44 protein-coding genes (2 of these 44 cut by a window edge) are annotated in these 57,671 nt (G+C 39.7%); 18 read left to right on the top strand and 26 right to left on the bottom strand.

Features of this window, described 5'->3' with window-relative positions; all coding sequences use genetic code 11:
• The 13 genes from LVD15_RS01610 to LVD15_RS01670 form a co-directional block, all read right to left on the bottom strand.
• On the bottom strand, positions 1 to 978 hold the 5' portion of the coding sequence (locus tag LVD15_RS01610) for a glycoside hydrolase family 43 protein (RefSeq protein WP_370687392.1). The gene continues 672 nt to the left of window position 1, outside the view; 978 of the gene's 1,650 nt are visible here — the first part of the coding sequence; its start codon is at positions 976 to 978; the stop codon falls past the left edge of the window.
• A gap of 9 nt (positions 979 to 987) precedes the next feature.
• Positions 988 to 1,626: a pectinesterase family protein gene (locus tag LVD15_RS01615; protein ID WP_306416966.1), complete on the bottom strand. Its 639-nt coding sequence runs from the start codon at positions 1,624 to 1,626 to the stop codon at positions 988 to 990.
• Positions 1,535 to 3,277 (bottom strand): pectinesterase family protein, encoded by a 1,743-nt coding sequence (locus LVD15_RS27060; RefSeq protein ID WP_306416827.1) that lies wholly within the window; start codon positions 3,275 to 3,277, stop codon positions 1,535 to 1,537. Before LVD15_RS27060 ends, LVD15_RS01615 begins: the two co-directional genes overlap by 92 nt.
• Before the next feature lie 5 nt (positions 3,278 to 3,282).
• The gene (locus LVD15_RS01625) at positions 3,283 to 4,605 is read right to left on the bottom strand and encodes a glycoside hydrolase family 88/105 protein (protein WP_233778547.1); all 1,323 of its coding nucleotides are present in this window, start codon (positions 4,603 to 4,605) and stop codon (positions 3,283 to 3,285) included.
• Positions 4,602 to 5,909 (bottom strand): pectate lyase family protein, encoded by a 1,308-nt coding sequence (locus LVD15_RS01630; RefSeq protein ID WP_233778548.1) that lies wholly within the window; start codon positions 5,907 to 5,909, stop codon positions 4,602 to 4,604. Before LVD15_RS01630 ends, LVD15_RS01625 begins: the two co-directional genes overlap by 4 nt.
• A gap of 5 nt (positions 5,910 to 5,914) precedes the next feature.
• A complete protein-coding gene (locus LVD15_RS01635; protein WP_233778549.1) occupies positions 5,915 to 7,405 on the bottom strand; it encodes a pectate lyase family protein in 1,491 nt (496 codons plus the stop codon).
• Between the two features lie 72 nt (positions 7,406 to 7,477).
• A complete protein-coding gene (locus LVD15_RS01640) occupies positions 7,478 to 9,112 on the bottom strand; it encodes a DUF4957 domain-containing protein (protein ID WP_233778550.1) in 1,635 nt (544 codons plus the stop codon).
• Positions 9,113 to 9,131: 19 nt separating this feature from the next.
• Positions 9,132 to 10,934 (bottom strand): RagB/SusD family nutrient uptake outer membrane protein, encoded by a 1,803-nt coding sequence (locus LVD15_RS01645; protein ID WP_233778551.1) that lies wholly within the window; start codon positions 10,932 to 10,934, stop codon positions 9,132 to 9,134.
• An 18-nt stretch (positions 10,935 to 10,952) separates the two neighbouring features.
• Positions 10,953 to 13,817 (bottom strand): SusC/RagA family TonB-linked outer membrane protein, encoded by a 2,865-nt coding sequence (locus LVD15_RS01650; RefSeq protein WP_233778552.1) that lies wholly within the window; start codon positions 13,815 to 13,817, stop codon positions 10,953 to 10,955.
• On the bottom strand, positions 13,756 to 14,211 hold the full coding sequence (locus LVD15_RS01655) for a carboxypeptidase-like regulatory domain-containing protein (RefSeq protein ID WP_233778553.1): 456 nt from the start codon (positions 14,209 to 14,211) through the stop codon (positions 13,756 to 13,758). Before LVD15_RS01655 ends, LVD15_RS01650 begins: the two co-directional genes overlap by 62 nt.
• 235 nt (positions 14,212 to 14,446) lie before the next feature.
• On the bottom strand, positions 14,447 to 16,069 hold the full coding sequence (locus LVD15_RS01660) for a RagB/SusD family nutrient uptake outer membrane protein (RefSeq protein WP_233778554.1): 1,623 nt from the start codon (positions 16,067 to 16,069) through the stop codon (positions 14,447 to 14,449).
• 20 nt (positions 16,070 to 16,089) lie between these two features.
• Positions 16,090 to 16,464 (bottom strand): hypothetical protein, encoded by a 375-nt coding sequence (locus LVD15_RS01665; RefSeq protein WP_233778555.1) that lies wholly within the window; start codon positions 16,462 to 16,464, stop codon positions 16,090 to 16,092.
• Between the two features lie 76 nt (positions 16,465 to 16,540).
• Positions 16,541 to 19,198 carry a SusC/RagA family TonB-linked outer membrane protein gene (locus LVD15_RS01670; RefSeq protein ID WP_233778556.1) on the bottom strand — a complete coding sequence of 886 codons (2,658 nt, stop codon included), beginning with the start codon at positions 19,196 to 19,198 and terminating at the stop codon, positions 16,541 to 16,543.
• A gap of 248 nt (positions 19,199 to 19,446) precedes the next feature.
• On the opposite strand from LVD15_RS01670, the gene kduI reads away from it, so the two are divergent.
• The 12 genes from kduI (at position 19,447) to LVD15_RS01730 (ending at position 31,410) form a co-directional block, all read left to right on the top strand.
• Positions 19,447 to 20,286 carry a 5-dehydro-4-deoxy-D-glucuronate isomerase gene (gene kduI / locus LVD15_RS01675; RefSeq protein WP_233778557.1) on the top strand — a complete coding sequence of 280 codons (840 nt, stop codon included), beginning with the start codon at positions 19,447 to 19,449 and terminating at the stop codon, positions 20,284 to 20,286.
• Between the two features lie 2 nt (positions 20,287 to 20,288).
• Positions 20,289 to 21,074, top strand: a complete 786-nt coding sequence (locus LVD15_RS01680; protein WP_233778558.1) for a gluconate 5-dehydrogenase — start codon at positions 20,289 to 20,291, stop codon at positions 21,072 to 21,074.
• Between the two features lie 30 nt (positions 21,075 to 21,104).
• Complete coding sequence (locus LVD15_RS01685; protein ID WP_233778559.1) at positions 21,105 to 22,130, top strand: LacI family DNA-binding transcriptional regulator; 1,026 nt, start codon at positions 21,105 to 21,107, stop codon at positions 22,128 to 22,130.
• A gap of 74 nt (positions 22,131 to 22,204) precedes the next feature.
• Positions 22,205 to 23,626, top strand: a complete 1,422-nt coding sequence (locus LVD15_RS01690) for a tagaturonate reductase (RefSeq protein ID WP_233778560.1) — start codon at positions 22,205 to 22,207, stop codon at positions 23,624 to 23,626.
• Positions 23,627 to 23,643: 17 nt separating this feature from the next.
• The gene (gene uxaC, locus LVD15_RS01695) at positions 23,644 to 25,044 is read left to right on the top strand and encodes a glucuronate isomerase (RefSeq protein WP_233778561.1); all 1,401 of its coding nucleotides are present in this window, start codon (positions 23,644 to 23,646) and stop codon (positions 25,042 to 25,044) included.
• A gap of 3 nt (positions 25,045 to 25,047) precedes the next feature.
• The gene (locus LVD15_RS01700) at positions 25,048 to 26,058 is read left to right on the top strand and encodes a sugar kinase (protein WP_233778562.1); all 1,011 of its coding nucleotides are present in this window, start codon (positions 25,048 to 25,050) and stop codon (positions 26,056 to 26,058) included.
• 3 nt (positions 26,059 to 26,061) lie between these two features.
• Entirely contained in the window at positions 26,062 to 26,736 is a 675-nt protein-coding gene (locus tag LVD15_RS01705; protein WP_233778563.1) for a bifunctional 4-hydroxy-2-oxoglutarate aldolase/2-dehydro-3-deoxy-phosphogluconate aldolase, read from the top strand.
• A 760-nt stretch (positions 26,737 to 27,496) separates the two neighbouring features.
• Positions 27,497 to 27,799, top strand: coding sequence for a hypothetical protein (locus LVD15_RS01710; RefSeq protein WP_233778564.1), 303 nt, complete (start codon positions 27,497 to 27,499; stop codon positions 27,797 to 27,799).
• A gap of 331 nt (positions 27,800 to 28,130) precedes the next feature.
• Positions 28,131 to 29,369, top strand: a complete 1,239-nt coding sequence (locus tag LVD15_RS01715) for an IS256 family transposase (protein WP_233775818.1) — start codon at positions 28,131 to 28,133, stop codon at positions 29,367 to 29,369.
• 67 nt (positions 29,370 to 29,436) lie between these two features.
• Entirely contained in the window at positions 29,437 to 30,111 is a 675-nt protein-coding gene (locus LVD15_RS01720) for an ABC transporter ATP-binding protein (protein ID WP_233778565.1), read from the top strand.
• Between the two features lie 2 nt (positions 30,112 to 30,113).
• Positions 30,114 to 30,884 carry a hypothetical protein gene (locus tag LVD15_RS01725; protein ID WP_233778566.1) on the top strand — a complete coding sequence of 257 codons (771 nt, stop codon included), beginning with the start codon at positions 30,114 to 30,116 and terminating at the stop codon, positions 30,882 to 30,884.
• Positions 30,885 to 31,254: 370 nt separating this feature from the next.
• Complete coding sequence (locus LVD15_RS01730; protein WP_233778567.1) at positions 31,255 to 31,410, top strand: hypothetical protein; 156 nt, start codon at positions 31,255 to 31,257, stop codon at positions 31,408 to 31,410.
• Here LVD15_RS01730 and LVD15_RS01735 read toward each other — a convergent pair.
• The 12 genes from LVD15_RS01735 to LVD15_RS01790 form a co-directional block, all read right to left on the bottom strand.
• Complete coding sequence (locus LVD15_RS01735; protein ID WP_233778568.1) at positions 31,407 to 31,910, bottom strand: YfbM family protein; 504 nt, start codon at positions 31,908 to 31,910, stop codon at positions 31,407 to 31,409. The genes LVD15_RS01730 and LVD15_RS01735 overlap by 4 nt on opposite strands.
• Before the next feature lie 487 nt (positions 31,911 to 32,397).
• Positions 32,398 to 32,988, bottom strand: coding sequence for a hypothetical protein (locus tag LVD15_RS01740; RefSeq protein WP_233778569.1), 591 nt, complete (start codon positions 32,986 to 32,988; stop codon positions 32,398 to 32,400).
• Between the two features lie 200 nt (positions 32,989 to 33,188).
• Positions 33,189 to 33,956 (bottom strand): hypothetical protein, encoded by a 768-nt coding sequence (locus LVD15_RS01745; protein WP_233778570.1) that lies wholly within the window; start codon positions 33,954 to 33,956, stop codon positions 33,189 to 33,191.
• Positions 33,957 to 34,297: 341 nt separating this feature from the next.
• Positions 34,298 to 35,035 (bottom strand): DUF3108 domain-containing protein, encoded by a 738-nt coding sequence (locus tag LVD15_RS01750; RefSeq protein WP_233778571.1) that lies wholly within the window; start codon positions 35,033 to 35,035, stop codon positions 34,298 to 34,300.
• Positions 35,036 to 35,245: 210 nt separating this feature from the next.
• Positions 35,246 to 35,680 (bottom strand): hypothetical protein, encoded by a 435-nt coding sequence (locus LVD15_RS01755; protein WP_233778572.1) that lies wholly within the window; start codon positions 35,678 to 35,680, stop codon positions 35,246 to 35,248.
• 38 nt (positions 35,681 to 35,718) lie between these two features.
• Entirely contained in the window at positions 35,719 to 37,074 is a 1,356-nt protein-coding gene (locus tag LVD15_RS01760) for a DUF4302 domain-containing protein (RefSeq protein WP_233778573.1), read from the bottom strand.
• Positions 37,075 to 37,086: 12 nt separating this feature from the next.
• Entirely contained in the window at positions 37,087 to 38,457 is a 1,371-nt protein-coding gene (locus tag LVD15_RS01765; protein WP_233778574.1) for a zinc-binding metallopeptidase, read from the bottom strand.
• 25 nt (positions 38,458 to 38,482) lie between these two features.
• The gene (locus tag LVD15_RS01770) at positions 38,483 to 39,943 is read right to left on the bottom strand and encodes a RagB/SusD family nutrient uptake outer membrane protein (protein WP_233778575.1); all 1,461 of its coding nucleotides are present in this window, start codon (positions 39,941 to 39,943) and stop codon (positions 38,483 to 38,485) included.
• Positions 39,944 to 39,960: 17 nt separating this feature from the next.
• A complete protein-coding gene (locus LVD15_RS01775; RefSeq protein ID WP_233778576.1) occupies positions 39,961 to 43,596 on the bottom strand; it encodes a SusC/RagA family TonB-linked outer membrane protein in 3,636 nt (1,211 codons plus the stop codon).
• A gap of 182 nt (positions 43,597 to 43,778) precedes the next feature.
• A complete protein-coding gene (locus tag LVD15_RS01780; RefSeq protein ID WP_233778577.1) occupies positions 43,779 to 44,822 on the bottom strand; it encodes a FecR family protein in 1,044 nt (347 codons plus the stop codon).
• 39 nt (positions 44,823 to 44,861) lie between these two features.
• On the bottom strand, positions 44,862 to 46,655 hold the full coding sequence (locus tag LVD15_RS01785; RefSeq protein WP_233778578.1) for a T9SS-dependent choice-of-anchor J family protein: 1,794 nt from the start codon (positions 46,653 to 46,655) through the stop codon (positions 44,862 to 44,864).
• Positions 46,656 to 46,723: 68 nt separating this feature from the next.
• Complete coding sequence (locus LVD15_RS01790; protein ID WP_233778579.1) at positions 46,724 to 47,293, bottom strand: RNA polymerase sigma-70 factor; 570 nt, start codon at positions 47,291 to 47,293, stop codon at positions 46,724 to 46,726.
• Between the two features lie 339 nt (positions 47,294 to 47,632).
• On the opposite strand from LVD15_RS01790, the gene LVD15_RS01795 reads away from it, so the two are divergent.
• The 5 genes from LVD15_RS01795 (at position 47,633) to nrdD (ending at position 56,166) form a co-directional block, all read left to right on the top strand.
• A complete protein-coding gene (locus LVD15_RS01795; protein WP_233778580.1) occupies positions 47,633 to 48,025 on the top strand; it encodes a hypothetical protein in 393 nt (130 codons plus the stop codon).
• Positions 48,026 to 48,159: 134 nt separating this feature from the next.
• Complete coding sequence (locus tag LVD15_RS01800; protein WP_233778581.1) at positions 48,160 to 52,479, top strand: CusA/CzcA family heavy metal efflux RND transporter; 4,320 nt, start codon at positions 48,160 to 48,162, stop codon at positions 52,477 to 52,479.
• A gap of 6 nt (positions 52,480 to 52,485) precedes the next feature.
• Positions 52,486 to 53,655 (top strand): efflux RND transporter periplasmic adaptor subunit, encoded by a 1,170-nt coding sequence (locus tag LVD15_RS01805; protein WP_233778582.1) that lies wholly within the window; start codon positions 52,486 to 52,488, stop codon positions 53,653 to 53,655.
• A 232-nt stretch (positions 53,656 to 53,887) separates the two neighbouring features.
• A complete protein-coding gene (gene nrdG / locus LVD15_RS01810; protein WP_233778583.1) occupies positions 53,888 to 54,337 on the top strand; it encodes an anaerobic ribonucleoside-triphosphate reductase activating protein in 450 nt (149 codons plus the stop codon).
• A gap of 2 nt (positions 54,338 to 54,339) precedes the next feature.
• Positions 54,340 to 56,166 (top strand): anaerobic ribonucleoside-triphosphate reductase, encoded by a 1,827-nt coding sequence (nrdD, locus tag LVD15_RS01815; RefSeq protein WP_233778584.1) that lies wholly within the window; start codon positions 54,340 to 54,342, stop codon positions 56,164 to 56,166.
• A gap of 81 nt (positions 56,167 to 56,247) precedes the next feature.
• Here nrdD and LVD15_RS01820 read toward each other — a convergent pair whose 3' ends face one another.
• Positions 56,248 to 56,742 carry an ankyrin repeat domain-containing protein gene (locus LVD15_RS01820; protein ID WP_233778585.1) on the bottom strand — a complete coding sequence of 165 codons (495 nt, stop codon included), beginning with the start codon at positions 56,740 to 56,742 and terminating at the stop codon, positions 56,248 to 56,250.
• 164 nt (positions 56,743 to 56,906) lie between these two features.
• Here LVD15_RS01820 and LVD15_RS01825 point away from each other — a divergent pair, with 164 nt between their 5' ends.
• Positions 56,907 to 57,671, top strand: partial view of a catalase gene (locus LVD15_RS01825; protein WP_233778586.1) — the start only. It continues 1,317 nt past the right edge of the window; the window shows 765 of its 2,082 coding nt (coding positions 1-765); the start codon lies at positions 56,907 to 56,909; its stop codon lies off the right edge, out of view.

Here is a 57,671-nt window from a genome sequence, read left to right on the forward strand (position 1 = left end):
TCCTTTACCATCATCATCTTTATCAACACCGATTACAGGCCAGTCATTTTTTTGCCATTTCATAGGCTGCAGGTGCACTATTCTGCCATAGGCTTCTCTATCCTGAAAGTGAACGAACCAGCTTTCGCCAGAGGCCAGCTCTACCCAGCCGCCCTGATGCGGGCCATTGATCTCTGTACTGCCCTGATCCATTACTATCTTATCTTCATAAGGACCATAAACATTTTTTGATCTCAGCACCATTTGCCAGCCTGTAGGCACACCACCCGCCGGAGCAAAGATGTAGTAATAGCCATTTCGCTTATAAAACTTGGGACCTTCTATGGTAGGATGTTTTTCATGTCCATCAAAAATCAGAGTGCCATCATCTAGTAGCTTAGTGCCGTCAGGACTCATTTTATTAACTACCAGCACACTCTTAATACCGGCTCTGCTTCCTGCATAAGCATGTACCAAGTAGGCTTTGCCATCATCATCCCACAGCGGACAAGGGTCTATCAGGCCTTTGCCTTCTTGAACGAGCACGGGAGCCTCCCAAGAGCCTGACGGGTCTTTGGTTTTAACCATATAAATACCGTAATCAGGATCTCCATAGTAAATGTAAAACTCACTATTATGATGCCTGATAGATGGCGCCCAAACACCATTCCCATGCTGCGGTGTCGAAAAATGATCAAATGGTGGCTGCCTGTCTAAGCCGTAGCCTATCAGCTCCCAGTTAACCAGATCTTTAGAATGTAAAATAGGTAGGCCTGGCACCGCATTAAAGCTAGATGCCGTCATGTAAAAGTCATCTCCCACTTTGCAGATATCAGGATCTGAGTAATCTGCATAAAGGATAGGGTTTTTATAAGTGCCGTCTCCCTGATCTGCTACCCATACTTCTGATAAAGAAGCATTTTGAGCTATAGCAGTAACACCAGCCATTAAGGTGATGATAAGAGAGAAAGCAGGTTTGATTAATTGATTTAAACGCATAAAATATTCTTAGTTCATTTCATTATTCAGTTTTTCATTAGGATCCCAATCCTTAAATATTTTTTCCAGGGTGTACTTTTCCACCTGATCTTCAGAAAGCTGGTGAGACCATGAAACCCTTGTACCTTCAGCACCCGGGCCTTTTGATTGATATTCTGCATAAAAGGTAGTTTGCTCTGCATCTGGTTTATTCCAGTTATGCCAGCCTTCAGGCTTAATATGCTTGCCCATATCGCAGTTAATAAATACTGTCTGCGCAAAAGGACGCCAAGGCCTGCCCAGGTAAATAGATTGATCAGGAGCACTGCCTGTAAGCTTACAGTCGATAAAAACAAAGCCATATTCTGAATCTTCGAGCGTAGAAGCTGCGGTAATATAGCTTCCGCCTTCTTTGGTGAAAATTTCACAGCCTTCAAATACCACGGTAGACCAGCCAAAAATAAAATCAGTGGTGCCTTCTATGTAGCAATTTTTATAATACTGTCTGCTATTTTCTCCATGAGGGTATAAAGTGTCTTGAAAGCCAAGAAAACGACAATTATCAAAGATCACCTTATCACCATCTACCCGAACGGCTACTGCCTGCCCTACCGGACCGGATGAATTTTCGAAAGTGATGTTTCTGGCCATAAAGCCATCTCCAAACACATAAAAGCCAGAAGAACCAGAAGTGCCTATTTCCTCTCCAAAAGAATTCTTTTTTAGAAGCATAATCATCATAAGTAATTATTGTCTTCTTATTATCTTTCGCTAAAAAGGTAACGTTAGTTTTAGAAGCTGGAAGCACTAATTTTTCTTTATATGTACCTGGTTTTATGAAAATTACAGTTTCATTCCTTCTCATATTAGGAACTGCATCAATAGCACTTTGAATAGTTGTATAATCGCCACTACCATCAGCTGCCACTACAAAATCATACTTATGCACTCCCTGTCCAGCAGTAATATCAGCCACCAGGCTATTGAGGTAAACCTCTATGTTATCATAATCAGCATCTAACTGATGACCCTGCGCATCTGAAGCATCATTAGGATTTAATCCATGTTTACTTTCCCAACCATCAGGCATACCATCTCCATCTGTATCAGGTGAGGGAGGTGTTGCTTTTAACTCAGGCCACCCGCCCACATCATTCTGAGAATCTATAATGCCTGGCATGCCGGTGACAGACCCGTTGTAAGTAGCCTTGCCATCTTTCACTTCATTAACAATGCGCTGATCTACAGCATCTCTTTGTAATGAGGCTCCTGCATATTGCAAGGTGAGATCATAGGCCTTTTCTGCAGGATCTACCGGTAAAGAAGTAGCCGAAAAAGGCCTTGATTGATATACTTGCCGCACGTCTTCACATTGCACGCCCCCTTGCCAGTTATTTTTATTTACCTCAGGGGCACCATCAACATAGTTACCTGATACATAAAATTTACCATAAGGATCAGAGGGATTCACAATGCGCTCCCGCAATTTCTCCGGAGTAGCTGGCCCGGGTTTATAATAATTATTAATGATATTTACTTCGCCTTCTTCATTACCATAAGCGCTATTGCCAGCCCAGTTATAGATAACATTATTGGCATAATCCAGCTTACGATTGGGGATGTCTGTGTCATATTTAGACCCAGAAAAGCGAGGGTTTCTACTCAAATGATTAGCCAACAGATTATGATGAAAAGTAGTATAGTTGCCTCCCCAAATAGCGCCATAACCATGATTTCCTTTATGGTGAGCAGAAGAATTGAGGCTTTCTGACACTATACACCACTGCATGGTAAAATCTTCATTAGTATAAAAAGAAGCGCATTCATCTACTGACCAGCTGATAGAGCAATGGTCTATCATCACATTTTTCTGTTGCCTGCCGCCCATAGCATCTTCTTCCTGTTTTTTTTCATCGCCCAGGCGCACCCTCAGGTACCTGATGATTACATTATCTGCATTAACTGTGAGCGGATAGTTTTTTATACAAATGCCATCTCCAGGCGCACTTTGGCCAGCGATGGTCACATCTCCATGATTAATATCCAATCGGGACTTGAGAGCAATGGTGCCAGAAACATCAAAAACTATAATTCGCGGTCCGGCGGCCTCAATAGCTGCTCTAAAACTTCCTTTGCCATGATCTTTTAGGTTAGTCACTTTTAGCACCTGCCCTCCCCGGCCGCCTGTAGTAAAACGTCCATAACCCTCTGCTCCGGGGAAAGCGATTACCCTGGCATTGCTCTTGCCGGGCTTATCCGTAGCAGAAAAACCTGCTGAACACGTAATTATCAACAATACGAAAAACAAAAGTCTATTCATGTTATTTACATTTTGCTATTCATCTGATCATACCAGAGCGAGGCCATAATAAAAGGGCCTACCGCCTTGGGGTCATTATCTCTTTTAGTTTCATTGATATAATACTCATAAGTACCGCTACGGTACGGATCACCCCCCAAGCCAGCTACTGCGCATACATTGGTGATATTGATATGTCCTTCTGCATCTTCTTCTATAAACTCTTTTAAGATGCCTTGATATCCTTTTAAGCCTGCTTCTTCATACTTAGAATCAATATATCCTTTACTCACCCCTTTTAATAAAAAGTAAGTAAACATGCTTGAGGCCGAAGACTCCAGATAATTACCTTCTTTTTCGCCTTTATTAAGCACCTGATACCATACACCAGTTTGTTCATCTTGAGACTTCACTATGCCCTGCGCCATTCTGTCTGCTACCTGAAGTATCATATCTCTTTTAGGATGATCTTCAGGGAAATAGTCCAGCACATCTACCAAAGCCATAGCTAACCAGCCCATGCCTCTGCCCCAGAAATTTTCTGACAAGCCGGTTTCTTTATTGGCCCATTTCTGCTCTCGACTTTCATCCCATCCATGATAGTAAAGGCCACTTTCTTTATCATAATTATGCTTATCGATAAGGTAAACCTGATTAGCCACATCATCTAAAAGCTGAGGTTCATTAAAATTAACTGCATACTTGGCTAAAAAAGGAGATCCCATATAAATACCATCTAACCACATTTGATGTGGGTAACGCTTTTTATGCCAAAAACCACCTTCAGAAGTTCTGGGGTGATCTTTCATTTGGCTACGAAGCGATTCAATGGCTATTTTATAATTTTCCTGTCCTGTTTCTTTGTATAGGTCAATGAGAAACTTACCAGGATTCACTCTGTCAATGTTATAATCAGTAAGCTTATAGGTTTTAATTTCGCCTTCTTTATTGATCATAGAATCAGCATAGGACTTAGCATAATTAAAGAACTTTTCTTCTCCTGTTTGCTTCCATACCTTGAGCATGGCAGAGCAAATAAGGCCATTGGTATATTCCCATTTAGGCTTAGGCCTGAAGTCAAGATATTGCTGATCAGGAAATCGCTTCATTTCAGACTCAGCCATAAGCACAGCCATATTCTTATGCTCTATTTTCACAGGTTGCACTTGGCTGGAATCCTTTTGACCAGCATCTTGAGACGACTCTGACCTTGATCCTGAGCAGGAAGCTATTACCACTAGAGCGAGACTCAAAAAGGCAATTGATTTTAATTTATAAAGACTATCAACAGGCCTGATGAAAAGGACTGTTCTCATAAAATTCAATATAGTAGGAAGTAGGTTTTTCATTTCACGAGTTCATTTAAATATATTTCTACATTGGTATAATCATTATTAAGACTAAAAATAGCGCCGTCACTACTATCATCAGGGTTCAGGTGATGCTCCTTTTCCCAGGTATCAGGCATACCATCTTTATCACTATCTGTAGGGGCTTTTGTGGCTTTTAGCTCAGGCCAGCCTCCCACCTGCTGTGGTGTATCTATAATTCCATTTCCATAGGTAGCAGTACCTGTCTTTACTTCTTTCACTATTCGGGAATCAATAGCATCTCTATGTAAGTTGGCTCCTGCATATTGCAACACGGAAGCATAAGCCTCTTCTGTAGATTCTTCGCATTCCAAAGTCATTACTTCGAAAGGTACATTAGCCTTAGCAGCTTGAGGATCATCACACTGTACTCCGCCTGACCAGTTATTAGAACTCACCTTTTCATCATTGAAAATCAGGTTTCCTTCCACATAGAATTGTCCATAAGGCTCACTGGGGTTTACGATTCTATTGATCACCGATTTCTTGGTAGCAGGACCGGGCTTGTAATAGTTATTCACCATATTATACTTCCCTTTTTCCCCTCCGTAAGCACTATTATGACCCCAGTTATAAATGACATTATTTCTGAAGTCCACTAACTCATCTGGAGTGTTAGGAGTAGAGGCAGAGCCACTGAAGCGTGGGTTTCTACTACTATGGTGTGCTAATAAGTTATGGTGAAAAGAAGCGCCTTTTCCTCCCCATATGCCTCCATAACCATGATTTCCTTTATGATGAACTGATTTATTAAGGCTTTCGGAAATAATGCACCACTGCATGGTAAAGTCAGTATTTCCGTAAAATGAAGCACACTCATCAGTAGACCAGCTCATGGAGCAGTGATCAATAATTATATTTTTATGCCTGCGTCCGTTAAAAGCATCTTCTTCAATTTTTTTATCTGTTCCCAGCCTCAATCGCAGGTAACGAACAATGACATTGTCAGCAGAGATTCTCACCGGATAGTTCTTTATACAAATACCCTCTCCCGGTGCCGACTGCCCTGCTATGGTTATATCTCCATTATCTATGGGCAATTCTGATTCTAATGCTATGGTACCAGACACCGCGAATACCACTATTCTGGGTCCTTTGGCTTTAATCGCTTCTCTGAGACTGCCTTCTCCTTGATCATTAAGGTTAGAAACTACTAATACCTTACCGCCTCTGCCACCAGTAGCATGTTTTCCAAAACCATCAGCTCCAGGAAAAGCTAAAGTCTGAGCTTCGCACAAAACAGCTAAAAACACGCCGAACAAAGGCATAAGATATAATTTCATAGCCCTCATCTATTATTCTGATTAGTAGTAATATCTTTTACCAGGCTATTCAAATACACTTCTATATTTTCATAACCGGTACTTAGGTCATGACCATTAGTATCTTCAGAGGCAGGATCAAGCTTCATAGCTGTTTTCCACTCATCAGGCATTCCATCTCCTGAGGAATCAAGCGGAGGCTCTTGGGTGTTAAGCTCAGGCCAGCCGCCTGCATCACTTTGAGTATCAATAATGCCATTGATACTGCCATTAGACCCTTCATAGGTGTAATCTCCATTGGCTACATCATCCAATATCACTTCATCTAGCGCATCTCTTACCAGAGAAGCTCCTCCATAAGCCAATACATTTATATAAGCTTGCTCAGCTGAGTGGGTGGTAACATTATTTTCAATGTCATGAGGTGTATCGAGTCTCATTCCCGCCTTATCGGCTTCAGAAACTTCGCCATAACTATTATGAAATTGATTATAGACGCCATAAGTCCAGTTATCTGCTGTAGCCTCTGGGCTTGCGGTTAAGTGATTACCATCAATGTAAAACTTACCCCAGATGTCATACACCTCGGTACCTTCATTTTTGTTTTTATCTATAGAAATGATCCTATCGTTTTTAGATGAAGGCGTGGCCGGACCAGCCTTATAGTAGCAGTTCACTATATTCACATTCATAGCCTCACCGCCATAGCAGCTATTGCCCACCCAGTTATAGATTACGTTATTCCTTAAGTCTACCAGATCAGTAAGCGCGAATGCCTTACCGGCTTCCTCTCCCAACCGAGGGTTACGGCTATCATGGTGAGCCAGCAGGTTATGATGGAAAGAGGCCTTTTTGCCTCCCCAAATACCGCCATAGCCATGAGAACCTTTGGCGTGCACTGAGTTTCTGAGGCTTTGCGCCATGATGCACCACTGCACAGTGGTATTTTCATTAGCATAGAAAGACACACATTCATCAGTAGACCAGCTCATGGAGCAATGATCAATAATTATATTTTTATGAAAACGCCCTCCCAAAGCATCACCTTCGGCCTGGGCAGTATCTCCCATTCTGAAGCGCAGGTAGCGAATGACAACATTATCGGCATTTATAGTAACAGGATAATTACGAAGGGTTATACCATCTCCCGGAGCGGTTTGTCCGGCTATGGTTATATCTCCATTTACTATCTTAAGCTCACTGCTTAGCGCAATAGTGCCTGAAACTTTAAAAAGCACATAACGTGCACCTGTTTTGCCTATGGCTTCCCTTAAGCTACCGGGGCCGGCATCATTAAGATTGGTAACGTAGACCACTCGTCCACCTCTTCCTCCGGTAGCATTCATACCAAAACCTTCAGCACCTTCAAAAGCAAAAGCCTGTTCTTCAACAGGTGTAATCACCTCCTCTTCGGGTTCATCTGGAGTGGGGTCTGCTTCACTATCTGAGTCTCCACAGCCTGGCAGCATAATCAGACTCAGAAATAAAATATATATGGTTAGAAAACTGAATTTCATATCATGATGATTAGTAAAGTAAAAAGAAGCGTGGCCGCTACAGCCACACTTCTCACATGAGAAACTAAACTATTATTCTGGTCTCCATCGAGGGTCTCCCGCGCTATTGCTGGCAGCGAAGCCTGAGGCCTGGATGCTATAATCTAATGCCTCCCTATCAGCCCAAAGGTCATCAGCAGAACCACTAAAAGTGAATGCAGGAAAGCCAGGAATTTCATCAGAAGAAAATGCAAAATCAGAAGTAACCCAGGTATTCACCACATTGAAGGAAGTAGAGGCTAAACCTTCAGTACCTCTGACAGCAAAAACTTCACCTCCAGCCATATTCCAGCCGGGTCCCCAAATGGTATTGCTTATTCTAATACCTCCTAAAACATTATTTTTTCCATCTCCTCCTCTCCATCTAAACATTTGCCTTCCTTGCTCAGGAGCTTGGTCTATGGTACAGCTCTCTATAGTAATGGAACCGGTGGTGTTAGTACGGCTAGCCAGGAAGTACTGTGTTTTTGAGAAGGTGGAATTGGTAAGCCAAACATTATGCGCTTGCCAACCATCAGTGTCTACATAGAAAACACCATACCCGTTAATACTATCTGCTACTGAATTTACTATTGAATAATCCTGAATAGTACCTGTGCCGCCTTTAATACGGGTAATACCTCTTAAAGAGTGTATTTCACAACCATCAAATTTTATTTCACCAAGCGATCCATCCTGGTCGATATTGAATACATAGCCTCCTCCAAAATCTCCCTGGAATCTAATGTTTCTGAAAGTGATTGAATCTATGGTTGCACCTGCTTCTATGTTATAGTTTGAGCCGCATTCTATGATAGGTAATGAAGGAGTAAAACCATAACCACTAACCAAGAGCACTGACTTACTAAAAGCATATCCTCCTGCCTGATATATTTTGCCTGGTTCTAAAATAATTACGGCTCCATTTTCTACATCAGTGAGGGTATCATAAAGTATGAGGTCATTTTCAATACCGGAAAGATCATAGACTGGTGCATCTCCGAAATCCAAAGCGGGCTTGGTTTCATACACTTCCCAACCTCTGATCGTATCTTCAGAGTATATGGCTATTTGATACTTCGTATCTGGAGTAAGCCCTGTCACTACCGCTTCGTTAATATCCATTTGCTCTTCAGTTAGGTCAATATCCTGCAATGGTGAGGTGAGCCGCAAATCTTGACCGGCAAACACCTTCACGTTCACTATAGGATCTCCTGCTGTAGACCAGAATACTCGAGCCCTGGTATCAGTAACATCAAACTGCAAGTTAGGAGTACCTTGAGGACCTGGGAATTTTTTAGTCTTTACACTTCCTAAATCTGAAGGTCTACTATCATATTGTGAATCTGCCGCATGCGCTGTAGCACGCACCTGATAATAGGCATTCCACAATAATTCTTCCCCTACCAAGCTGGAATTTATCTCCATATAGCTGGTATCAGATTCGAAGGTATAATCAATGGTTTGAAATGTATCTCTACTGACTTCCATAGTGTAGGATACCGCTTGCCTGAGTGAACCCATATTTACAATTATGGTATTCCCTTCAGTATATAAGTTCTCATTCAAAACCGGCCTAAAAAGACGGGTTCTCTCGAAATTTTCATCATCGTCATCACAGGCATTGAACAGCATAACTATCAAGGCCAGTAGTGAGCATATTTTAGATATATTTATCAATTTTTTCATAACCTTTTCATTTGCTGTATTATTCACCGAAGCCATAACCATCATTTTGTAATACTCCCTGGCTATTATCAATACCTATAGCAGGAATAGGAAATACATATCTCACGGGGTGAGTATACCTGGCCCAATCTTTAGTTATCCACTCTTCGTAGCCATCAGGCATGGTCTCATCAGAAAGGCCGATAAGCCAATCCATTCGCTCCCAGTTATCAATATCTGCTGGTACCGCTTTAGTATCTGTATCATAAATGATGAGTTCATTCCCATCATGCCTCACCCATAAGCGATCAGGGTATGGTCCAGACTCTGCGTTATCAGCCAGGCGCTTAAGGCCAGCAACTGTTTCCTGTACTTTTTCAGAATATATATTCCACCTGATGAGCTCATATTTACGGATCATCTCTCCGCCAAACTCCCAGGCTCTTTCATCTACAAGTGCATCAAAAAAGGATTCTTTACTATTGGAAACGGTATTGATATAATCATCTACTTTAGTAGACCATACTTCTTCAGGAAAGGCTCGTTGCCTCACCCTTCTGAGCATGTCCTGAGCATCAGCAGTGGGGCCATTAATTTCATTATCGGCTTCAGCATACATCAGCAATACATCGGCATACCTTAACATAGGCCAGTTGATACCCGTACCTTTGTCGGTATTCGATCCCGGAGGGGTGTCTAACCACACTCTGTTAAATTTTCCTTGAGCTATACCATTGATATCCACTAATTCTTGCGGTTCCAAATCCTCAACACTGGCAGTTTCATTAGGGTATTTGTAAAGGGCACAAGTAACATCTCTTCTTACATCTGAAGAGTCAAATGAATAATAATAAGTAGCAGGAATGCTCATATAATTACTACTAGTACCGTAAGGACCTGATTCTACTCTGATACCAATATTCCAACCTACATCTCCTTCACCTATAGCAAAAGGCACCTCAAAAAGGATATCGCTGGCATCACCTGCTGGTTGGGTAAATTTGGCCAGGTTCACAAACATCTGCTTGTAGTCCTGCGGTAACCGTCTGTCTTGCTGATCGATCAGCTTTTTAGAATACATTCTGGCAGTATCATAGTAGCTGAGGTAGTCTGACTGCCTGTCCATAGTCATATCAGGTTTTAGGTACCAGCCACCTCGCTGAAGTGATAGCCTGGCTATCATACCTAGTGTATAATCACGGTTAACCTGTTCTATACCATAAGGAGCCTCGGCTGCCCAGTACATTCCTTCTTCTGCCGAGATCATATCATGAATTACATATGAAAGAATCTCATTTCTATCCGTTTTGGCTACATTGAATTCTACTCCGGGCTTAGGTGCTTCTACCAGAAAAGGAACATCTCCAAAATAGAACACTAAAATGCTATACCAATACGCTCTAAGCGTATAAGCTTCTCCTAATAAATGGCTCATTTTTTCTACCTCTACCACATCATCAGAGTTATAGGCTTCACTTGCCAGTATGGCTTCAATAGCAAAATTAGCATCTCTAATAGCCTGATAAGCTATACTCCAAACATAGTCTAGATCTCCATTATTTTCCTGAGCATTAAGATCCCAGATCTGATAACGGGCGCCGTCACTGCCCCATCCACTCTGGTGTTCTATATCTGTATTACCTGTCATGTTATTAGATAATCTTGATCGAAAACCATCATGACTGAAATGCACATAGATAGAATTAACGCCCCGCCTTGCTTCTTCCGCATTGGAATACACATAATCCAAATCGAAATAAGAGATTGGTTCTGACTCCAGATAGTCGTCACATGAAAAAGACGATAGGATCAGAAGGGTGATAAGTATATATTTCAATTTCATATCCTCTAATGTTTTGTCTTAAAAAGTAATATTCACACCTACAGTATAAGATCTGCTTCTTGGGTAAGATGAGTAATCCACCCCGGGTGTAAGCAGCTGATAGGTACTACTTCTACTGGTACTTACTTCAGGATCATAACCTGAGTAGTTAGTCCACAGTGCCAGATTATAGCCTGTAGCATAAATTCTGAATTGAGTAAGTTTATACTTAGAAACCAGAGATACCGGTAAAGTATATCCTATGGTCAGGTTATTGAGCCTAATGAAAGAACCATCTTCTATCCCCCAATCAGTGAGCACTGCTGTGGCAGTTCCAAATGAGTTATTACCACTCCACATGGTTTTACCCTGATTCATTTCTCTCAACTGTTCCAGGTCAGTAACTACCTCCCCAGGAGTGCCGGTATAAGCACCATCTACGTCTATATAAGTAAATCGGTCATTAGAATTCATGGTACTAAGCATGTTACCATAAGTCGTGCGGTACATTTGATTAAATTCTATTTTACCTGTGTTATAGATATCATTTCCATAAGACCAGTTAAAGAATACAGAAGCATCAAAACCTTTGTAGCGGGCATTAAAACCAAAACCACCTTGCGCTTTAGGTAGCGCATTTCCTATCACTTTTCTATCTTCACTGGTTATTTTTCCGTCACCGCTAATATCTCTGATTTTCATGTAGCCAGGCCTTAAGCCATCGGTTCCTACTCCCAAGGTGGCTCCACTATTAGGCACCCCTTCTTTTAAAGTATACTGACCTGTGGCTTCATCATAACCCGCGAAGTCATCTACGGTATACATACCATCATTTACATAACCATAAATAAGGCCTATGCTTTCACCTACTCTCAAGAGGTAATCATTTCTGTCTTTCAGGTCAGTACTGGCCCAGTTAGACTGGAAAAAACGTTCATTGGTTCCATCCAATTTCTCGATGGTTGTTCGGTTCAAACCAAAATTGATATTGGCTGAAATAGAAAAGTCAGATTTATCTATGATATACCCTTCAATTCCCATTTCAATACCTTTATTGGAAGTTTCGCCTATGTTGTCCCACTGCGTTTCAAAGCCTGAATTAGGTGCAATAGCTTTATCTAGCAATAAATCCGTAGTGGAATTATAGTAAGCATCAATGCTACCTGTAACTCTGGCTTTAAACAATGAGAAGTCAACCCCAAGGTTTCTACTTACCGTAGTTTCCCAAATGATGAATGGGTTATAAAGAATATCAGAAGAGGGTGAATAATAAATGCCATACTCATTACCAAAGCCTGGGCCATTATTAGTATTAGGGCTAAATAATAAACGAGTAGCATCAGCATTTACATTGTCATTACCTATTTCACCATAACTCACTCTAAGCTTTAGCTGGTCTACAAATGATACGTTTGACATGAAAGACTCTTCATTAATCTTCCAACCGAGTGCTACCGCAGGGAACACACCTACTCTATTGTCTTTTAAGAATCTGCTACTGGCATCTCTACGGATAGTCGCTGTTAAAAGGTATTTATTATTGAATTGATAATTAACCCTACCAAAGAGAGAGAATTTACTTACTTCCAGAAACTCTTGTGTATCATGAAAAACATCTCCCTCGCCCAACTGCATATTAGCAAAAAGCTCTTCAGGTGTAATAGAGACACGATACTCTTCTCTTGTAATGGATTCACCTTTACCACCGGCTCCATTTATCTCATGTCCTACAAGAACATTCAGTTTATGCCTACCTAGATTAGAAAAATCGTAGTTAACGGTATTATACCATCTATAATTCCAGTTTTCACGATCCGTTTTCATGCCTATAGGTAAGCCACTACCTTCTTGCTGGGCGCGGCTGGTAAGAGGACCATAAAATCTGAGATCTTCTCTAAATTTAGTAGTACCGTTTAGTACAGTATTAAAGGTAAGTCCGTCTATAACATTCCATTCTATACCTGCATTAAAAGCATAGTTTTTATCTGATCGTTTTCTCCAGTCTTGCTCGGCCAGCTCAGTAGGATTGATCAGACTTAACAGAAAAGACTGATAATCATCATTGGCATCTATCTGATTAAGATCAAGGTCCAATTCATCCGCCACTCCATTAACCGGCCTGGCCAGTACGGCATCTTTCACCCTTAACTGTGAGCTACCTGAGGTTCCGGCTCCGTTTACCTGTGTATAAGTGACCCTGGCTCCAAAGTCAAAGTTCAACCTTCTGCTTATCTCCTGACCTAGTTTAAAGTTAAGTGAGTTACGGGTATAGCCCGATCCTGAAATAAGGCCTTCTTCATCGTTATTAGTTAAGCTAAGCGATAACTTAGTTTTTTCTGTACCTCCATTTAATGATAAATTATGATACTGTGAAAACTGAGTATCTCCAAAAAGCTCATCTTGCCAATCAGTAGCTTTCTTTTGCTTGTAAAGTTCAAGGTCATCATACTTACCATAATATTTTTCGAAATTTTCTACATCTTGTTCAGAACGTAGCTTGGCTCTTTCATAGTTAGCCATTACATAATCATAAGGAGACAGAACATCGTATTCTCTGTCTTTAGGGAAGGTATTGAATTTAGCAAAGCCGTTATAATTAATAGAAAGGCGGCCTGCTTTAGGCTTCTTAGTATTGATGATAATAACTCCATTGGCAGCACTAGCACCGTAAATGGCCGTAGCAGCTGCATCTTTTAATACATCAATACTGGCAATATCTGTAGGGGGAATATCTCTGATGCTTTCCATGATAAAGCCATCAACCACATAAAGAGGGGTATTATCCTGGGTGATGGAACCTCCACCTCTTACTCTAATTACAATTTCAGCATCTGGTGAGCCATCAGTAGTTTGTACTCGTACACCAGGTAGCCGACCGGTAATAGCTTCTGCCGCACTGGCCACTGGTATTTTTTTTAAGTGTTTCGGCACTTACTGAGGCCACGGAACCAGTAAGATCGGTTTTCTTTACTTTACCATAACCCACATCTACAATTTCTACAGCATCCAGCTGTGTAATATCTTCTTCGAGGGTAATGTTTAACGTAGATTGGTTGCCCACTTCCACTTCCTGGGATTTCATACCAATAAAAGAGAAAACCAGAACATCTCCTGATTTGACTTTGACCTGAAACTCACCACTAAAATCAGTAGTGGTTCCATTTGTAGTGCCTTTCACAATAACAGAAACACCCGGAAGTATTTCTCCTTCAGCATCCTTTACGGTACCTGAGACCATGCCACTTTGAGCGCTACTCCTATAAGGCAGTAGCGTAGCGCCCAGTAGGATCAGGACCATAAGTTCATTTTTTAACAGTAGTAGTATTTTACTCATAGTGTGTAAGGTTGCGTTAAAACTAGATAGACATTTGTGCAATCGATTTCATAAGTTAAAATTCATTTCCTATCATTTGGAACTATATAAAAGTATAAAATAAAAATTAATATTCAATATAAATGTAAACGATTGCACAATAATTTTTTAACGTATTTTTAACATTAAATCATTATGCAATCGTTATCTAAGCTAATGCTTATCTATATGCGGGATTCTGCTGAAAGCTATCATCTCTATTAAGATCTAAAGCATCTTGAGGAATAGGCCTGAGGATTTTAAGTGCTCCTCCGTTACCATTAAAGTCATCTTCTTCTATAAGCGGGTTATAAGTAGAGGCTCTTTCTACCAGCGTACCTGTTCTTTTCAGGTCGAACCAGCGTTTGTATTCACCGAGCAACTCACGACCACGTTCATCCAAAATGTAGTCAATATCAAAATCAGCACTAGCTGCATCTGGCATGCCTGAGCGATTTCTTACTTCATTTAATCTCTCTAAACCCGTTCCTGCCTGGCCAGCACCAAGATAAGCCTCTGCTGCTATAAGGTAAGTTTCCCCTAAGCGTGCCATAATGAAATCTCGTGAACTGGTTCTGCCTCCATCACCAGCATAAATAGAATTAGGATCATCAAACTTCTTCACTATTATAGTGCTAAAGTCTAGCGAAACATTGCCCCCTTCAGGATCATAGTCTCCATAAGAATGATAAATAACTCCAGAATGAGCAGCCACATAATCTATACTATCTGCAGCATCAAACCACTGAGGCTCATAAAAGTGAGCTACGGGTATATCTGATAAATCAGATTCTCTGAAATAAGCATAGTAAGGCGTATATACTTCCACCATAAAAGTGGCCTCCCAGCGTGCATCTCCTTCCTCAAAAAGATCAATAGCATATCTGGTAGGGCATAATGTATATGACTTATACGGAGCTTCACCATTCACCTCACTACCTCCCAGATAAGAACCAAAGAAATTTTGTTGCTGATTACCCAAATTCTGAGGATCTGTACTTATCGACCCTTCACTATACTGTACAGAAAACAGCACCTCTGAATTTATTTCATTTCCAGGCATCCATAGCTCTTCAAAAGGTATTGTCAAGGCTTGTCCATCAATTGCTGCATCAGCATAAGAAGCAGCTGTTTCAAAGTCATCAGCCTCTGCGAAACTTTCATAAGCTCTGGTTAAATGGACTAGTGCTAAATAATGCCTTATAGCGCGCTGCGTCACTCTTCCTTCAAAACTCCCTGCTGATACGGCAGGCAAAGCCGCCTCCATTTCAGATATAATAAATCCATAAACTGTTGCCGCACTCGCTCCTTCAAATTCTAATTCTATACCTGTAATATAGTCTTCAACTAACGGGACTCCCCCATAGGTCTGCACTAACATAAAATAAGATAGCGCCCTTAAAAATCTCACCTCTGCCACATATTGATCTATCAACCCTGTTTGTTCAGTTATATCAGAATAATAAATAGCTGTATTTGCTCTTTGTATCGCCTGAAAGCATAAAGTGTAAAGAAAGTCTACCCCTTCTGATTGAGAATTCAATTCGACGTACTGACTCAATCCCACGGGTTCAGAATTTCTACCTTCCATATACATATCGGTACCCGCCATAAAAAGCCAAGGATCTTGACCAAAAATCTCCCTCAATGTTGAATAATTAGCATTTATCAAGGATTGAAATCCTTCTTCTGTAACATAGAACTCTTCCCCGGTAGGATTACTTTTACTTTCTTCTTCCAGAAAATCTGAACAACCGAAGAGCATTACTAATGCCATCGTAAATATTATTGCAATTCTTTTCATGTCATTTAAATTTTTGAGGATTAGAATTTCAGACTTAGACCAAATTGAGTAGTAACACTACCTACACGTCCAACTCCTAAAGAGGCATCAGCCCATTCCGGGTCGTAACCGGTATAATCTGTAAACACAAATGGGTTAAGCACATTTACATATACTCTGAGTTGCTCTATTTTCCACTTGCTTAAAAGATTTTGAGGAATAGTATAGCCAAGTGATATGTTATTCACCTTCACATAAGAAGCGTCTTTATAGTAGCCCACTCCATTATTTCTCCAGTAAGTACCTCCATTTCTTGGCTGCGGGTAAGAGTTAGAAGCCTGCGCTGGCACACCAACATTATTCTCTGGAATATACCAATCCGCCACATCCAGTTTTTGACGGCCTCTATCCCGCATATCTTCGAAATTCGCATGAAAATTACTGTATACTGTCACGCCTTGCACTGCAGATATGGTGAAAGTAAAATCAAAATTAAAAAGGTTTAAACGTGATATTATCCCCCCCCGTCCAATCCGGATTCGCATTTCCAATAATAAATCTATCATCATCAGGGTTGATTTTCCCATCATCATTAACATCTGTTACTTTGGCCTGCCCTTCTGTTTGGTTATAAGATTCTGCTTCATCAATTTCATCGGCCTGCCATATACCCGCGAATTCATAATTATAATGCGCATCTATCGACTCCCCAATAAACCAACCATTCGCAATATCATCTTCTTCCTCTTGCCCGTAAATACTTTGTATCTCATTAGTATTCTTAGTGAAAGTAAAGGTTGTTTCCCAACTCAATCGTTCATTTCTAATATTAGTAGTTGTTAACAACACCTCTACCCCGCGATTCCTAACTGATGCCGCATTGGCATTAATAAGTGAATAACCTGTTTCATAGGGAATTCGCTGCTCCACCAAAAGTTCATCAGAAGTTCTACTGTACCAGTCTATGCTACCACTTATACGATAATCCAACAATGAAAAATCTACTCCTCCATTAATCTCTGTAGTTTTTTCCCAAGTTAAATTTTTATTAGCCAACGTATCAGCCACAAAACCTTGCACATTATTGTTGCCATAATTGTAGAAGACTTGATTAGTAAGAACATTTAGAGAGGAATACGGATCAACATTATTATTTCCTGTAGCTCCATAACTCACTCTAAATTTCAGGTCTGAAATGGCATCTACATCCATAAAATCCTCCTCACTTATTCTCCAACCTACGGCAGCTGAAGGGAAACTATCCCATCGGTTATCTTCTGGAAAAAGAGAAGATCCATCCCAGCGGTTAGTAAGAGTTACTAGATACCTATCTTTGTAGGTATAATTAAGTCGTAAAGCAAAAGAAGCCAATTGACTTTTAAAAAATCCATTGCCCAGATTATAGCTAGATTGACTACCTGAACCAACATTATAAAATTCCTTATCAAATGGTTGATATCTCGAAGACAAGAATGAGTTTTCGGTCCTATCTACAAAAATACTTTGTAGAGCTAAGGCGTTGAATGAATGGTCTCCATAGGTTTTATTGAAGTTAAGTTGATTATCCCAGGTATAATTAAAGTTTTCATAATTAGATACGCTTGAAGACGCCTGATCTCCAAAGCTAATTCCTTCATTAGTCATAGCTCCGAAATAAACACCTCTTCTTGCGCTCTGTAAACCCACTGAAAAAGCTGTCTGAAATGATAGCCAATCGACAATATCATACTTAATATAAGTATTACCAACCCCATTCCACTGACGGGTTTCATCGCTAGAGTTTTGGATTTCCAAAAGAGGGTTGTAGGTACTAGTCTTATCAGCCACAAAATTACCGTTCACATCGGTGAGCTTACCCGGTTGAGGAAAGAGCTCTCCTACTATTTCATCATTGTTTTCATCTAATGCCCATGGTGACAGAAATGGATTCAACCTAAAAGCTTCTTGCATGGCCAATTGACTACCTCGCTGCAGATTAGTAAGCGATAATGAAATATTTACACCTACTTTGAGTTTATTATTGATTTCTTGATCAATTCCAGACCTAAGTGTAAATTTCTCTAACTCTTCATTTTCTATGTTACCCGTTTCTTTTTGATACCCTAAACCTAAAGTATAAGCTGAGGCACCTTCCCTGTGTGCTATTGATAAGTGATTATTTGTTTGAGTGCCGGTTTTCAAAACCGCATCATACCAGTCAAACCCATCCAGATTGTCAAAACGTTCTCGGAGCACTGCATTGTTACTTACCGGCAACACTACTTCATCAATATACTCTTCAGGTGTAAGGCCTGCACCATTATTAGATGTAGCCAAATACGCAGAAGTGTGGTAATATTTCCATTTTTCTGGACTCATCATCTCTGGCAAACGGGCCGTGCTTTTCATACCTACAAAAGATTCAAAGGAAAAAGAGGTACCAGACGGGATATTAGCTCCTGATTTTGTTTGTACGATCACCACTCCATTAGACCCTCTGGAACCATAGATAGCTGCTGAAGAAGCATCTTTAAGAATGTCTATTTTAGCAATGTCTTGAGGATTCAAAAAGTCAATTGACTCGGTAATAACTCCATCTACTACATATAGCGGTCCATTTGAACTTCCTTTTAAAGAGTTTTTCCCTCTTATAGTCACGTTAAAGCCATCTCCTATCCTACCTGTAGAATTGGTAATTTGCACTCCGGAAACACTACCTTGTAAAGAGGCTATGGGGTTAGTAGCTCCGCGTTCTGTAATGGTTTTTGATTCCACTGCGGCTATAGCCCCCGTAAGGTCTTTCTTCTTTTGGGTTCCATACCCCACAACCACCACTTCTTCCAGCTCTGAGATATTTTCCTGCATTACAATATCTATTGTACTCCTGCCAGAAATGGGCACTTCCTGCGGACTCATACCTATAAAAGAAAACATCAAAGTAGCATCTGAGGAGACTTCCAAAGTATATCGCCCTTCGGGTCCTGTAATGGTACCATTAGAAGTTCCTTTTTCAATAATAGATACGCCAGGCAACTTTTCTCCTGTATCATCCTCTACCGTACCTGATACTGTGGTACTCTGCGAGTACCCCTGAAGAGGAGGCAATAACAATGCGGCTGCCAGTAGCGAATAGGCAAACACATGCTTTAAATATTGAACAATTTTAATCATGAGTGATAGGTTTAAATTAAAATTAATAGGTTATTAAGTGCAATCGATTGCATTTTAGTGATTATAAAACCTAAACCAAAATGAAATCGTCACTTTTTTCTAAAAACCAATATTTTTGCAGTATTATAATGGAATTATGAGTATTTTATTTTATGTTAGCTCATAGATAGCTTGTCCAAAAGGACGATATACGTAATTAAATATCTATTTTTGAGCAATCGTTTACACACACCTAATCAAGTTAAACCATGAGCATCAAATATTCAGTAAGACACGCCATCCATCATGAAGACAGCAAAAATTATGATACGGAAAAACTGCGTAGTTCCTACTTAATTGAAACCCTGTTTGAACCCGACGCTATTAATGCGGTATACACATTATATGACCGTCTCATTGTGGGAGGCATACACCCTAAAACCAAGTCATTAAAATTAGAAGCCTTTGACACTTTAAAAGCTGAAAATTTTCTTGATAGAAGAGAAATAGGAATTATTAACGTAGCCAGCCCTACCAAAGTAACCGTAGACGGCACTGACTATGAAGTGGGCACTAAAGAGGCCTTATATATAGGCATGGGAGCCAAAGATGTTACTTTTCACCCGGCCACTTCAGGAGAAACTAAATTATACTTTAACTCTGCTCCTGCACATGCCAGCTACCCTACCCGAAAAGTTTCTTTAGATGAAGCTGAAACCGTAGAACTGGGAAGCCTGGAAGAGTCTAACCACAGAGTAATAAGAAAAGTACTGGTTAACTCAGTAGTTAAAACCTGCCAATTGCAAATGGGAGTTACTGAGCTAAAAGCAGGGAGCGTATGGAATACCATGCCTGCACATACCCATGACCGCCGCATGGAGGCCTACTTTTATTTCGAACTGCCTGAAGATGCCGCTGTTTGTCATTTTATGGGTCCACCTAATGAGACCCGACATATTTGGCTAAAAAACCATCAAGCTGTAATTTCGCCACCATGGTCAATACATAGTGGTGCCGGAACTTCTAACTACACCTTTATTTGGGGTATGGCAGGAGAGAATCTGGACTATGGCGATATGGATAAAGTAGCACCTACAGACCTTAAATAACCATGAAACTATTTGACCTAACCGATAAAATTGCATTGATCACCGGAGGTACTCACGGCCTGGGCATGGCTATGGCCAAAGCCCTGGGAGATGCTGGAGCTACCCTGATTATCAATGGACATACGCCTTCTAAAATGAAAGCTGCTATGGACAGCTATCAGGCTGAAGGCTATAAAGCGCATGAATTTATTTTTGATGTCACCAATGAAGAAGAGGTGATTGAAAATATAAAGAAAATAGAAACTGAAATAGGCCCAATAGACATTTTGGTAAACAATGCCGGAATGATCCAGCGGGTACCAGCACTGGAAATGGAAGTAGATGATTTCCGCAAGGTGCTGGATGTAGATATTACAGGACCATTTATTATGGCTAAGCAAGTGGCCAAATACATGGTAGAAAGAAAAAAAGGAAAAATCATCAACATTTGCTCCATGATGAGTGAATTGGGTAGAAATACAGTATCCGCTTATGCTGCGGCCAAAGGAGGGCTTAAAATGCTCACCCGCAATCTGGCTACAGAATGGGCTAAATACAATATTCAGGTCAATGGTATTGGTCCGGGTTATTTTGCTACCGACCAAACCGCGCCTATCCGTGTTGATGGTCATCCTTTCAATGATTTCATTGTAAACAGAACGCCTGCTGGCAGGTGGGGAGATCCGGAAGATCTGGGCGGCACTACAATTTTTCTGGCTAGTAAAGCGAGTGATTTTGTGAATGGACAGATCATTTATGTAGATGGCGGTATATTAGCCACTATAGGAAAACCCATGAATGAGTCCTAATAAATTAAAAAATACGGGTATAACCATAAAATGGCTGGAAAATCAAAAACTACTATTCATGATATAGCTTCAAAGCTAAATATTACTGCTTCTACGGTTTCAAGGGCGCTGAATAATAACCCACGTATAAGCAAAGCTACCAGAAAAGCCGTGCTGAAGGCTGCTAAAGATCTTAACTATCAGCCAAATAACATAGCTGCGGCATTGCGTAATGGTAAGAGCCATATTATTGGAGTAGTTGTACCCACGGCTAACAGGGCCTTTTTCTCCTCTGTAGTAAGAGGTATAGAAGAAATAGCTAACAAACTAAATTATAAAGTGATCATTTGTCAATCATACGAAAATTATGACCAGGAGGTGCAAACTATAGATGCCCTGCTCAGCGCTCGTGTGGATGGCATAATAGCCTCTATTAGTAAAAATACGCTTGATTTTGAACACTTTAAAAAGGCTCAGGACAGAGGTACTCCCGTAGTGCTTTTTGACCGTACTACTGATGAAATAGAAACCGGCCAGGTAATGATAGATGACTACCTTGGAGCTTATAAGGTAACAGAACACCTTATAGAACAAGGCTGCAAGCGTATCGCTCATTTCACTAACCCTATAAAAATTAATATCTATAAAGATAGACTTCGTGGCTACCTGGATGCGCTGAGAGACAATAACCTTGAAATTATTGATGAGCTCATAGTAGAAAGCAATATGCAACTGGAAGATGGCCGTGAGAGCATGGAAAAATTGCTTGAACTAGACGAATGGCCAGATGCTATTTTCTCTGCCAGTGACTATGGTGCCATGGGTGCCATGCAGGTGCTAAAAGAAAGACAGATCAAAATACCTGAACAGGTAGCTTTGGCTGGCTTTAGTAATGAGCCCTTCACCTCGTTTACAGACCCTACGCTCACTACCGTAGATCAGCTAAGTATAACGATGGGTAAGGTATGCGCAGAACTGTTTTTCAAACAAATAAAGGCTGGCAATAAAAAAGAGCTGCCTCAGAAAACGGTACTCAAGCCTGAGTTAATCATTAGACAATCATCTTTAAAAAAATAAGGCCTATGATCCATCTGTTTAAACACGTTTTTAAGGACAATCGATTGCACATCCCTCATTAAAATAAACCAAACATGAAACCTCTCAATAAACAAACTGCTGGTGTATCTACACAACCTCCTGTTAAAGTGCTACAGTTCGGAGAAGGCAACTTCTTACGTGCTTTTGTAGATTGGGTAATAGACATTTTAAATGAAAAGGCCAATTTCAACGGCAGTGTTCATATTGTACAGCCCATAGCTCAAGGAATGGTTAATATGCTGAATGATCAGGATTGCCTGTATCATGTGCTCTTACAAGGCATTAAAAACGGCAACACTATAGATGATAAAAGGCTAATTACCAGCATATACTCTGCTTCCAACCCTTATGATGACTATAAGGCATATCTGGCATTAGGAGAAAATCCTGAATTAGAGTTTATGATCTCTAATACCACTGAGGCTGGCATTAAGTTTTCTGAAGTAGACGAATCATCTGTAACTCTACCAGACACATTTCCTGGTAAGCTCACCGCACTGCTTTATCATAGATACAAATTCTTTAAAGGAGCCGCAGACAAAGGCCTTACTCTTATTCCTTGTGAGTTGATAGAGCACAACGGCACTACGCTCAAGAAAACCATAATGCAGTATATCCAACATTGGCACTTGCCTGATGATTTTGCCCTTTGGATAGAAAACCATAACCGTTTCTGCAATACATTGGTAGACAGAATAGTACCTGGCTTCCCTCGTGAAAACATAAAAGAAATACAAACTGAGCTGGATTTTGAAGATAATCTGGTAGTAAAAGCAGAACCATTTTTACTGTGGGTAATAGAAGCTCCTGAAGGAGTTAAAGAAGCTTTTCCTACCTATAAAACAGATCTAGATGTACTTTTCGTTAAGGATATCACTCCTTATAGAACCCGAAAGGTAAGGATATTAAACGGCGCGCACACTTCTCTGGTGCCCGTAGCTTATCTACACGGAGTAAGAACGGTGCGAGAGGCAGTAGAAAATGACTACACCGGAGCCTTCATTAAAAAAACAATTTTTGAAGAGATAGTCCCTACGCTTGACCTTCCGGCTGAAGAGCTGGAAAAATTTGCCAATGCCGTTTTGGAAAGGTTTAAAAACCCTTTTATAAGCCATGAACTCATTTCTATAGCACTAAATTCTGTCTCTAAATATAAAGTAAGGGTGCTGCCGTCGTTATTAGAATATAAAAAGAGAAAAGGCAGCCTTCCTGAAAATCTGGTTCACGCGCTGGCCGCACTAATCGTCTTTTACAGGGGCGAATGGAATGGAGAATCTATCGCGCTAAATGATAGTGATGATGTACTGACTTTCTTCAAAGAAATATGGAATGGTAAGCAAGAGGAAATAGCACCAAAAGTATTATCTAACACTGCTTTCTGGGATCTGGATCTATCACAAGTAGCAGGCTTGAGTGCCGCTGTTCAAAAAGAGATCAGCAGCATATTATTATCAGAAAAAGAAAAATCGTATTAAAAAACACCTATAGCACCATGTCTTTTTTATCAGAGAACTTCCTTCTCGAAACCAAAACAGCACAGCAGTTATACCATGATCATGCTGCTAAAATGCCTATTATAGATTATCACTGCCACCTCCCTCCTAACGAGATTGCTAGTGACAAAAATTTTGAAAACCTCACTCAGATATGGCTGAATGGTGATCATTATAAATGGCGTGCTATGCGTACTAACGGCATAGATGAAAAGTTCTGCACCGGAAATGCCAGTGATTACGAGAAATTTGAAAAATGGGCGGCCACAGTGCCTTACACCATGAGAAATCCACTTTATCACTGGACTCACATGGAGCTCAAAAAGCCGTTTGGCATTCAAAAAATACTTAAGCCACAAACGGCCCGTGAGATATATGATGCCTGTACCGAAATGCTACAAACTCCAGAGTTTAGCGTAAGAGGCATCCTCAAAAAAATGAATGTAAAAGTAGTTTGCACTACTGATGATCCTATTGATAGCCTGGAATATCACCAGCAACTTAAAGATGAGGGTTTTGAAATAAAAATATTACCCGCCTTTAGAGCTGATAAGTTATTAGCCATAGAGAATTCATCTGTATTCTTACCTTATTTGGATAAGCTCAGTGAAGTATCAGGCATAGCTATCAATAATTATTTGACCTTGCTAGATGCCTTACAGAAGCGCCATGATTACTTCCATGATATGGGCTGCAGGCTTTCAGACCATGGTTTAGAAACTGTTTATGCAGATGACTTTTCTCCAGAAGAAATCAAAAAAATCTTCGCGAAAGCGCTAAGCAAGCAAGAATTAACAGCTGAAGAAGTAAGTAAATTCAGATCTGCCATTTTATTTGATATGGCTGTAATGGATCATGCCAAGGGCTGGACACAGCAGTTTCACTTAGGCGCACTCAGAAATAATAACAGCCGCATGATGCGCGAATTGGGTCCTGACACAGGCTTTGATTCTATTGGTGATTTTGACGTAGCTCAGTCACTGGCTCGCTTTATGGATAAACTGGATAACACTAACCAGCTTACCAAAACCATACTTTATAACCTCAACCCGAGTCAAAATGAGCTATATGCTACCATGATCGGTAACTTTAATGATGGTTCTACGCCGGGTAAAATACAGTACGGCTCGGCCTGGTGGTTTTTAGATCAAAAAGATGGTATGACCCGGCAGATGAATGCCCTCTCTAACATGGGGCTACTAAGTCGTTTTGTAGGCATGCTAACAGACTCAAGAAGCTTCCTTTCTTATCCCAGACATGAATATTTCAGAAGAATATTATGTAATCTCATTGGAAACGATGTAGAGAATGGTGAACTTCCTGAGAGCGAAATGCAATGGCTGGGTGAAATGGTAGAAAACATCTGTTATAACAATGCTAAAAACTATTTTGATTTTTAAAATATGAGCAAAAAGGTAGTCACATTTGGCGAAGTAATGCTTCGCCTTTCTACACCCAATCACTCTCGTTTTGTACAATCAACCCAGTTTGACGCCACTTATGGCGGTGGTGAAGCTAATGTAGCAGTGTCTCTGGCTCAGCTGGGCCTGAAGTCAGCTCATGTAACCCGCTTCCCGGATAATGAACTGGGCAAGTCAGCTACCAATCAGCTGAGGGGCTATGGCGTAAATACGGATGCTGTCATTTTTGGTGGCCACCGTATGGGATTGTATTTTCTGGAAACAGGTAGCAGCGTAAGGCCCAGCAAAATAATATATGACCGCGCTGGTTCTTCCTTTGCTGATATTGCTCCTGACATGCTTAATTGGGATGAAATACTGGAAGGTGCCGACTGGTTTCACTGGACGGGCATCACCCCTGCTATATCTCAAGGAGCGGCTGATTGTTGTAGAAAAGCCATTGAAGTAGCCAATAAAAAAGGAATTACAGTCTCAGGAGACATTAACTACCGCAAAAACTTGTGGCAATATGGTAAAAAGGCCTCTGAAGTTATGCCTGACCTCATTGCAGGCTGCGACCTACTTGTAGCCAGCACTCATGATGCCAAAGACATACTGAAAATAGAAGCTCAAAGTTCTACTAATAAGGAAGTGGCTGTTTTTCAAGAGATCATAAACCAATTCCCTAAAGTAAAGAAAATAGTGACCACCGAAAGAGGGTCTATCAGTGCCTCTCATAACACCCTTACCGGACATTTATATGATGGAGCTGAATTAATGAAAACAGAAGTTTTTGAAGTGAACCCCATTGTAGATCGTGTAGGTGGTGGTGATGCTTTTATTGCAGGCGTTATTTACGGCCAGCTTATCTATAAAAATGATCAAAAATCCATTGATTTTGGCGTAGCCGCTTCTATACTGAAGCATACTATAGAGCGCGATGCCAACCTGGCAACAGTAGATGAAGTAGAAAACCTCATGCGCGGAAACACTTCCGGTAAAATAATAAGATAAACCATGGCAAGATTTAGCAGAATAGAAGTAGCCCTTAAAATGAAAGAAACCGGCATGGTGCCCGTATTTTACCATGCTGACCTGGACACCTGCAAGCAGGTTATAAAAGCTTGTTATGAAGGTGGGGTAAGGGTATTTGAATTCACCAATCGTGGTGACTTCGCCCATGAAATATTTTCCGCCCTGGCCAAGTTTGTAGCTCAAGAAACCCCTGAAATGATGCTTGGCGTGGGTTCCGTGGTAGATGGCCCCACGGCTGCCCTCTACATACAATCTGGTGCAGACTTTATAGTGGCCCCTGTAATTAATGAAGACACCGCCAAGGTCTGTAACCGCAGGAAAATACTATGGTCTCCCGGCTGTGGCTCCTTAACAGAAATATCTAAAGCCGAAGAGCTGGGTGCAGAAGTGGTTAAAATTTTCCCTGCCACGCAAGTGGGCGGCCCTGACTTTGTGAAGGCCGTGAAAGGTCCCTGTCCCTGGAGCAGCATTATGCCCACAGGAGGTGTAGAGCCTACCGAAGAAAACCTTAGTGCCTGGTTTAAAGCCGGTGTTCACTGTGTAGGCATGGGCTCGCAGCTCATCACTAAATACATTATAAAAAATAAAGATTATAAAACCTTAAGCAAGGAGGTATCTAAAGCCATGGCCATTATCTCCAGACTTCAGGGAAGTTAATACTTCGCTGAATCTCTTCTTTTGGACTGCTAAATGTTCTTATATAACCTGCATTCAAAATACAGGGTCATGCCGAGACCTAACATTTGTTTCAACGCACCAAGAAGAATGTCATGTGTTAGAAAAGATGCGTCCATCTATACTTTTAAGTTATACTTTTCAAATGGCAGCCAACTTGGATTATCTTGTCTTTACGTTCCATTACTAAGGTTCCTTACTTTTTTGCAATCGATCAAAAAAGTAACAAAAAACTCTTTCTTGCTGTGAGGTCTTCCGCTCACTGAAGTATTTCATAGCTTCAAGATTACTTCGTCATATCTTCCTCGTAATTATCAGATAGGGAAGGTGACGATCTCTCCCATCGAGTCACACTGAGCCACGTCGAAGTGTAGACGATCGGTACGGATGCATGATGTAATAGATCTCAACTACTTTGAACTTTTCATATAGGTACTATTTGATTATACTTTCACACAACTGTCATTGGTAGACCTAACATTTGGTACCCAACCGCAGTTTTGCATCCTGTTCGTTCGGTCAAAACTTCTTGAACCGCCTGCTAAAACAGAATACCATTTAATCGATTTAGGAGGCTAAAAAAAGCCATTTTAATTAATCAAAGAATTAATTGACACCATTTATCACAGTAATATGCTACCGAAAACCTTTGAATTTACACTTCATACAAAAGAACTTATTGCTATACAGTGATTTGAGTAAAGTCTCCTAGTTTTGAAGCGTAAATAAAGATACTTTCACTATGCTTAGGTTTTTATTCATCATTGTTGCCGTATCATTTGCGGCGATTTTTAGCAGCGCACAGGCACAAAGTAAGCAGCATATAAAAGGCCCTAAGGCTAAACATGCAAAACCCTGGAAACATACTACCGCGGTGGTATCTCACAAGCCCGTTAAACTGCAAGGAGCAGAAGCTAAAAACGCTGATGTTTGGAAAAAAGAAGAGCAGGAAAGCACCATTATTACCAGCAGTAGCAACAACAGATTAAAAGGCCCGAAAGCTAAAAACAACAAAATCTGGATGAAAGACGCTACTGAAAATTAATACGGATAAGTCTATTTCATACTATATATTTTAAAGCCATTTCTAATTATTGAAATGGCTTTTTTTATTTTAGGGATGTTTTTTGAATAGTGTTGTTCATAGTCTATATAAAGTGATTGCGAAAATCATGCAGTGCCTGTTGTTTATGATCCGTACTGAAAGCCTACCGCTAGTAATTCAGCCAATTATTTTTAAGAATAGAAAGCTTTCTAAATTATAATTGAAAAGCTTTTATTTATGTAAGTTTGTGGTTTTACAATGAAATGGAGACTGTCAATTCATCTCTGTCTAAACTTTGGATATAAAGAAATAATGTTTAGACTAAAGAGCAATGAACAAACAAGAGAAAGAAGAATTAAAGGAAAAAGCACTTAAACAATTTTTAAAAGGAGAATCTCTATTTGGTAAGGATGGGGCTTTCAGCCCCATGTTGAAGGAGTTCTTAGAAGAAGCTCTGGAAGCAGAAATGGAGGATCACCTATCCAGTGAAGAAAAAGGACGCTCTCATGGTAATAAGCGCAATGGCAAAGGCCAGAAAACAGTTAAGAGTAGTTTAGGAGACGTTGAGATAAATACTCCTCAAGATCGTCATAGCAGCTTTGAGCCAAGAATAGTAGAGAAACGCCAGCGTATACTGGCAGACAATCTTGAGAAGCAAATAATAGCCATGTATGGGCTAGGTAATAGTTTGAGAGATATTCAAGAGCACATCAAGGAGATGTATGACACAAATATATCAACAGAGGTGTTAAGTGATATCACAGACCGAGTGATCCCTAAAGTAAAGGAGTGGCAAAACAGGCCATTAGAATCGGTCTATTGTATTGTTTGGCTAGATGCCATGCATTTCAAGGTGCGAGATGAAGGTAAGGTGAAGCATAAAGCCCTTTATAATATTTTAGGGATCAATAAGCAGGGCAACAAGGAGATATTGGGCATGTACCTATCAGAAAGCGAAGGAGCTAATTTTTGGCTTCAGATACTTACTGAGCTACAAAATAGAGGCTTGAAAGATATTTTGATAGCCTGCACTGATAACTTGAAAGGTTTTAGTGAAGCGATACACTCCATCTACCCACAAACAGATGTTCAACTTTGTGTAGTTCATCAGATTCGAAATAGCTTGAAATATGTAGCCAGTAAAGAACAGAAAGTGTTTATACAAGATCTTAAATTAGTTTATCAAGCAGACACAAAAGATCAGGCAGAGACTGCTTTATTAGAACTGGAAGAAAAATGGGGAAAGAAATATCCTGTGGTGATACGATCTTGGAATGATAACTGGGAACTACTTAGCACTTATTTCGATTACAGTAAACCCATAAGAAAGTTAATATACACTACAAATCCAGTGGAAGGCTTTCATAGACAAGTAAGAAAAGTTACCAAGAGTAAGGGAGCATTTACCAGTGATATGGCCTTGATGAAATTAGTTTACTTAGTTTGCAGACGTATTGAGAAAAAATGGACTTCACCTTTGCGGAATTGGGGTTTGACGGTGCAGCAATTAGCCATTAGATTTGAGGGAAGATTGGAACTGGAACTAAAAACCAGTCAAACCAAAAAATAAAAAATTCCCTGCCAGGGGCTAGCCCCTGGCAGGGAAGCAGACAGAGATGAGCTAACACTCCCATGAAATGAGCAATATAATAAAGATAGAAATTAAAGATGCTTCTAAATTTTATAAAAATAAAGTAATTTTAGATGCGGTTAATTTTACTATTAAGACAGGTGAAATTATAGGTCTTGTTGGGCCCAATGGAAGCGGAAAGACTACTCTATTCAACATTTTAGCCGGAACTCTCAAACTTGATTCGGGTGAATTTTTGAACCATCACAATTCTACAATTAGCTGTTGTATTTCAAAACAAGGTTTTTTTTCGGAAGTGTCAGTCAAAAATAATTTAATGACTTACGCTGTTAGTTTAGATATAAGCGAAAGTAAGGTCAATAAATTACTAAAAGCATTTTCCGTAGACTTTGAAAATGAAAAATATAAAAATCTGTCTGCAGGTATGAAACAAAAGGTTAGCCTTTTGCTAGCATTTATGCCCGAGCCTGATGTCTTAATTTTAGATGAACCTACTAGCAATTTAGATATGGAATCAGCAAAACAACTTTACTCTAAATTAAAAGACCATGCTAATGCTGACAAATCGAGCATAGTAAGTAGTCATGATATAAAAGCAATAGGAGATCATTGTGATAAATTCATTTTTATAAAAGATGGAAGGTTTATCCGCGAGATAACAAAAACCACATTGTTTTCAGAATTCGGCTCATTAGAAAATGCATACCATGAAATCATTTAAAAATGCTTAAAATACTAAAATATGATCTCAAAAAAATTGAGGTTCATCCAATTAAATTGAGTCTTTTCATTTTAATGCCAATAATTCTTACGTCCTGCATTGTGTTTATTTCACATATGCATGAAATTGATGATAAGCCCGCCGAAGGAGAGTTTGCTAGCAACTTGTTATTGTTTATTCTTAGAATTTCTACCAGCTATTTTTTTTTACCCGCTTGGATAATAATAACGACTGGATTTGAGTTTAAAAATGGACATATCAGCCGCATTATTCCCCTTCTAGGAAGAGTATTTTATCTGAAATCAAAATTAATCCACTCCGTTCTCATTGCATTATTGTTTACAATCGTGGCATGTATTTCTTATATAATCTCATTTTGGATAAGTGAATTCAATTACTCTTATTACAATTTAAACTGGCAAGTATTAACACAATTCTTTGTTGTATTTTTATCATACTCGCTACTCCTCACATTTTTAATAATAGTAATAAAATACCCATGGCAAGCATTTGGGTGGTTCATTGGTATTAGATTAATCGAGAATTTCTTATCTATTTTATTAACAAAATTATTGAAGCTACAGTTTAGCCCTCTACCATTACATTTGATTGACCATTTATATTCTGTAGAAGGTGATTACCCAACCTACTATAATCCATTCTATAATAATGATATTATCGCACCATGCGCTGTGATTTTATGTTTAATCATTATTGGGTATGCAAGTTTCCGGTACTTTTTACATAATGATTTACCTAGATTATCCGAATAATTACTTCAGTATAAATATAATACGAACGGCCAGATAAACCAATTTCAGGGCAAGATAATGATTCTATATTCCCCGTTATCCTTAGTCTTACCGAAGGACGACTAAGGATTTATAATAAACACTCGTGTCTGTGACACGGTAAGTTAGACACCTGCTTTATTTATAATAACTCAATTTCTACCAAACCACGCATTCCAGTATAGTCTCTTGCGCTTGACCACCGATAGTGCTCTGGTTCATCTACAATACCAGCCAGAACAGGATTATGTCCCAGCTCTCATAGATTTATTAAATACCAATAATACTACAAAAAACTTTATTTTTCATGTACTCAAGAGTAAATAAGGCTTGATGTTAACCAAGAAAAGGCATGCGTTGGAAGCATAGTAAAGGGCACAAGTGGACACTTGCGCCAGGGGTGCTAAAGGCCGCCTCAAAGGCACTAGTGAATATTGGAAAGTTGGTAGTTTCATACATACTTTGTAGTCTGACCGAAATAGCCACTCTGAACTGGGAGAGTATTTAATTCACATAAGTAACTATTGCCTGATTATTTTCTGCAGCCTTTTTATAAAACTCTTTAAACTCATTAAAACTGTCAATTAAGAATTCTTCTGATTCTGGTTCAGTCCAAATTTCAGGATATATTCCCAATTCATTCATTTCAGAGCCGTTAACCTTACTCTTCAAAATATCATTTGTCATTATTTCCAATTCGGAATATGTCTCTTTTACTTGAGTAGGATTGAGATATTGAGCTGGCCCATAACCAAGGTCCTGTTCTTCGCTAATAACCTGAAAGCTAAAAAATGCTCTTTGTAATATATCTGGTTCATTTTCAAGTCCGCCAATTATATCTCCTGTAAGGATATAATTAATACCGTCCCAAGACTTATCCAAATCTAAAAACCAATCCGCTTCAAAACTCTGATCTGAATAAATCTTCTTTTCAAGAGTTACAGGGTTATTTAAAAATTCATTTAATTCCTCTTGTGAAACCCTTATGACATTACCAATCATTCCCATAATTCGTGTTTTTAATTTTTTAAAATTATAATAATCCCAATATTTATTTCCTCGTTATCCTTAGTCTTACCGAAGGGCAACTAAGGATTTATAATAAACACTAGTGTCTGTGACCCGTAAAGGACACAAGTGGACACTTGCGCCAGGGGTGGCATTACAAATGCCCGAGCAAATAGCAATCGCAATATAATTGCGATCGAGCTGGTATATCAATCTCTTCTTGACAGAACTTGGCTCCTAACAATTTTTTCAATCCCATTAAATTGCCATCTCCGGCAAATGTCTCAATTTGGTTTAGCCTACTTTTCATTTTTCATATCACTTCTGATCAGAAAATGCTCTTTTAAGAAATCATTTTGAATTCCATTAACCGTAAAGTATTCAATCAATTCTTTAAGCTTCATATACTACTTGCAGGTTAACGTTAAAGAACACAAATACCCTATTTCTTTAATCATGGCCAATCTCCCCATCTTCATGGTGAAATTTACTTCTTCTTCAATACCATAACAAGCCTTATGATTCCTGATATTACTAAAGCAAATCCTAATCCGTCACTAATTGTACCCAAGGTTAACTTTAATAGCCCAAGAATTATTAAGACAACCGCAGATTTCCATGTTCCAAAAAAACCAGATTGTTTTTCATTTGTAAATTCAGGTAATGTTTGCTTCCGAATATTTACAGATTTAATAAGTGTAAATATTAAACCTCCAAGAGTTAATAACTTTAATGAACTCATCACAAAAAATAGTTCATTTTTAATAGCGTAGACTAACACCACTATTTGACTTGCAAATAATTCCAGAGCAAGTATAATGTATAGAATCAGGGCAAACTTGACGGCTGCCTCAGACTTAACCAAATTCTCTCTGGCTTTGAGACTCCCTTCAAAGACCAAGTTGAGACATCTCAAGTAAGAAAATTGAAGAAAAATCGCAGTTAAGGAAATAACTAATATGATCAAGTCTATATAAAAATTATCTGTATCAACAGAGGGGAAAAACCTGTATATCGATAGAAATAAAAACAATACTAAAAATAGATGACCTATAGCTTGTATCCTTTTCCAACTCATATTCGAAATTTTAAATGATGTATTTTCTTAAAGGACGTGAAGGGGGGACGAACACACGATATAAACCTATACGCCTCGTTAAAAGTAATCAATAGGTTCGATTTATCAATGTATCAACCAAGAACCAGTTAATGATTTCAATTAAGCCATTAATCTTCCCTATTCATAGTATAACGTAGCTTTCAGCATTCCTTTTTTAACTAACAAGCACAAGTTTGAGTTACTACAACTTTTGCCTTTTTAAGCTCTTGCACTTTAGTTTTAATCTTCAATTGATTTTGTTGGAAGTCATGCTTAGAGTATATATCAGGATTATCATTTAGCGCATCGCTAATTTTTATCAGCTCTTTCAATTCGCTGATCTTGGCTTTAGTTTCGGCGCTCACTTCAGAGTATATTAATACGGAATATTCACAATATAACCCGCCTCCTACTCCTTCAATCCGTTTAAGTTTTTTAAAGGTCAACCAGCCTTGATCATCACGTGTCAAATTTGAAACGACAGTCTCTCCTGGAGTACACCCAATAACTGAAACTATGTTAAATTCTAGTATTTCAGATTTAGCAATTTTAGTCTTTTTTCCTACCAGCGTTGGTATACTTCTGTCATTATTATTGTGGTCTACATAACGAATATCAATAAGATCGCTACTAGTTATCCAAGTGTCATTTAATAATGATAAAACAAATTCCGAGAAAACCTTATCAGAAGGCCAAAACGAAGAGTCATCAGTAGATTTCTTTTGCGATAAAACCAACTCCTTTTTAGTGTTCTGTGAGAGATAATAGAGCTTACCTTCTATCTTTTCTATATACAGGTCATACCCTTGCATTTTGATGTAGCCACTAGCCTTATCTCCAGATTTAGTTTTATAGTCGATTTTCATAACATAACCTGCCCCTACATCTGCATAGGATGCTGTGGTTATGACTATTAATATTAGAAAAAGAAGTTTACCAGCCCTCATAGATTTATTAAATACCAATAATACTACAAAAAACTTTATTTTTTATGTACTCAAGAGTAAATAAGGCTTGATGTGAACTGAGAAAAGACATGCATTGAAAGTATAGTAAAGGGCACAAGTGGACACTTGCGCCAGGGGTGGCATTACAAATGCCCGAGAAGATAGCAATCGCAATATAATTGCGATCTAGCTGGAATAAATCTTTTCTCATCAGGGAATTTTTGGCCTGTAGGTAACACCAACAAAAGAGACATACCCCCTCACATATATTACACCCTCAATCTAAAATATTTCCTACTAAATTCATAGCTCTCCTCAACCTACTATATTCTTCAACTGAACTATTCTTCCACCCTGATCATTTGCATAACGCGGTCGCCTGAGGTTATTTCTTGCAGCCATATTTCGCTGGTTTTACGGTCTACGTATATTTTCTGCTTATTTTCTGAGCCAGCTATATTATCAGTAAGTTTAACTATCCATACAGGTCTTTTGCCTGATTGCTCTGTTTGGTACTCTCCCTTTTCTACTCCAGTAATAGTTACCGTCATTAGTCCAGATTTTGCGGGGTTATAATCATAAATACTAATCTGAGCTTTATAGCCTTTCTTTAGAGGTAGCCAGGGGATAAAATTGGTGTAGATGTTACTGTCAAAATACAGCTCATCTTCAGGCTGATTTATCAGAGTGGTTTCGCCTGTAGTATTGTTTTGATAGTATCCGGTAATTACCGTTCCAAAATTCAATACCATATCTCTCTGAGGGTTATAGCTGGAGTGGTATTTTGGCGCTAAGTTGGGCAACTTGGCCACGGCACTATCCACCCAATCCACTTCCTTCATCTGATTGAGTTGCACATGGGTCACTAAGGTCAATTCATCATCATTTTTCTGCACATCTACCTGAATATTTCCTAATTCAATGTTAATGGTATCACGGATCATCACCCACTTTTGCCTATATGATTGATCTTTAATTTTTGTTGTTTCAAACTTCACATTGGCCGGAGTCAATTTTTCCTGAGCAAAACTAAAAGTGCTCATTAAAACAGCTGCGGCTACTAATATCCTTTTCTTCATTCTCCTTTTATAATTATGATTTATGAGATTATTACGAGTACATATGGTATTGGATATCAAAAAATGCTCAACGGCAACTTTCTGCTATTAACCGTTTGGTGCAATGATCAAAACTCTGAGGCGATAATTCACTTAAAACATAAAAAAAGAGGATATACCATCTACTGTTGATATATCCTCTCTCTTATTTATTAACTCTAATTTTACTTATTACTCACTTCTATGGAGTCTAAATTCATACTCTCCTTCAATGGCAGCAATCTTGCCTCCTGTGTTTGATGAGGACAAAACAAAGTTTACAGTCAGGTCACCTTCATCTAAAGCAAACATCATTTCCACATCATTACAGGTTATTATAAAAGGCCCTGAGCTATCAATCACTTCAAAACTTCCTGCAGGAAATACCGCATCAGGATCACCAGAAGTTCTCATTTCCATTTCTTCAGTAATCATCAGTATGAATTGATCAAATCTATCGTCTTCAATACCATCTTTCATTACGGTTACACTGTTCCATTGCCCGCTAAGCTGCTGTGTAACTCCTCCATCACCGGCACCATTATCATCATCATTATTACAAGCTACCACTACTAGCAATATGGTGTACAGCGCCACTATAAGGCCGAAAAATTCTCTTTTTAACATTGTAATTCCTTTTAGATTAATAGGTAAGCAAAAAATAGTTAGTTGTTATATAAATAGCCTGAAAAGTGAAATTCAGGGGTATCCTGACTAAAGAAACCAGCCAACAGATTTAAATCTCCACCTATATATTCCGCTTGAAAATAGTCTGCCTCTATAGGAAATAAAAGATCATAGATATCTCCATAAATTGTCCAGCCATTATCATTAGCATCTAAGAAGCTAAACTTCAAGAGTCCATCTTCATCAGTAACATAAGAGTAGCTGTATTGAGCCACAAATAATGAGCTTGCACCGTTATTAGTTTGAGAGATGTATACGTTCATTCTCATGCTGCCAGAGGGTTCATCAAATAAAAACTCAATATCTCTCAAAGTCAGCTGGTATGTCCCATTTAATAAGGCATCAGCAGCTGTATTGTAAATATTTATGAAATTTTCTGATTGCCCAACAAGTGGTGCCTGACCAGAGCTAGCAGGAATTAAAACCGTACTATATGTGCTTCCTAAAACAGAGGAAAGTGGTGGCGTTACATCGAAAATAAAAGGATCATCAAAGCCTACAAGTGGAGTTGTAGACTGCAAATCAATGGTAATAGCTCCTTCTAGCTCATCCCATGTTAAATATTGAATGGTTTGGCCATTGATTTCAAATGGTTCGCTCAGTTTTATGCCTTCCAAATCAAAGCTAAATCCGGTTTGAAATGATACTATTTCGCTACCATTTTCAGCCAGATACTGAGCTCCAAACAACCTATTAGCCATATTAATTACTACAGGCACTTCAGCCCCATCGGCAAGTGCAAACTTCAACCCTCTATTAGCAGCAACAGTCTGATTGACACCATTAAACACCTTCAAAATTTCCTGATCCAAAATGGCTTCTTTCTCACCAGGAGAGGCCGGAACCATTATTAATGACGAGCCACGTTGAAGACCTTCCAATATTATACTATCGCCACTTACTTCGCTAATGATAAATTCAAAATCAGACACCAAGCCTTCTCCATCTGCTCCGCCATTTACTTCTCCATCAGGATCTGCGGGCAGGTGAATGTAAGAATAAGTATTAAAGCTCAAAGTAGGTCTTTGCAAGGCCTTTAACATCCATGAACTAGTGGCAGGTGTACCAGCAGTAGTCTGGTCAAAATCAGAGACCATAGTAACATTACCATCTCCATTAAATTCAAAATAATAAAAATAGTTTCGGTCAGTTCCTGTTGTCAGCGCTGCCTTCCAGCCTGCTTCCTGACTGGTTAGCATGCTGGTATATTCATCCAGCGTGCTTTGCAAACGCTCATCCGGTGTTTCTTCAAAAATAGTATCATAATCTTCATCGCAGCCCAGCAGCACTGTTAATAGAAGACTTATTAATATATAACAAAATGACTTGTTCATAATTTCTTCAGTTTAGTTACCCAGTATTCCGATAATAAAGTCCTCAGGAGAATCTTGCGGATACAGTGTAGGGTAATAATTTCCATTACATGTCTTTTCCCAGGCCTGCTTAAATGTTCTGTTAGCGAAATAAGCTACCACAGCGGTAGATTGAACATCATATTCAAGAAAACTGGCATTTGTATCTCCGCCCATATAATATAATGATCGGGTTTCCTCTTCTTGCCCTTCTGGCACGTTAAACCAAAAGTTAGCCTCGTAATACTCCGGATTAGTGGTGTTAATAGTATGGTAGTACAATGTGAGGGTTAGCTCCCCTACTGCAGAATAGTACAGTTTAAAATTATAGTCTAGGGCATAACCATATTGGTGCAACAGGTTATTATCATAAGTATGTCTTTCAATAATATCCTCTGGTTCTGCCAAAGTGCTTAAATCATAATACAGCGTGGTGTACTCTTCATTAGGCCCCCATTGCTCTTGAAGTGGTGCCGGCTCTTCATCACCGCCATTATTCCCTCCATCAGGCGCCATTTCATTTATTGCAGCCTGTACTTTATCCTGCAAAGCATAAAAGTCAACGTTATAGGTTTCGGCAAAATACTTCACTACCAGCTCTTCTTTCCTTCTTAATATGGCCTTACTGGCGGCATTAGTTTCACACTCTAAAATAGCTTCATACGCGTCTTTACCTTCTACCAGCATCATGGCTATCATCTCCACAAAATCTTCATCAGGAGACATCATAGCATAACTGGTTATAAAGCCACTGGACCTGGCTTCCGCCAAAGAAACAAAATTCCAGTTAGCAGTATAATCACCAGGAGTGATCTCCTTGTACTCAGCAGGATATGAATTAGTCTGGTGTAAAATATGGCCAAACTCATGCTCTATGGTATGTATGAGCTGCTTTACAGAGTACTGATTAGTCTGCTCAAAACTATTGACTACATAGAGCACTACTTTTCTACCACCTTCTGCAGTTCCTAATTTAATGGTACCATCAAAGTTATATTCCGGACTACCTACTAACATGAACTGTTTTGGGGAGTAATCTTTAATAAAACCATCTCCGGCAAGCTCTACGTAAGGATCTATCCATACTTTTCTCACCACTTCCATCACTCCCTGAACTCTACCGGCGTCAGGTGGCACTAAAGTCTTATTCACGTTAAGCTCTGAGAGATCCCACTTGTACTTTACTTCTATATTAAAAGGACTAGTGAAATTAGTCTGTAACCAATTATCAAGCTCTGTAGGCTCAGTTTGCTCATCATTATTTACATACTCAGCATCTTCATTTACTGAGTCATTATAAGGATCATCACAGGCGACTGCTGCTAAAATTACCGCTATGTAGATTATATATTTTCTAAAAGTCATAATGCTGCATTGAAACGTTTAAATATTATCTTGGATTAGGGCTGAGTCCTCCTACGGTCATAGCTTCCTGAGGTATCTGAAGCGTTCTTCGGGGGTCACCCGCCTTAAGCTCAAAGGTTTCTCCATTGTTAGCTGTATGCACTACAGGAATCTTATGTCTCAGAATATCAAACCAGCGCATGCCCTCATGTAAGAATTCTACCTGCCTAAAATGTAAGGTGGCAGCTATAAGATTTTGCTGGTTAATATTATACTGGTAGTAATTATAGAGCCTATTGTAAGTAAGCTGATGTACATCAGGATCGTAGTTATCAACACGTTTGGAAATCCATGTATTCAGATCTGCTAAAGCCTGATGAGGTTCATTATTATAAGCATAGGCCTCGGCTCTGCTTAGAAGCACTTCTTCTACAGTAAATAGTGGCAACATCATATAAGGATATCCGGTATTGGCATTATTTCCCATCCTCACAAAATGCTCCTTGAATTTATTGATATAATAAATACCATTAGAAGTATAAAATGTGGAGAATGAAAACATGCCTCCTGTAGGATTGGTGAACAACTCCTGATACTTAGGGGCACCAGTAGAAAATCTGAGGCTATTAAAAGTCCTGGGCCAGCCTGACATGGTTTCAGAAAGTAATAAGTTAGCCCTCTCTGTAGATCTGGTGTAAGTGTTAGCAAGCTCCTGTGCTGAAAGTGATTTATAATCTGTATTCCACGGCCTCATATAATCACCCAACTCACCTGACCCTAAAACCCTTTCAGCGTATTCTATTACTTTATCATAATCCTTTTTAAATAAATAGAACCGTACTGCAAAAGCATTTGATGCCGATTTCGTAAAATGATATTTAAGCACCCCGGTAGCATCTCCTGTTTCATAAGATTGATCATCAATCAAAGGCAAACCTTGTAACAAGTCCTTTTCTATCATTTCATAAACATAGGCCACGGTATGCCTTTCATAAGTTTTTAAAGACTCCGTTTCAGGCTCGGTAACGTAGGGTATACCCAAATCAAAATCTGCTGATGCTGGGTTATAAAAATTGGCAAATAAGCTTACCAGCATAAAATGAGAATAGGCTCTGGCTACCAAAGCTTCGCCATATTCTGCGCTGTATTCATCAGGATTATCTGCCTGCTCAATAGCTCTGACAGCATGATTAGCTGCTGCAACGGCTGAATAGCAAGCATTCCAATAAAATTCTGGCGAATCCTGAGAAGTAGTAAGTCCGTCTCTCCAAAAAAATGAATCAGAATTAAGCTGGTTCTGGCTGCCAGAAGGGTTATCCTCCACATTATCTGACATGGCCTCACAGAAAGGAGCGTAGTTAGCTTCCGGGTAAGCATCTACCAAGAGTTCCCCTATCTTTTCTCTGGTGTCCAGCTGAGTCCTGTCATCTGGTGCCTGTGATAGAAAATCATCACATCCAGCCAGCGTGAAAAGTATCAAATATAAAATTGCTGAATATTTATTCATATCAATATTATTATCGTTTAGAAACTAAGTTTTAAAGAGGCTGTGATTTGCTTAGCTACTGGCATAGCCACACCTCCTGAAGCAAAAAATTCAGGATCCTGACCATACAACCTTTTATCAGCATATAATAAAAACAGGTTAGTACCAGTAAGACTAAATGATGCTGTTTGCAAGCTTAAATCAGTGAGCCACTTACGAGGCAAATTATAAGTAAGCGACACCGTACGCAGTCTAATGTATGATCCGTCTGCCACGCGCTCAGTAGAATAGTTGTAGCTATTATAAGGATACACCTCTCCTGTAGCATATAATTCATTCAAGGTCATTAAGTCAGCAATAGATGGCACATTGGTTCGCTCTTCATCCCCCGGTAATATCCAGCGGTCATGAAACTCACGCGGAGAGGCATTGAGGTCAGAATAAGTGCTGCTAAAAGCAGGATTAAGCCTGATCTTATTTCCTGCCTGATAAGTGAAGAACAGGTTCAATGAAAAGTCCTTATACCTAAAAGTGTTAGAAAGACCACCTGTAACTGTGGGGTCTACCGGTCCTTCGTATTTTAAGTAAGCTGTTTCATAGCTTTGCATAAAAACATTAGGGCTCACCTCCCCATCCTGGTTCACAAACAAAGGAACTCCTGTTTCTGAATCTAAGCCTTCAAAGTCAATAGAAAACAATCCTCTCACAGGGAAGCCTTGCTGTGCTCCTCCTTCAGGAAAAATCAGATCTACAATCCGTGGCAGGTTCTTTAGATTAGTTATTTTATTTTTATTGTAACTAAAGATAAAATTAGCATTCCAAGCCCAGTCTCTTCTCTCAAAAACGGTAGCACCTAAGGTCAGATCTACCCCGTGAGACTTCATATCTGCATAGTTAACATACTTATAGGCCTCACCTCCAATACCTGAAGTTTTGATGAGACTGATCAGGTCAAAATGGTTTCTTCTATAATAATCGAATGAAAAATTAAGGCGCTTGAAAAGTCCTGCATTAATACCAATATTGGTTTCATATTGCTTCTCCCAGGTCAGGTCAGAGTTCACAAGGCTCTCAATACCAATTACGGCCTCGGTCTCATCTAAATAAGGCCTTCTGGTAGTTCCGCTGCGGTATACTGCAGAAGAATTAGTAGCATTACCGATATTAGCCGTAAGCCCATACCCTACTTTCAAGGTTAGAAAATCAAAGGCCTCTATATCCTTCATAAAGTCTTCGGTATCAATATTCCAGGCACCACTCACATTCCAGGTAGGCAACCAACGAGCCGTAGTGGACTCACCTAAGCGGTTAGAGCCATCATATCTTACCGTACTATTGAATACATATTTACCTTTGTAAGAATAAGTAAGACCAGCATAGAAACTTGCATAGCGTTCATAGGCATTTTGCATACCGAAATAGTTAAAATTCTGTTCCAGCTGCTGCCTTATGATCTGGTAATCAGTAAATGGCACTCCGCCTTTTCCGTACTGATAGCCATAGCCATTACTGTATGCATTTTGTCTGTCTATCTGCCTTATTTCCTGCCCTAACACCAGGTTTACATTATGCTGATCATTAAAAAGGTGATTCCACCCTAACTGATTCTTTACATAATAACTGACCATCTGATCATCAGACCGATTATAAAAACCTCCTTCAGGCAGCACTACTACCGGGTCCATATTAGGATAATCAGGATTATAATATAAAAACTTATTGCCCTGACGAATGACCTGAGACTCATCTGCCCTATAAGCTTCGGCCATGTTAGAGCCTTCTTCTACTTTATGCTCAGTAGTGGTTTTCACCGACCTTACGGCCGCAACAAAATCATAATTCAAGCCTTTTAAGATCTTATAATTAAGCTCACCCTGAAGCTTAAAGTCCTGCACATAGAGGTCTATATAATTCTTATCAAGCTCGTTAATGATATTAAACGGCGCATAATTGCGAGTAAAATATTCCAGATCTCCATTCTCATCATATGCTGTAAGTGCACGGCTAGTGTTCAAAGCATAGCTAAAAGGGTTGATATCAAAATCACGACTGTAGCCTCCTGACACGGTATTAGTCTGGCGATCAACCGTACCCGGAACGCGTTGATCTCTTACTGATCCTGTAGTGATAAAGCCCACGCTTAATTTATCAGATAAGTTAAATGTACCTCTGGCATTGGCTGTATATCGCTTTACTCTATCGGCGATGGTCCACCCCTGATCGTTATAATAACTCGTAGAAAAATAGAGTTTGGATGATTCTGTACCAGATGAAATACCCAATGAATGCTCCTGAACAAATGAATTTTTAAAGAGTTCATCAAACCAGTCAGTATTAGCAGTAGCATATCTATTTAAAAAAGCACGACGAGCTTCTGGTGTATTTTCAAGCGCAAACTGTCCTGTATTTTCATCAAAGGAATTGTTAATAAGGTCATACATTTTTTTGTACATCCCTCCATTCGCGCTTCTTGATATATCGGAGTGATTGAGATATCCTTTTCTTTCCAGCTCAGCATAGACTGACATCTGATCACTAGAATTCATGATGTTATAACTATTATAAGAAGGCTTTAGGTAAGAAGAGAAATTACCTGCATACGTAACTAATGGCTTACCTATTCTCCCCTTTTTAGTGGTAATAATTACAACACCATCTTTAGCTCTGGCGCCATATAAGGCTGTAGCCGATGCATCTTTAAGGATGTTAATACTTTCTATATCTTCTGAGTTAATCCCTGCTACCGAAGAACCGATTAGCGTACTAGGGTCACCTGTGGTAAGCTGATCAGGAGAAACATTAACAATATCTTCCAGCACCACGCCATCAATCACCCAAAGCGGCTTGTTATCTCCTGTAATGGAGGTAGCACCTCTTACCCTAATTTTAGGAGCAGTACCAAAAGTACCTGACACATTTTGTACAGAAACCCCCGCAGCACGGCCTTGCAGCATTCTACCTACATCTATTGTGCCTTCTGTTTTTATCTCCTCTGCCTCTAGCTTTACTACAGAACCTGTAAATAGCCTTTTATCTATCTCCTGATAACCGGTGGATATGACCATCACCTCGTTTAAAGTGGTGATATCCTCCTCCAACTGCACATCAATTGCACTACGATTATTAACCGCTATCTCTTGATCTACATAACCAATAAATGAGTAAATCAGAGAAGCTTCAGGATCTACTTTTATGGAATATTTCCCTTCAAAATCAGTGATAGTTCCTTTGGTAGTACCTTTTATAGTTATACTTACGCCTGGCAACACTTCACCATCTACAGCAGAGCTAACTACACCAGAAACTGCTATAGGCTCTATGGGATTTTTAGGCGAAATGACTATTAAGTTACCATCAAGAAACTTAAAAGTAAGGCCCGTATTTGAAAGCAACTTGGTAAGAACGGCATTTAGCTCTTCATTTTCAGCAGAAATAGACACCCGTTTATCTAAATCAGCAAAGGAATCATTATAAAAAAATGAATAGTCACTTTCCTTTTCCAGCACATTAAGCGCCTTGCGGACAGTTACATTTTTTAAGTTGATATTAAGGTTTTGAGATTTGACGGTTCCTGCCAGTGCCACCCCTGCACTAATTAATATAAACAGCCATATTTTCATAATCATAGATAATACAGACCAAGCATAGATTTGGTCATATTTTAATTTTTTCATAGTATTATATGGGATTGGGATTCAACAATCGAAATACTTATCCATAATCGTAAGATCAGGATATAGACTATTTACCAGTCCTTTAGGATCAGAAGATGTTGCACCATCTTTTGGTCCTTCCTTTTTAAAACTGGTATATTATTCATCGTACAAGTGCTACATATTTTCTCTTTTGGTGGTCATTAATTTTTTGATTTTTTAAGCGAACGATATTTCTTGCTTTCGCTTTCCGCCAGACTGATAGTCACGGTTTTTTCACTGATATCAAACTTTACGGGTGAGGTAAGAGCCAGTGCTTTTAACACTTGCTCCAAGCTCAATTGCTTAATTTTGCCTGTATACCTATAATTTTTCAGCTCCTCTCTCTCAAAGCTGATCTGCACATCATAGAGTCGTTCTAACTTCTTGGCTAATTCGCCTAATGACTCACTGCTAATAGTCAGCCAGCCATCTTTCCATGATGTTTCAAGGTTTACATTAGCTCCTTTTTCCACTATAGCCGTACGAGAGTCCTTCTTCAGTGTAAGTCTATCTCCTGGTTCTAATAAAGCAGACTTTCGCCCTTTAGCGGTAATGATGTTATTTATACTTAATGAGCCTCTTACCAGCGTGGTTACTACTGCGTTATCATCTTTATAAGCTCTTATATTAAAGGCTGTGCCTAATACTTTTACATCATACTTAGAAGTAAATACCTGAAAAGGCACCTCATCTTTTTCAACATCAAAAAAGGCCTCACCATCGAGTATCACCTTGCGGTTAGATATTCCAAATTGGCTATCAAAAGTTATTTTGCTCCCCGCATTTAACCATACCTCTGAGCTATCTGGCAACAACACATAACTTTTAGATCCGGTAGGCGCCTGAATTATCGTAGACACGGTTTGGGTATCATAAAAAAATGTGCCTACTTCATTTCTCCATACAGTAATAGCGGCTATCATAAAAATGACTACCACTGCGGCATACTTATAATAAGGCTTAAACCGCCCTTTGCTTTTTACTCTACCACGCACCGCTTCCCAGTCGTTTTTTACATTAATTTGCCCATAAGGAAGTGATCCTGCCTTTTCCCATAATGACTTAAAATGTTGAAAATCGGTTTTAAGCTCCAGGTCTGTTTGCAACAATTCCTGCCATTCTTCCTCTTCTGCCTGAGTTAGCTCTCTTGTAATAGCCTTATAAGCTAAATACCAAGACCGCTCATTTTGATCATTCAATTCCATAATATTTATTAGTAGTTGCGTTTGGCTGTATACAGCCGTTTAATGAGTTACTATCAATCGTTGAGTTCCATATATTTTTTCACTACCTCTGAGCTGAATCAGATAAGTGCCTGATGGGTATAATGAAGTATCGAAATTTATGGTTTGGGTCTCTCCTGCCGACACCCTCCCTTTATAGATAGTGTTAAAATTCCTTCCGAATACATCCAGAACCTCAGCCGTTACTTCATCATTCTTATCGATTTTAACATCAAAAGAAGTGATACCTGAGGTAGGATTAGGGTAGGGCAAAGAAATAGCCTGATTATCTAAATCATCATCTACTCCGCTTACCAGCCCACGGTAGGTAAAGTCAAGCGACACCACGCCCGATTCTCCATTAGGATCTCCCGCAGTACCAGTACCTGTAACTCTGATATAGACCTCTTGCCCTGTTTTAACAGGAAAATTTTCTATTCTGGACTGAACATTAATCCCGGTTTCAATATCATTATTACAAGCCAGCTGCTCTAAATTCTCATCCATAAACACGAGCAGAGTATTAAAATTTGAACCCGTAAGATCTACAGTGATAAACCCTTCTGACGGAGCCACAAAATGCCACCAAACGGAGTTAGCATTATCATAAGTGCCACCATCAGAACAGTAAGCTAGTGTTTCCACTTCGACCTCAGGGGTAGCTCCCATATTAAAAGAACCATAGCTGCCCGATGCAGCATTAATTTCAATGGCATCAGCACGATTATCATTAGGAATGACATCTGGAACGATGTAAGGCGAAACCACTAATGAATCTTTGGCTCCTGTATTCTCCACCCCATCAATGGTAACGCCTTCCAGCGAACCATCTACGCGCTCATAGGGATATTCCGGTTGTTGCTCATTATCAACAGTATAGGCCAGCCAGAAGAAGTTATCACCTATGAGAAGGTCCTGATCTCCGGTAATTTCAAATGTATCCGACGGATTTTCTATTTCACCAAAAACTTCTGCATCTACATTTCCATCCCAGTAAGAGATAAATGACACGTCTCCGGTACTATAGATGGTCGCTTTGTCTATTTTCAAGTCACTACCAGTACCATTGGTGGTCAGTTTTAATGAAGACAGATTTGGCACTCCTTCATCTCCACTGATTCTAACTCTAAAACCCAGAAAAGGAGTAAAAGATGATTCTGAAATTCGTATAGGTATATCGCCCTGCCAATAAATTTCTGCACTAGCAAAACCTGCTTCTTGTATAGGACGCACATAAACATTATCCAGATACCAGTCATCAGTCTGGTTGGGATCATTAGAAGCGGTCTCATGAATAAAAGCAATATAAATAGGCTGGTTAGCGTAATCAGCAAGATCAAAATACCTGGTTTCCATATACTTAGGAAATGTATTTTCATCAAAAGTAGCCAGCGTATCAAGAAAATCAGTATGATCATTAGAAGCGGTAGAGATTAGCACATGATATTTAGTGCCATAATCTATCCCAGTATAAGTTTGGGCCGCATCAAAAATAAGAAAGTCACCCTCTGCAGGGGTTATCTGTGGTGTTATGAGCCAATCTTCATCAATCATACCCGGCATAGCCGCTTCAATACCGGCAAATGCTACTTTTTGACCGAAAAAACCATAGGTAGTAACTCCCCAATGGGCCTGTGGATCTGTTCCTCCATTTTGGTAAAAGGTCCACCCTGATGGCAGCTCCCCCATTTCAGTATTGTCAAAGCCCTCAAAAAATGTGGTATTCTGAGAATAACTGGTTCCTGATATAAAAAGTAAAAAAGCAAAAAATGATGTTAATAGTATTTGGTGAATACTTAGGTAAAATTTTCTCATATAATTTCCTTTAAAAAACGATCTTACTGATCATTCACTCGTACAGACCGAATAATTTCAGGGTACCCTTAAAAGAATTTGAAAAAAAATATCAGCAAGCCAGAAAAACTGATGAGCAGCTCTCTTAGTCTTCTTAAAGCAATACTAATCTGGGCCTCTACTGTTTTAGTGGATATGTTCAGTTCATCAGCAATAGACTTATAGGAGAGCTCTTTTACACGACTCATTAAAAATATTTCTCTGCATCTGTGCGGCAGATTATCAATGGCTAGCATAAGCTCTGCCTCCTGCTCCGCAAGCATAATTTTCCGCAAAACATTATCATGAGTATACTCGGGCTCATTATAATCTTGCAACTTTTTAGCGGCTACTTTATTGGTTTCAATATAATTAAGGCAGGCATTACGAACCCCTCTATACAGATATGTCTTTAGTGTACCAGGGCTTAATGAGGGCTGCCGGGTCCATAATCTCACAAAAAAATCCTGAGTGATTTCTCGCGCCTCATCTACATCCTTTACATATTTGGTAGCAAATAAAGTAAGCGGACGGTAATAGTTATGAAAAATAAGCTCCATGGCTTTTTCATCTCCATTACTTAGCATTTGTATGAGTCGCTCTTCAGAAAATTCTTTCAACAATACTTACCTATATTCACTTCAAAACCCTAACATGTTATGGCATAAGCTCTTACACCATTTACAAGTGGTAGACAGTAAATCTTATGGTTACCCTTAAAAGATTCCTGATTTTTTTTCATCCAACCACACACATTGCACAGTCATATATTCTTTTAAGACACAAAAAGTAGCTTCCATGTACTTATAAAAAGTAAATTTATTTTGAAGAATATTTAAGCTATAGATTTTGATTGGCAGTAACATGAACTTTTTCCCATTAGTCTTACTCCTTTAAAATAATCATCACAGCACTTTGTCTTTTCATGAATAACTGTTGCACGTGTTAAATCACTACTTTTGCATGACATGAAGCTGGTAAACATCATATGGGCCATTCATTTTATGGCAGTTTCTTTATCTCCACATACTGATTTGTGTGAGCTAAGAGAATTGCCTGAAATTTTTGACCATTATCAGCAGCACCAGGCCGATTCTTCAGAATCGTTTTTAGAGTATTTCGCTGAAGATTACCTAAGCTTTAAATCATCAGACAAGCATAATCATTCTGAAAGCGACTCATTGCCATTTCATGATCACATCAATCACTCGCATTGTTGTAATTTTACCATAACAGACAGGCCTTCCATAGCCCTTAATCAAAAAACAGAAAGAAAGCTGAGCTTACCCATTTATCAATTTTCAGCTTCTACCTCTGATCTTACCAACATATTCCAACCTCCCAAAGGTTAAAATCACCCTTTCTTAATCCTTATTTCTAAGGAACACATTCAATTTTATCAGTACAGATATGCGTGACACCTGCTACAAGCTGGTTTTCTATGCTATTGTGCTGATGCTATTACCTTGATTTTAATCTTAATAACATGATTAATAGTATCATTCAATTTTCTATTAAAAATAAAATTTTAATAGCCCTACTCACCCTTTCTATCGTGGGCTGGGGTTTATATTCTCTTACTAAAATACCTATAGATGCAGTGCCTGATATCACTAACAATCAGGTGCAGGTGATCACCACTTCTCAAAGCCTGGCAGCGCAGGAAGTGGAGCAATTTCTTACCTACCCGGTAGAACTGGCCATGGCTAACATACCAGGAGTAACTGAAATAAGATCTATTTCACGGTTTGGCTTATCGGTAGTTACCGTAGTGTTTGAAGAAGATATGGGCACTTATCTTCCACGCCAATTAGTAGCTGAAAAAATCAATGAAGCCAAAGAAAATATAGGCGAAGATTTAGGCACACCACAAATGGGACCTATCACTACGGGTTTAGGTGAAATCTATCAATATTCTTTGGAGGTAGATGATGAACATAAAAACGACTACTCTCCTGCCGACCTCCGAACTATTCAGGACTGGATCATAAAAAGGCAGCTGAGCATGATTGAAGGCGTGGTGGAAATCAGCAGCTGGGGCGGCTTCATCAAGCAATATGAAGTGGCTATTGACCCTTCTAAACTGAACTCTTATGGTCTTACCCTTTCTCAAGTGTATGAAGCCCTGGCCAATAACAACCAAAACAGCGGCGGTAGCTATATAGAGAAAGGCCCAAACCTCTACTATATCAGAGGAAAAGGGCTGGCTCATACCTATGATGACATTAGAAGCATAGTAGTTGAAAAAAGAAGTGTCTCCCCTATTACCATTGGTGATATAGCTGCTGTGGGCGAAGGTCATGCCCCACGCTATGGCGCTGCTACTAAAGATGGCCGAGGAGAAACTGTAATAGGCATTGTTATGATGCTGAAAGGAGCTAACTCTGCCGCAGTAATAGATAGAGTAAAGGATCGGGTGGCAGAAATACAAAGCACCTTGCCTGAAGGCATTAGCATAAAGCCATTCCTTGATAGAACCAAGCTAGTTAACAAAACCACCAGTACGGTGGCAGAAAACCTGATTATTGGAGGCCTCATTGTGATATTGGCCTTGGTTTTCTTGCTGGGCACTTTGCGCTCAGGGCTCATTGTGGCCGCTGTCATTCCGCTGTCAATGTTATTTGCTCTGGGCATGATGAATACCTTTGGCGTATCAGCTAACCTCATGAGTTTGGGCGCGTTAGACTTTGGTATTATAGTGGATGGGGCCGTTATTATTGTTGAATTTATGGTGGTGCTGTTAATCAAAAATTCAAATGAATTAGAACAGCTCACCAAAAGTAAAAAACAAACCCAGCTCGATAGCATAGCCAGCAACGCCTCCTCGCGAATGATGAATTCAGCCATTTTCGGGCAGATTATTATTCTCATCGTATTTATTCCTATCCTCACCCTTACCGGAATAGAAGGCAAAACCTTCCGACCGATGGCGCTGACATTTGGCTTTGCCATTATCGGAGCCATGATTTTATGCCTTACTTATGTGCCCATGATCACTGCCAGTGGTCTATATAGTAAAAGGATCAACCGAAGAACCTGGGGCGATAAGTTTATGGAGTGGATGGAAAGAAAATATCAGCCCATTATCAGTAGATCATTAAAAATAAAAGGCCTTATTATAACTATTGCCTTGCTTGCTCTAGCACTGGCAGTTGCATTATTTACCACATTAGGAGGCGAGTTTATCCCTCAGTTAGACGAAGGTGATTTTGCCCTGGAAACCAGAATGGCTCCTGGCACTTCACTGGAAGAAATGACCAGGAACACCAGTAAGCTGGAATCCATCCTGTTAGACAGCTTCCCTGAAGTAGAAACAGTGGTAACAAAAATAGGCGCCGGCGCTGTACCCACAGACCCTATGCCCGTAGAAGCGGCTGACATTATGGTAAGCCTGAAAGAACCTGATAAATGGGTCTCCGCCGAGAGTAAACAAGAACTCGCTGAACAAATGGAAAAAGCCTTGAGCATACTGCCAGGTGTAGCAGTAGAGTTTAGTCAACCCATAGAAATGCGCTTTAATGAGCTTATGACAGGCATTAAACAAGACATTGCAGTGAAAATTTACGGTGAGGATCTCGATATTCTACAGCAAAAAGGCAATCAGGCGGCTGCCATCATTCGCCAGATTCCCGGGGCTTCAGACATTAAAGTGGAGCAAGTAACAGGCTTACCTCAGATTATCATAGATTATAACCGGCAGCGCATAGCTGAATATGGATTGAATATTGCCGATCTCAACCATGTAGTAAGTACGGCCTTTGCTGGTGCTGGTGCAGGAAAAATTTTTGAAGGAGAAAAGCGTTTTGATTTAGTAGTGAGGCTAAAACAAAGCTCCAGAAATGATATTGCAGCTGTGAAAAACCTCTACATCCCTACCAGCAGTGGCAGCATTCCATTAAAAGAAGTAGCCGAAGTTAACTATCAGGAAGCTCCGGCTCAGATTTCCAGAGACAACACGCATCGGCGTATTGTGATTGGGGTGAACGTAAGAAACAGAGACACCCAATCTTTAGTGCAGGACATGCAGACGCAACTTCAAAATAAACTAAAACTACCTCCTGGCTACTCTGTCACTTTTGGTGGTGAATTTGAAAACCTGCAAAGAGCACAAAGCAGACTTTCTATCGTAGTACCCATAGCGCTTGCCCTCATCTTCATCATATTATTCATTAATCTTAGATCAGTAAAACAGACCTTACTCATCTACACCGCCATTCCTTTTGCTACTGTAGGCGGTATTATTGCCTTATGGCTGAGAGATATGCCTTTTAGTATTTCCGCGGGTGTAGGCTTTATCGCACTGTTTGGTGTAGCTGTATTAAATGGATTAGTACTCATAAGCAGTTTAAATGACTTAAAAGAAGAAGGGGTGACAGACGTCAGGGAAAGAATTAAACAAGCCACTACCTCACGACTAAGGCCTATTTTCCTTACTGCGGTTACTGATATTTTAGGATTTTTACCTATGGCCATTTCCTCTTCTGCAGGAGCAGAGGTACAGCGCCCACTAGCCACGGTAGTAATTGGTGGACTTTTTAGCGCTACCTTGTTGACTTTAGTAGTGTTACCTGTTTTATACAGTTGGCTGGAAAAACCCATTAAATTTAGTAAGCCTGCTTTAGCTACGGTAGCCATACTGTTTTTAGCCTTTCAATCATCATATAGTCAAACGCTAAGCATAGAAGAAGCACAAAACATGGCTTTAGAAAATAACCCAGCCCTTCAGGCTTCCGCTATTGCTATTGAAAAAAGTGATCGATTACAAAAAACGGCTTTCAACCCCAGCAATACCAATGTTTTTTATGGTGTAGAAGAAAGATCCAGAGAAACGAATGGGCAGCAAGGCACTGAAAGCATAGGCTTATCTCAGCAGATAGACTTTCCTACCGCCTACATTGCTCGCTCTAAAATGCTGAAGCAACAGACCGTGGTTCAAGAAAAGGCCTATCAAATAGACCAGGCCGTATTACTCAAAAAGGTCAGCTTAGCTTATGCCCAGTGGATTAATGCATGGCAAAAAGTAGCCTTTTATAAAGAACTCGACAGCCTGTATCAAAATTTTGAAAAGGCTGCTAACATCAGGTATGAAACCGGCGAATCATCGGGATTAGAAAGGCTCAATGCCCAAAGCAGGCGACAGGAAATCAGCCTGCTCTTATCTTCTGCAAAAGCAGATGAAACCACAGCTTTTACGGGTTTAAACCAATTATTGAACAATAGCTTAGCTGAGAAACCAACACCTTCTACATCCATTATGAAGTTAGAATCAGCCGCACTGGGATCATTTACTGGTAATCCATTTGTAAGCTTTCAGGAACAGAAAGTGACATTGGCAGAAAAACAGCTAAAAGCGCAGCAGTCGCAGTTGCTACCGGGGTTAAAAGGACAATACACCTTTCAAAATATGAATGGCCAAAACGGATATTATGGCTTTCAGGTAGGCGTAACCGTACCCTTATTCTTTGGAGCCCAGCACGCGAAAGTGCAAGCCTCGCAACTTGAAATAGACAGACAGAATAAACTTGTTCAAGACCAGAAATTGGCATGGAACAGCGCTCTGCAACAGGCCGCCATAAACTATGATCAGCAGCAAAAACAACTTGAATACTATCAAAACACAGGTTTGCCGCTGAGCAAACAGCTCTTTGAAGGAGCTTCGCTTTCATTTACTTCCGGTGATATAGATTATGTGGAATACCTGCAAAGCATAACGCAAGCCTCCACCATAAAAACCAATTGGTTTGATGCACTTCTCAAGTACAATCAATCGATTATTGAAATCAATTTTCTCAACGGCTCAAAATAAAATATCATGTTCAATAAATATATATACACCTCCGTTATAATCACCTTTTTTATGCTCATTGTCAGCTGCAATCAGCAGGCAGTGGAAGAAGAAGAACATCATGAAGAAAATCATGCTGAAGAAGGCATTTTGCTTTCTGATCCACAAATAAAGCAGGCAGGTATTAGCATTGGCTCCTTTGATTATCAGCCTTTAGGACAATCTATTGCTGCTAATGGCACCATAGAACTCCCTCCTAATAATCTGGCTAGCATCACGCCTATCATGGATGGATTTGTGGCTTCTATTCGATTTTTAGAAGGTGCAGAAGTAAAGAAGGGGCAGGCCTTGGTAACGCTTAAAAACCCCGATTATATTACCCTACAGCAGGAATACATTCAGGCGGTTAATAACTTCAATGTATTAGAAAAAGAACTGGAGCGGCAGCGCACTCTTACTCAGGCAGAGGTAGGAGCTCAGAAAAAGCTGCAACAGACAGAAGCAGATTTCAACAATGCCAAAGCCCAAAAATCAGGACTTTCCGAGAGATTGAAATATTTAGGCATCAGTCCGGCAAAAGTGGCACAGGGAAATATTCAGAACCTCATTTACCTCACCGCCCCATTTGATGGTACGGTAACTTCTGTAAATGCGCACAACGGTCAGCATGTAAAAGCGGGAGAACCCATTATGGAATTAATTAACCGAGACCATATGCACCTGGAGTTACAGCTTTTCCAGAAGGACATTCATAAAGTAAAAGAAGGGCAAAAAATAATATTTAAAGTACCGGCTTTTGAAAACAACAAGCAGTATGAAGGAGAGGTATCCTTAGTAGGAAAAAACATGAACCCCAAAACCAAGACCATAAGGGTACACGGTCACTTCCATGAAGAGTTTGACCTGATAGCCGGACTCTATGTAGAAGCCAACATATTACAAGACACCAGCAAGGTGAAGGTATTGCCAGATGAAGCCGTCATTCAAAATGATGGGCAGTACTATTACTTTACTGAAAGTGGAAAAGAAAATAGCAAAACACTATTCTCTAAAAATCTTTTCACTCCCGGCACCATTTCCTCATATTTCACTGAAATAAAGGTATTTAACCAAGAGTCTGACACTACTAAAATTGTTAAATCCGGGAGTTTCTATTTAAAATCAGAAATGAATAAAGGTGAAGGTGGCCACCATTAATCAACCAAACGATGGAGGTAATTTTGATGCCTCCATCGTTAACAAAATACCTTAAAATTGTTACGTTCATTAAATCAAGCATTTATGGTTTGTGGCTTCATGCACCACTTAAAGAGCTGAATTTTATTTTAAAAAATCACCCTCAGTTCATCCATAAAAAGCCTGACTTTTCTCATTTTTTTGGCCGTCATCCTGATGTACTTTTCTTCTCCAAACGCAAGCATTAGGGGTCATGAATTATTCCGAATTTACAGTAACTACACAAGAAGTTCCTGGCGAGATTAGTCTCTGCCTCACCATTACAGGCTGCCCTATTCACTGTAAAGGCTGTCATTCTCCATATTTATGGAAACCGGGCAGTGGCCAGCCGCTTACAGATCGGCTGTATCATGAGCTGCTAGAGCGCTACAAAGGCCAGGCTAGCTGTGTACTTTTTATGGGCGGAGAGTGGCATCCTATAGAGTTAGCACATAAGCTGGAACAGGCCAAAAGCATGGGCTACAACACCTGTTTATATACCGGAAAAGATAAACTGGATAGCCAAATCACAAGACAACTCACCTGGGTAAAATACGGTCCCTGGAAAAGCGAAAAAGGCGGACTAGACTCCCCTGATACCAATCAGCGTTTCATTAAAGTGGCTACTAACGAATTACTGAATCACCTATTCATAAAAAAATAAAAATGTTAAGACTTACAGAATCACAGATAAAAAAGAAAATCGACTTCATCGAAAACTACATTAAAGCGGCCAACGCAGCAGATGGCTCCACAGTAGATGCTAATGCCAATGTTACTTCCAAAAACATTGCTACCATGGAAGCTGAGCTGAATAAGGATATTAACATACAGGTCAACAGGCAACTGGTTTCTAATAAAATCGGAGAGCTTTTTGGGCAGGAGCTGGCCAATGAGTACCTGAGGCAAATTGAGAATCATGAGATTTACATTCATGACGAAACTTCTCTTAAGCCTTACTGCGTATCCATCAGCATGTACCCGTTCTTGCTCCACGGCCTTACACAGCTAGGCGGAGAAAGCCAGGCCCCAAAACACCTGGAAAGCTTCTGTGGAGAGTTTGTTAACCTGGTATTTGCTGTAAGCTCTCAGTTTGCTGGTGCTTTAGCCACAGTAGAGTTCTTGCCCTACTTTGATTATTTTGCCCGTAAAGATTATGGAGACAATTATCTGGAAACTGCCACTGATATTGTTGCTAACCACATGCAACATGTAGTATATGCTATAAATCAACCTGCTGCTGCACGAGGCTACCAATCTGTATTCTGGAATATATCAGTGTATGACCAACCCTATTTTGAAAGCATTTTTGCTGATTTCGTATTCCCTGATGAGAACATGACCAGACCCAACTGGGAAAGCGTGAAAAGACTGCAGCAATTTTTCTTAAGCTGGTTTAACCAGGAAAGATCAAGAGCCATACTCACCTTCCCGGTAGTAACGGCGGCCATGCTCATTAAAGACAATAAACCGGTAGATAATGAGTTTGCCGATATGTGCGCCAAAGAGCTTAGCGAAGGAAATGCCTTTTTCATTTATCAATCAGAAAACGCTGATAGCCTTGCCTCTTGCTGCAGGTTAAGAAATGAGATCAGTGAAAATACTTTTAGCTACTCATTAGGCGCCGGCGGGGTTTCTACGGGTTCTATTAATGTGATTACCTTAAACATGAACCGGTTGATTCAGCTGGGAAAATCTGTAGAAGAAGAGATCCATAAAATTCATAAATACCAGGTAGCTTACCGCAAGCTGATGGAAACTTATCTGGAAGCCGGCATGCTACCCGCGTATACGGCAGGGCTCATCTCGCTAGACAAACAGTTTCTCACCACCGGTATTAATGGTATGGTAGAAGCCGCGGAGAGCTGTGGAATAGAACCTGGCAACAATGATGAATATAAGGCCTTTGTTAAAGACATCCTTAAAACCATTTATGATGCTAATAAGGAAGCTAAAAAGACTTTCGGTTATATGTTTAATACAGAATTTGTACCGGCAGAAAATCTGGGAGTTAAAAATGCCAAATGGGATAAGCAAGATGGTCTTTCTGTAAATCGGGAGTGCTATAATTCTTATTTCTACCGGGTAGAAGATGAATCTATAAACTTGCTGGATAAACTAATGCTTCATGGTAAAGAGTTGGTGACTTACCTGGATGGAGGTTCTGCCTTACACATTAATCTGGAGCAAGCTCCTAATAAAGAAGCTTTCAGAAAATTAATAGATGCCGCTGCCCTTGCAGGGTGTAACTACTTCTGTTTCAATATTAAAATAACCATTTGCAACACCTGTAACCATATAGATAAGCGAACCCTTACTGCGTGTAACAGCTGTGGCTCACATGACATTGACTATGGCACCCGGGTAATTGGTTATCTCAAAAGAGTTTCATGCTATAGTAGCGATCGCCAAAAAGAACATAACATGAGGCACTATCACAGACAAAAAAGTACTGTAAACAAAGCTGAGCCGGTTGAAGCTCAAGCTGTTTAAACAAGAAACTGCTGTTTTAGCACCATTCTTTATTGTTGATTATCGGGAAAGTAGGACGACTTAGTCTTGCTTTCCCTTTTTTTATTCTTTTACTAAGGTCTTAATCAACTCCACCATACTTTCATTTCCTTGTTGTGCTGCCAGGTCTATAGGGCGCATGCCTCTGACATCCTGATCATATAAACTGGCGCCATGAGCTACCAACTTTTTCACAATACTTTCATGACCAAACATAGCAGCAAAGCCTAGTGCAGTACCTCCATTACCATTTCTTACGTCTACATCTGCGCCTCGCTCTAAGAGCAGATCAACTATTGGCTCAAAGCCTTTAAAACAAATACCCATAAGAGCAGTGTTACCTGAAGCATCCTGATGGTTAATATCTGCTCCATGATCTAACAACAGCTCCGTCAATTTAGCATTACCATGATACGTGGCCAATATGAGAGGACTGTAGCCTTTAGCATCATTAGCGTTTACCGATTCACCACTTTCTAATAGACTTAAAGTAGTATCATAATCCTGATTTCTGACGGCATTAAATAAAGGTGACGGTTTAGATTGGGTAGTTTGCATAGCTCTTTAATGTTATTTTTAGAGGATAACACCAGCTCTTGTAAACTGTTTGATTAGTATTCCCTATACAGTATTTATAATAACTATAAGTTTTCTAATATCAAATCAATAACATTAGGATAGTTGATATGTTATCCCTGATAACTAACCAAACTAAACCTCTAATGGACGATAAAAGCAAACAACTAAAAAATCACACTAAAGACAGCGGTGAAAAGCTGACCACCAACCAGGGAGTAAGCATTAACGATAATCAGAACACAGCCTCCGCCGGAGAAAGAGGCCCTTCCCTACTCGAAGACTTTATTATGCGCGAAAAGATCACTCATTTTGATCATGAACGCGTACCCGAAAGGATAGTACACGCCAGAGGTTCCGGTGCACATGGTTATTTTGAAGCTTATGACAACTGTGAAGATATTACCAAAGCTGATTTCCTTAAAAAAGGCAAGAAAACACCTGTATTTGTAAGGTTTTCTACCGTAGCTGGTTTCAGAGGCTCGGCTGATACCGCCAGAGACGTGCGCGGCTTCGCTATTAAATTTTATACCGAAGAAGGAATTTTTGATATGGTAGGAAACAATATCCCTGTGTTCTTTATACAGGATGCCATTAAGTTTCCTGACCTTATCCACGCCGTGAAGCCTGAACCTCATAATGAGGTGCCGCAGGCAGCATCAGCCCATGATAACTTCTACGACTTTATATCGCTAACGCCAGAAGCCATGCACATGATGATGTGGGTGATGTCTGACCGAGCCATACCCAGAAGTTTTGCCATGATGGAAGGCTTCGGTATACATACTTTTAGATTTATCAATAAAGCAGGCGAATCTCACTTGGTGAAATTTCATTTGAAGCCAAAACTGGGAGTTCATGGTCTGGTATGGGATGAGGCGCAAAAGCTGATGGGTAACGACCCTGATTTC

Origin of the sequence: Fulvivirga maritima, assembly GCF_021389955.1 — a bacterium.
Lineage (GTDB): Bacteria > Bacteroidota > Bacteroidia > Cytophagales > Cyclobacteriaceae > Fulvivirga > Fulvivirga maritima.

Excerpts from the sequence above, each read along its gene's own strand:
- LVD15_RS01645 (WP_233778551.1), bottom strand. The coding sequence starts at position 10,934 with ATGAAATTGAAATATATACTTATCACCCTTCTGATCCTATCGTCTTTT.
- nrdG (WP_233778583.1), top strand. The coding sequence starts at position 53,888 with ATGAATTATTCCGAATTTACAGTAACTACACAAGAAGTTCCTGGCGAG.
- LVD15_RS01750 (WP_233778571.1), bottom strand. The coding sequence starts at position 35,035 with ATGAAGAAAAGGATATTAGTAGCCGCAGCTGTTTTAATGAGCACTTTT.
- LVD15_RS01720 (WP_233778565.1), top strand. The coding sequence starts at position 29,437 with ATGAGCAATATAATAAAGATAGAAATTAAAGATGCTTCTAAATTTTAT.
- LVD15_RS01640 (WP_233778550.1), bottom strand. The coding sequence starts at position 9,112 with ATGAAAAAATTGATAAATATATCTAAAATATGCTCACTACTGGCCTTG.
- LVD15_RS01745 (WP_233778570.1), bottom strand. The coding sequence starts at position 33,956 with ATGAGGGCTGGTAAACTTCTTTTTCTAATATTAATAGTCATAACCACA.
- LVD15_RS01660 (WP_233778554.1), bottom strand. The coding sequence starts at position 16,069 with ATGAAAAGAATTGCAATAATATTTACGATGGCATTAGTAATGCTCTTC.
- LVD15_RS01665 (WP_233778555.1), bottom strand. The coding sequence starts at position 16,464 with ATGCGGGATAGAGGCCGTCAAAAACTGGATGTGGCGGATTGGTATATT.
- LVD15_RS01635 (WP_233778549.1), bottom strand. The coding sequence starts at position 7,405 with ATGAAATTCAGTTTTCTAACCATATATATTTTATTTCTGAGTCTGATT.
- LVD15_RS01700 (WP_233778562.1), top strand. The coding sequence starts at position 25,048 with ATGAGCAAAAAGGTAGTCACATTTGGCGAAGTAATGCTTCGCCTTTCT.
- kduI (WP_233778557.1), top strand. The coding sequence starts at position 19,447 with ATGAGCATCAAATATTCAGTAAGACACGCCATCCATCATGAAGACAGC.
- LVD15_RS01785 (WP_233778578.1), bottom strand. The coding sequence starts at position 46,655 with ATGAGAAAATTTTACCTAAGTATTCACCAAATACTATTAACATCATTT.
- LVD15_RS01780 (WP_233778577.1), bottom strand. The coding sequence starts at position 44,822 with ATGGAATTGAATGATCAAAATGAGCGGTCTTGGTATTTAGCTTATAAG.
- LVD15_RS01655 (WP_233778553.1), bottom strand. The coding sequence starts at position 14,211 with ATGGTCCTGATCCTACTGGGCGCTACGCTACTGCCTTATAGGAGTAGC.
- LVD15_RS01670 (WP_233778556.1), bottom strand. The coding sequence starts at position 19,198 with ATGATTAAAATTGTTCAATATTTAAAGCATGTGTTTGCCTATTCGCTA.
- LVD15_RS01820 (WP_233778585.1), bottom strand. The coding sequence starts at position 56,742 with ATGCAAACTACCCAATCTAAACCGTCACCTTTATTTAATGCCGTCAGA.
- LVD15_RS01630 (WP_233778548.1), bottom strand. The coding sequence starts at position 5,909 with ATGAAATTATATCTTATGCCTTTGTTCGGCGTGTTTTTAGCTGTTTTG.
- LVD15_RS01690 (WP_233778560.1), top strand. The coding sequence starts at position 22,205 with ATGAAACCTCTCAATAAACAAACTGCTGGTGTATCTACACAACCTCCT.
- LVD15_RS01765 (WP_233778574.1), bottom strand. The coding sequence starts at position 38,457 with ATGACTTTTAGAAAATATATAATCTACATAGCGGTAATTTTAGCAGCA.
- LVD15_RS01805 (WP_233778582.1), top strand. The coding sequence starts at position 52,486 with ATGTTCAATAAATATATATACACCTCCGTTATAATCACCTTTTTTATG.
- LVD15_RS01775 (WP_233778576.1), bottom strand. The coding sequence starts at position 43,596 with ATGAAAAAATTAAAATATGACCAAATCTATGCTTGGTCTGTATTATCT.
- LVD15_RS27060 (WP_306416827.1), bottom strand. The coding sequence starts at position 3,277 with ATGAATAGACTTTTGTTTTTCGTATTGTTGATAATTACGTGTTCAGCA.
- nrdD (WP_233778584.1), top strand. The coding sequence starts at position 54,340 with ATGTTAAGACTTACAGAATCACAGATAAAAAAGAAAATCGACTTCATC.
- LVD15_RS01705 (WP_233778563.1), top strand. The coding sequence starts at position 26,062 with ATGGCAAGATTTAGCAGAATAGAAGTAGCCCTTAAAATGAAAGAAACC.
- LVD15_RS01625 (WP_233778547.1), bottom strand. The coding sequence starts at position 4,605 with ATGAAAAACCTACTTCCTACTATATTGAATTTTATGAGAACAGTCCTT.
- LVD15_RS01740 (WP_233778569.1), bottom strand. The coding sequence starts at position 32,988 with ATGAGTTGGAAAAGGATACAAGCTATAGGTCATCTATTTTTAGTATTG.
- LVD15_RS01730 (WP_233778567.1), top strand. The coding sequence starts at position 31,255 with ATGCGTTGGAAGCATAGTAAAGGGCACAAGTGGACACTTGCGCCAGGG.
- LVD15_RS01735 (WP_233778568.1), bottom strand. The coding sequence starts at position 31,910 with ATGGGAATGATTGGTAATGTCATAAGGGTTTCACAAGAGGAATTAAAT.
- LVD15_RS01760 (WP_233778573.1), bottom strand. The coding sequence starts at position 37,074 with ATGAACAAGTCATTTTGTTATATATTAATAAGTCTTCTATTAACAGTG.
- LVD15_RS01680 (WP_233778558.1), top strand. The coding sequence starts at position 20,289 with ATGAAACTATTTGACCTAACCGATAAAATTGCATTGATCACCGGAGGT.
- LVD15_RS01770 (WP_233778575.1), bottom strand. The coding sequence starts at position 39,943 with ATGAATAAATATTCAGCAATTTTATATTTGATACTTTTCACGCTGGCT.
- uxaC (WP_233778561.1), top strand. The coding sequence starts at position 23,644 with ATGTCTTTTTTATCAGAGAACTTCCTTCTCGAAACCAAAACAGCACAG.
- LVD15_RS01685 (WP_233778559.1), top strand. The coding sequence starts at position 21,105 with ATGGCTGGAAAATCAAAAACTACTATTCATGATATAGCTTCAAAGCTA.
- LVD15_RS01800 (WP_233778581.1), top strand. The coding sequence starts at position 48,160 with ATGATTAATAGTATCATTCAATTTTCTATTAAAAATAAAATTTTAATA.
- LVD15_RS01755 (WP_233778572.1), bottom strand. The coding sequence starts at position 35,680 with ATGTTAAAAAGAGAATTTTTCGGCCTTATAGTGGCGCTGTACACCATA.
- LVD15_RS01725 (WP_233778566.1), top strand. The coding sequence starts at position 30,114 with ATGCTTAAAATACTAAAATATGATCTCAAAAAAATTGAGGTTCATCCA.
- LVD15_RS01715 (WP_233775818.1), top strand. The coding sequence starts at position 28,131 with ATGAACAAACAAGAGAAAGAAGAATTAAAGGAAAAAGCACTTAAACAA.
- LVD15_RS01710 (WP_233778564.1), top strand. The coding sequence starts at position 27,497 with ATGCTTAGGTTTTTATTCATCATTGTTGCCGTATCATTTGCGGCGATT.